Below are 57,671 nucleotides of genomic sequence, written 5' to 3'. Positions count from 1 at the left end.
CAGTCCACCCGCTCGTGCTCCCGTCCAGGTTGTCGAAGAAGAGGTCACCGCCCCCTCCGCCGTTCTGCACCGTGAGCGAGCAGCTCGCCTCGGCCGTCGCACCGGACGCGTCCTGGGCGCGCGCCGTGAGCGTCACGGCTCCGTCGGCCACCTGCGTCGTGTTCCAGCTCGTCTTGAAGGGGGCGCTCGACACCGTCCCCACCGACCGCCCGTTGGCGAGGAACGTCACCTTCGTCGCCGTGGCCGACGTGGCCGAGAGCTCGATCGTGCCGCTCACCGTCTTGCCGCAGGACGCCGTGGTGTTCTGCACGGCGAGCGTCCCGCCGCCGCCGCCCGAGCCCACCTTCACCTGAATCGGCGTCTGCGTCGGGTTGTACTTGTTGTCCGTCTCGCCATCCACGTTGCGGTTCGGGTCGTGATACCCCGAGTAGTAGGTCTTGTAGCGCGTGGCCTCGAGCACGCTGCGCCAGGTGCGCTGGCTTCCGTCGAAGAGCGCCACGATGAACTGGCCGAGGCTCGCCCCGCCGCCCTGGATCCACACCTCGATCCCGTTCGTCACGAGGTCCAGGTCCTGGCTCCCTGCCGCCTTGTGGGCGAAGTAGTTCACGCCGTAGTAGTTGAACGACACGCACGAGTTGAAGAACAGGATCTGGTAGCCGCTCTTGAAGTCGGACCGGCTGAAGTTGTAGGGGTCGAGCGGGCCCGATCCGATGTACGAATGTCCGTCGTAGAGGACCACGTCGCCGTTCTTGAAGGCCTGGCGGAAGTAGTCGGTCATCCCCCAGCCCGACTCGGTGCCGAAGACGCTGCGGATCTCGAGCGTGATCTTCTTCGTCGTGCCGCGGCCGGTCACCTCGAACGGGACCTCCAGGTTGATCCACTTGAGCTTGATGTGGTCGTGGATCGCGCGGCGGAAGGCCCGCGTGTCGCTCACGCCCGACGGAAAGCCGCTCTGGCTCACCACCCACTGGTGGAGCTGGTTGAACGTCGCGGTGTAGGTGTTGCCATCGTAGGTGAAGCTGAGGGGGCTGACCTGCGAGCTGGACAGCACCTTCAGCGAGCTGCCCCACTTGTCGCTCAGGTTCTTGAAGAGCTTGAAGTACTCGAGGAAGCCCATGTCGTTCTCGTGCTGCTCGTCGGCCGGGTCGTCGTCGTGGGCCGCGAGGCCCAGAATGTTGTAGACCACGAGCCGCGTCTTCCCGCTCTCGCCGAGCCCGTAGAGCCGGTCGTACTCCGGGTAGCTCGTGGGAGCGGCGCTCGCGGGCGCGATGAATTTCGCGTTCAGCGGCAGGTAGCGGCGGCCGTACTCGCGCTCCGAGAGCTGATTCTCGGCGAGCCCCGTCCGGGCCGCGTTGATCTCCTCCACCTCCTTGGAGATCAGGGCCTGGCAGCCGGTCTCGGCCGGGGACCAGACGTACCAGAAGGAGGAGGCGAAATCTCGGTCGTGCTCCACGTTCTCGACGCACTTCTCGAGGATCTCCGAGACGAAACCCTGGTAGTTCCCCATCAGGAGCGCCACCGAGAGGCTGGTCTTGTCGGCCTTGCTCTTGTGGACGAGCGCTCGCGCCTTGTACGTGTAGCTGACCCGCTGGACGGTACCGATCTTGGTCACCGTGCCGCTCTGCTTCCGCACCAGGTCCAGGCTCTGGCTCGAGAGCTGCGCCGACGCGACGTTGTGCCGGAACTCGCGGTCGTCGACGCTGATCTTCGCGATGCGCAGCGGCCCGAAGGCCGTTCGCACTTGTCGGGAGATCTCGCTCTGAATCGTGGACGCGCTCGCGCCGCTCGCCACGTAGACGTAGCCCTTGAGCTCGAGCGTCCGCTCGACCGCTTCGGCCGAGGTCAGGTCATCGTTCGTGGAGCCCGGAAGCTGCTCCCCGCAGCCCGCGAAGATCAGACCGATCACCGGTAGCGCGGCCGCAAACGGGCCCGCCGCCCTTCGACTGCTAAGAAGCATGTGCGTTTTCCTCTCTCGAGTGCGCCAGGATGTGCTCAAGACTTACGAGGCGGTAGGGCGCTTCTTCCCGATTTTCGAAGAGGGGGGCGGCTGCTCTCGCCGCACCCGGTCGAACGCCTAAAACTTAATATATTTTATGCCGTTACAAACGCAGCGCGAAGCGCCGGGGGGAGGCGACGGGCGTCTCGACTGGCGCCTGACCTAGCCAGCACGCGCAAGATCCGGGCCTCCGGCGGGGCGAAGCCGGGCGGGATCCCCCGGCGAGAGGGACGGGAAACGCCCGCCGAGCTCGTCCGGGTACTCGCGCCAGAGCCTTCCCCACTCGGTGCCGTTCAACCACTCGTCCACGACCTTCTGCCCCCACACCGGGTACCAGACCTGGTCGTGAAAGACCTCGGAGCCGAAGATGAACACCTTCACCAGCGGCGTGTGGAAGAGCGCCTTCTGCATCACCTTGAGCGGGCTGTGCCAGAGCAGCCGCCCGGTCCCGGTGGCGAAGTTCACCCCCACCTCGAAGTTCCAGTTCCAGTTGAGGGCGTCCGTTTCCCCGACGATCTCGATCTCCTCCGGCCGGCCCGTGCCGAGCCCCAGCTCCGTGGCGCGCGCGATGTAACGCAGCGACATGGGGTCGAAGCCCATCATCTTGGCCGCCACCGCGTCGATGGCCACCTGATCGGCCGAGGCCAGAATCACGTTCTTGACGTGCGGGATCATGGTTCGCGGGCCAGGGCCGGCACCCGCCGTCGTTCCGTCCATCACCGCAAACAGGCCCGAGTGGATCTCCTTCTGGATCGTGAGGAGGTCCACCAGCGTGTCGTGAATCCAGGTGTGCGTGTAGTGGCGCTTGAGGTTCAGCAGCCCGCCGAACGCGTTCTTCATCGCCCCGGTGGTCGTGGTGTAGGAGTGCGTCTTCACCGTCGGCAGATGGACGATGTTCTTGCCGAAGAAGTAGTCGGGCAGCGTGATCCCCTCGGGGTAGATCTGCGGCAGCACGAGCATCCGGCCCTTGGGCCGGTAGGTGACCCACGTCATGTCCTCGGGCTTGAAGTTGTACTTCGTCGGGACCCCGTAGCGCGCCAGGATGGGCGCGTACTTGTTCAGCCGCTCCCCCTTGTCGGTGATCGTCACGACCGTCTTGTTATGCACGTCCACGAGGTCCCCGTAGCCTCGGCTCCACAGACCGAGGATGGTGCCCTCGAGCTGCCAGGGGGTCGTGTTCGACGACGGGAAGAAGAGGTGCCAGGAGATGTTGTCTTTCAGGATCGTGGTGCTCTTCGGGTCCAGATGCTTCTCGACCTCGCCGAGCTCGAGCAGTCGACGGTAATCGTCGAGAACCGTCTCCGGTCTCGTCTTGAGCACCACCACTTTGGCTTTCGTGGACATGAGGGTCTCCGAGCTATTGGGCGATGGTTAGCCAAGCACGCCGCGTGGGGGCGTGCAAGGCGCGGGCGCCAGGCGTGCGCGGGAATCTCGGGGTGGAAGGAGTCCGCGGGCTGAGGCGCGTCGCGGGGACCTTAACTGCCTTCGATCTTCACCGTCCAGACCTGCGTCTCCGAGGTATCGCGCAGCTTGAACGTCACCTCGAGCATCTGCGCGCTCGGCTTCAGGCCCGTCACCTCGACGACCGCCTGCGTCTCCCCCGGCGGAATGGCCACGCTCTGCGCGGAGAACTGGACGAACTCGGAGTACCGGTTCTCGATGTCCACGAACATCTTCGTCTCGACCATCTCGCTGAGCACGATCTTCAGGGCGTAGCGCTGCCCCGCCTGAAGCCGAACGTCCGTCTGCGCGAACGGCCGGATGTAGAGCGCGTTCTTCGAGCCCCCGCAGCCCCACCCACCGGCCAGTAGAAGTGCGGCCCCCACCGCAGCCAGCATGAGTCTTCCCTTCATCACGAGCCTCCAAGTCGTCGCCGTCTCGCGGCGAAACGCGCAGCAGTTGAGCATGACCGACCGATGGAGCGCAACCGAAGGGACGACCGCGCGCTAGTCAGAGCCCCGCCGCCGACGCATCGCCGCCCCGAAGAGCAGCAGCCCGATCAGGAGGATCGCCCCGAGCGCCCCGGAACCTCCCTCGGAGGCCCGTCCCACGGCGCAGCCCGCGCCGCCGCGAGGGTAGACGTCCGCCACGCACGGGTCGGTCTCGCCGGCGTCCACGCGGCCGTTGTGGTTCGCGTCCTCGTCCCCGTCGCTCCGGCCGTCCTTGTCCGTGTCGGGATCGAACTCGTCGGTGCACCCCGGGATCTCGATGCGGTCCGGCAGCCCGTCCTTGTCGCTATCCTTGTCCGGCCCCGGCGGCCCACCCTCGGGGCAGCCGTCGCGGTCCTGATAGCCGTCCAGGTCCTCTGGCTCGAGAGGACACCGGTCGTTCCCATCCACCACACCGTCCCGGTCGGTGTCCGGGTGGCAGGGATCCGTCTCTCCGGGGTCCACCTGGCCGTTCCGGTTCCGATCCTCCTGGCCGTCCAGCAACCCGTCCGCGTCCGTGTCGCTGTTGAGGGGATTCAGGCAGCGGTGCCCCTTCTCGAGCACGTCCGGCAGACCGTCCGCGTCGGCGTCGTCCTCGGGGCACCCGTCCTGGTCCTGAATGCCGTCGAAGTCTTCGGGTGTCAGCGCGCAACGGTCCCGCGCGTCCTGGATCCCATCCCCATCGCTGTCCGGCTTCGTCGGGTCGCTCTCGCCCGGGTCTACCTGGCCGTTGTGGTTACGATCCTCCTGGCCGTCCAGCAGCCCGTCGCCGTCGGTGTCCCCGACCAGCCGGTCGGTCTCGTCCTTGTCCAGCTTGCCGTTGCCGTTCGCGTCCTCCACGGCGTCCGGCACGCCGTCGTTGTCGGAGTCCACGTCGCGAAAATCCGGTATCCCATCCTTGTCGGTGTCCACCGGCGGCGTGCCCAGATCGCTGTCTCCGGCCTCGATCGCGTCCGAAATACCGTCGCCGTCCGTCTCGGGATCGAGGTAGTCGGGGACCTTGTCGGCGTCGCTGTCGATCTTCACCGCGGCGTCCTCGTCGACGTCGCTGATCGTGTCGTTGTCGGCGTCGGTGGCCTGCGCCCAGGACCAGCCGGGCGCGAGCCAGAGAAGCGCCGCCAGGATGCAGCTCCCCAGTTCAGACCGGACCCGTCTCGTCATTTGGCATCTCCGGTCTTCTTCGGCGCATCCTTCTTCTCCGGACCGGTCTTCTCGCCATCCGTTCGCTTGACGCGGTCCGACTTGTACTCAACGTGGAAGAGCACGCGGCGATTCCGCGCCATCCCCTCGGTCGTCTGGTTGGTGTCCCAGGGACGCTGCAGCCCCCAGCCGACACCTCGCAGCTTGGTCCGCGGAACCCCCATCTCCCGGAGCACGCGCACCACGTTCATCGCCCGGTTGAAGCTCAGCCACTGATTGTACGCCTCGTTGCCCCGCTGGTCGGCGTGCCCCTCCACGTACACCACGTGAATGGTCTTGGCCTCGATGATGGCCTGCGCCACCTTGCGCAACATCGGCCGGAAGCGCCCCTTCACGTGCCAGGAGTCGAAGTCGAAGTAGATGGCCTCCGAGGTCCAGATCGAGTCCTTGCGGATCACCGCCTTGGGCGTCGGGTCGTCCGGGCACCCGTCGTCGTCCTGATACCCGTTCACCGTCTCCGGCTCGTTGGGGCAGCGATCCTTGTCGCCGTAGATCTTGTCCTTGTCCGGGTCGTCGGGGCACCCGTCGTCGTCCTCGACCCCGTTCTTGTCCTCGGGCTCCGTCGGACACTTGTCGTCCTGGTCGAGGATCCCGTCGGCGTCCTTGTCGGGCTCGGGACAACCGTCCTTGTCCTCCACCCCGTTGAATACCTCGGGCTCGTTCGGGCACTTGTCGTCCTTGTCGAGGATCCCGTCTTTGTCGTTATCCGGGTCAGGGCACCCGTCCTGGTCCTCGAAGCCGTCCTTGTCCTCCGGCTCGAGCGGACACTTGTCGTCCCTGTCCGGCACCCCGTCCTTGTCGTTGTCCGGGTCCGGACAGCCGTCCTCGTCCTGAAAGCCGTCCTTGTCCTCCGGCTCGTTCGGGCACTTGTCGCGGAGGTCCAGGATGCCGTCCCCGTCGTTGTCGGGGTCGGGGCAGCCGTCCCGGTCCTGGAAGCCGTCTCGGTCCTCGGGGTCGAGCGGACACTGGTCGTCCGCGTCGCGGATGCGATCCCCGTCGGCGTCCACGCCACCCGGGTCGTAGGTCACGCTGGCCAGCGCCTGCACCGCGGGCGACCCGTACCCCCCGATGAGGCCGGGCCCCGCCGCAGCCGTCACGGCGAAATCACCGATCGAATAGCGCAGTCCGAACATGGCCTGGCCGGGCGTGCGCTGACTGTCCGAAAAGGGAGCCGCCGCCGCGGCAGCGACGGTGAGCTCGGCCAGCGCGGCCAGGGGCTTCACGATGCGGTACTGCACGCCGAGGCCGAAGAGGAGCTGGTCGTCCACCGCGAGGGTAAAGAGCTCCCGCGCCGGCTGCAGACGATAGCCGAAGTTGAGGTGCGCAGAGAGGGGCCGATACCGATAGCCGAGAGAAAGGCGAGGCTCGAAAGTGAAGCCCCCCCCCGCCGTCGAGTCGTCGCGCGCCGTCGGGATGCGCAGCTCCGCCAGCAGGGCCATGGAGAGCCCCTTGAGCCCGTTGCCGAAGAGCCGCACCTTGGGCACCACGCGCAGGTCACCCAGGCCGCCCTTGGCCACCGCCGTCCCGAAGCTGCCGGCGTCGCCGTTCTGGTAGAAAACCACGGGAAGGGCGAGACCCAGCTCCAGCCGATTCAGGAAGCCGATGCTGGCCCAGAGCTCACCGGCGAAGCGGTTCGCCACGGCGTCGGTCTTGGTGCCGAAGGCCTCGTAGACCAGCGGCTGACGCTGGTAGGTCAGGTTCAGACCCACCCGCGGCACGAGGTGCATGCCGATCTCTGTGCCCTCCAGACTCAGGAGGCCCCCCGCCGTGGCTGCGCCGTGAAAGGACTGCAGGTCGAAATGAAGGTTCCGGGGGGTCTGCTGGGCCCGCGCCGCCTCGCCGCCCAGGGCGCCAAACACCACGACGAGGGCGGCTACGTTGCAGCGGGCCAGGACAGAAGGATGGCGTAGCATCTCGTTCTCTCAACGACTATGATTAGCCAAGCTGTAGGTGCATGATGCTGCCCGATGTGCCGAGGGGGCGCAAGTAATGGGCACCACACCGACCGACGGAGGTCGTCATGACCGAGAATGCGCCCAAGCCAGGCGCCGGCCGGGACTCGGCCATTCTCTGGCGCCGCCCCGGCGCGGATGACGCGGCGACGAACCGCCGCGAGCACGTTCGAACGGAGCTCCAGGCCAGCGTATCGCTGAGCAGCGAGACCAACTTCTACTCCGGCCACATGAACGACGTGAGCGAGGGAGGACTCTTCGTCGCCACCCGCGAGCCGCAGGCGATCGGCACCGTCCTGGTCGTCGAGTTCTCGCTGCCGGACGACGAGCTCACCATCTTCGTCAAGGGCGAGGTCCGCTGGATCCGCGAGGAGGGACCGGGGCCCGAGGGCGTGGCAGGAATGGGGATCCGGTTCCTGAACCTCCACGAGGACGATCGCCAGCGCATCGAGGCCTTCGTGCAGAAGCGCGCCACGATCGTCCACGAAGACGCCCCCGAGGACGCGCCGGAAGGCGCTCCCGAAGACGTCGGCGAAGAATCCTGAGCGGGAGTCCGGCTGGCGCTCGAGCGGGGGTCAGCCGACGCGGCCCTCGCTGGCCAGCCGCGCGCGAAAATCCTCCACCACGGCCTTGAGCCCCTCCTCGAGCGAGACCTTCGGGGTCCAGCCGAGGGCATCTTTCGCGAGCGAGATGTCCGGCTTGCGGCGAACCGGGTCGTCCTTCGGGAGCGGCCGGTTCTCGATGGTCGAGCGCGACCCGGTGAGCTGCACGATGCGGTGAGCCAGCTCCCCGATCGTCTGCTCGTCGGGGTTGCCGAGGTTGACGGGGCGCGCATCCAGGTCCGAGGCCATGAGCCGCACGAAGCCCTCGATGAGGTCCGTCGCGAAGCAGAAGGACCGCGTCTGGCGCCCCTCGCCGTAGACGGTGATCGGCTCTCCACGCAAGGCCTGGACGACGAAGTTCGACACCACGCGACCGTCGTTCTCGTGCATACGCGGGCCGTAGGTGTTGAAGATGCGTGGGATGCGCACGGGGACGGAGTACTGGCGCGCGAAGCTCACCGCCACGGCCTCGGCGCAGCGCTTTCCTTCGTCGTAGCAGGCTCGGGGCCCGATGGGATTCACGTGCCCCCAGTAGGCCTCCGTCTGCGGGTGCACCTCCGGATCCCCGTAGACCTCGGAGGTCGAGGCGATGAGCAGCTTGGCGTGCACCTCGCGGCACATCTCCAGCATGTTCAGCGTGCCGATGACGCACGTCCGGATCGTCCGCACCGGGTTCCGCTGGTAGTGGATCGGCGAGGCGGGACACGCGAGGTGGTACACCTCGTCCACCTCCAGCACGCGCGGGTCGTTCACGTCGCCGCGGACGAGCTCGAAGCGGTGGTCGTCGAGCAGGTGTTCGACGTTCTGCCGCGACCCGGTGAAGAAGTTATCCAGGCACACGACCTCGTGCCCGTCGCGAAGCAACCTCTCGCAGAGATGCGAGCCGAGGAAGCCGGCCCCGCCCGTGACAAGGATTCGCTTTCTCATCTTCTCGCGCTCGATCGTGTGACCGGACCGTCGAAACGGCCGGGACGGAGGCTACTTCACCACCTGAATCGCACCGGCCATCCCCGCGCCGGTCGCCTGACCGTGGAAGCCGCAGTAGTACCCGAAGATCCCCTCGCGGGGGAAGCTGAAACTCGAGGAGGTGCCCGTCGAGACGGTCTTCTTGATCACCTTGTCCGGCCCACAGGCTTGGTTCAGGGGATGGGTCTCGAAGTTGCCCTTGAAGGTCACGGACTGGCCGATCTTGACCTTGATGCAGTTGGGCGAATACGCGGAGCCGGCGGCACCGCCGAACTCGATGACCGCGGAGGTAGCCGTCTTGTCTTCGAAGGCGGTGCAGCTGGCAAAGGACGCGGCGCAGGAGGGCCCGCTTGCGTCCGCGATCCCCTGGTCCTTGCCCGCATCACCCGCCCCGGCGTCAGCGGTCCCCCGGTCGCCCGACCGGGCATCCCGCGTCGGCCCGAGGTCCGCGCCCTTGCCGGCGTCCTGCTTCCCGCCGCTGTCGCCACACCCCACGGCGACCAGCAGGACCAGAGCCAACTCCCCCGTTCGCATGAATGGCCGCATCGCGCTCTCCGTCTGGCATTTGACAACCTAGGTGTAGTCTTGATACACGGACCGGTCAATCCTCGAGACGAATGGAGAGCAAGCGATGGGCTGGGGCGATAACCGACGGTCACCGAAGATGCGGCGCCGCGTGTCGAAGCAGAAGTTCAAGGAACGGATCAAGCGCAACCGGGAGCGCATGCGCGCCGAACGCGCCGCGGCGAAGCGCTAGCAGCGCGGAAGGCCCTAGAAGATACGCTGCGCCGCGCCGGGGCCCTCTGCCGCGGCGGGGCTGCGGTCGTGCTCTTGCGCGGCGAGGCGTCGACACCGTTCGAGGAAACGCTCGGCGAGCGCGTCAACGACCAGGCGACTCACCTGCTGCTGTAGCCGCTTCAGCTTGCCATCCACCGCAAAGGGCGTGGTCCTCTCCGCTCCCTCGCCGTGCAGCTGCGTCGAGAAGAGCAGCGTGCCCGTGCGCACGTCGAGCAGGGTGGCCTCCGCCAACACACTCGCGCGAAGGGTGTAGGCGGGAACGAACGGGACGCCGAGCACCGTGAGCCAGGTCCAGCCGAGGGCGTTGACCCCCGAGCGGTCGACGTACTTGCGGCTGAAGACCACGAGGTACTTGAGCCGATAGCGGGCGGCGACCTCGCGCAGGCTCTCGAGGTGCTGCCCATCCGCGAGTTCGGGAGCGATGTCGCTCACCATGACGAAGAAGCGCGACCGTTCGATGCGGCGAGCCAGCCGCTGCGGAGCGTCGTCCCCCGGGACCAGTCCCGAATAGGCGCGGCGGGTGAAGGGGGCATCGAGGACGACGAGTCCGGCGCGTGCGGGGAACTCCGGTGCGACGGGGGCGTTGATCACCCGCTGCAACACCTCCTCGGAGAGGTTCTCCCGCTCGTAGGGCTTCCGAAAGGGCGATTCCGTCAGCAGCTGAGGCCCCGGAGCCGGCGCGGCCGCCGGCGACACGCCCCGGGCCGCACTGAGCCTGAAGCTGGCCGTACTCGCGCAGCCGGGCAACGGACCTACCGAAGCGAGGACGAGAGCGAGGGCCACGAGCCTGGTACGCATTTGCCGATCTCCGAGCGGGTTCCCTCGTCGAACGCCCGGGCCGGTTCGCCCTTACAGGGGGGGGGCACGTCCTACGCGCCGATGGTTTGCTGATTGCTGCGGCAGCACTCTTGCGATATCTTACGCGCCTCTACCGGCTGCCCAGGCGGGAGACAGCGCACGGCGCTGCGACCGGCGAGCGGATACCCGCCCCGCGGAAGCCGACCTAGCGGAGTATCAGCGAATGATGGCGAAGAGCATCCGGGTTGTGGCCGCCGTGATACAGCGCGAAGGGAAGTACCTCATCACCCAGCGGCGGGAGAACGCATCGCTTCCTCTATTGTGGGAGTTCCCGGGAGGAAGGGTCGAGCCGGGCGAGAGCGACACGCAGGCCCTCCAGCGGGAATTCCGCGAGCGCCTCGGCGCCACGGTCGAGGTGGGTCGGCCGGTGGCGTTTCGGCGCCACGACTACGACGGCTACAGCGTGGAGCTCGTGCTCTACGAAGCCTCCCTCGAGGGCAACCTGCTGGAGGCGATCCGGGTGAAGGACTTCAAGTGGGTCGCGGCCGACGAGTTCTCGCAGTATCCGTTTCCCCCGGCGGACCGGCACACGATGGATGACTTCCAGCTCTTCATCGGCAGCTCGAAGCCCAAGAAGCCGCCCATGGCCTGACGGCCACATCACCCCCTCGCCCCCGTGTCCACCCCAGAGCCCAAGCTTTGGCATAGCCAGACCACGGACCAGATCGCCCGCTACTGGGAGACCGATCTGGAACGCGGGCACACCGCGGCCAACGCCGGCGCCTTGCTGCAGCGCCTCGGTCCCAACGCGCTCGCCGAGAAGCCTCCCCCCTCGCTGTTCGTGCGACTCCTCGGGCAGATCTCGGACGTCACGGTGCTCGCGCTCATCGCTGCGGCGCTCGTGGCCGCCATCCTCGGCTTCCTGCACGGCGAGGGCGGCGCCACCTTCCTCGAACGCTTCGGCGACTCCCTGGCCATCCTGGCCATCGTGATCTTGAACGCCATCCTGGGGCTCGTGCAGGAGAAGCGCGCGGAGCGAGCGCTGTCCGCCCTGCGCACCATGACCAGCCCTCAAGCGCGCGTGGTCCGCAACGGGCAGGTCTGCGTGCTCCCCGCGGCCGAGGTGGTCCCGGGGGACCTGCTCGAGCTGAAGGAGGGCGACACCGTCCCCGCCGATGCGCGGGTGCTCTGGCAGGCCAACCTGGAGGTCACCGAATCGGCGCTGACGGGCGAGTCGTTCCCCGTGGCCAAGGACGCCGACGCTGACCTCTCCGAGGACACGCCGCTCGCCGAACGCAACAACATGGTCTTCATGGGAACGGCCGTGAGCCGGGGCCGAGGCCGGGCGGTCGTGGTGAACACGGGCATGCACACCGAGCTGGGTCGCATCGCCGGCATGCTCGCCTCGATGGACGCCACCGACACGCCCCTTCAGGCGTACCTCAACCGCTTCGGCCGGCAGATCGTCTTCGCCAGCGTCCTCGTCTCGGCCATCGTCTTCATCGCGGGCCTCCTGCAGGGCCGGCAGACGCTGAGCGAGCTCTTCCTGCTCGCCGTCAGCCTGGCCGTGGCTGCCATTCCCGAGGGACTGCCCGCCATCACCACCATCGTCCTCGCCCTCGGAACACAGCGCATGGCGCGCCGCAACGCTCTCGTGCGCCGCCTCCCGGCTGTCGAAGGCCTCGGATCGGCGCAGGTGATCTGCACCGACAAGACCGGGACGCTCACCCAGAATCAGATGACGGTGCGGCAGATCCACGTCTGCGGCGAGACCTACGCCGTCGGCGGTCGGGCTGCGAGCGTGGAGGGCGCGTTCACACGCGCGGAGGAGACCGTCACGCCGAGGGAGACGCCGGGTCTGTGGCGACTTCTGGAGCACGCGGCGTGGGCCCCGGACGTGATCATGGTCGAGAAGGAGGAGCGCCTGGAGCTCTCGGGGAATCCGACCGACTGCGCGCTCCGGGTCGCCGCGCGCAAGGGCGGAGTTCCCGCCGTGGAGCCCAAGCGCGTCATCACCGAGCTCCCCTTCTCGTCCGCGCGCAAGATGGCCACGCTCGTCATCCAAGGAGAGGCAGGCCCCGAGGCCCTGGTGCGGGGCGCACCGGAGATCCTCCTCGATCGCGCCACGGAGGTGCTCGGTCCTGACGGTCTCGTGCCGCTCACCGCCGACGAGCGCGACAGACTGCGCCTCGTCGCGCAGAGCTGGGGCGAGCAGGCGATGCGCGTCGTGGCGCTCGCCGTGCGCACGAAGCAGCCCGAGGACCCGCACGACTGGGAGAAGGACGTCGCGCTTCTCGGCATGGTGGGGATCGTGGACCCCCCGCGGCCCGAGGTCGCGCAGGCCATCCTCGAGGCCCAGCAAGCCGGCATCCAGACGATGATGATCACGGGAGATCATCCCTCGACGGCGCGTGCCATCGGACGAGAGATCAACCTCTACCAGGAAGGAGATCTCGTTCTCACCGGCGGCGAGCTCGACATGATGGACCAGCAGGAGCTCGAGAACCGCGTGGACCGCCTGCGCATCGTGGCCCGCGCCACGCCCCTGCACAAGCTCCGCATCGTCGAGGCACTGAAGGCGCGAGGGCTCGTCTGCGCCATGACCGGCGACGGGGTCAACGACGCGCCAGCCGTGAAGGCCGCGTCGATCGGCGTGGCAATGGGGCGCGCGGGGACCGAGGTGACGAAGGAAGCGGCCGACCTCGTCCTCGCCGACGACAACTACGCGACCATCGTGCACGCCGTCGAGGAAGGGCGGGCGATCTTCACCAACATCAAGAAGTTCATTTACTTCCTCCTCTCCTCGAACACGGGGATCGTGCTGGTCGTGTTCTTCGCCGGCCTCCTCGGCTGGGCCGCCCCTCTCGCGCCGATCCAGATCCTGTGGATCAACCTCGTGACGAACGGCCTCCCGGCGCTCGCTCTCGGCGTGGAACCGCCCGAGCCGCGCCTCATGGCGGCCCAGCCCAGGAACCCGGGGGCGCCCATCCTCGGGCCGCGCGAGTACGGCGCGATGCTGGGCATCGGTCTCGTGATGGCCGTCGCCGCCATGCTGGCCTTCGCCCTCCTCGTCGGCGATCCGACCGACCATCACTCCCCCAAGCTGCGCCTGGCGCAGGCCGGGGCGTTCGCCGTGCTGAGCCTCTCCCCCATGTTTCACGCCTTCAACTGCCGGTCGGCCACCGTGTCCAACTTCACCCTGGGCTGGTTCGGCAACCGCGCCCTCTGGGGAGCTGCCATCGTCGGCGTCGGACTGGTCGGCCTGGCGATCTACGTTCCGGCGCTGCACGAGCTCTTCCGCACCGAGGCCCTCGGCGCGCGCGACCTGGCGCTGGTCTGTGGGCTGAGCGCCGCGCCCCTCGTCATCGGCGAGGCGGTGAAGCTGCTCCAGCGCGCGCCTTCGCGGTCGTAGGCCTTCCGCGCGGGCCGTCGCGGTCAGAAGGGGAGGTAGTCCGGCCCCCGGACGAGCTCCGCCCCTCTGTGGCCGCCGACGGTCATGAGGGCGGCCGCGCCCAGCAAGAGAGCCACGTAGACGGCGCGCAGGACGCCCGCCAGCTGATTCCTGCGGGCCCATCTCAGACCCAGGGCCGCCACACAGCATCCGAAGGAGAGGAGCATCAGGTTCCGATGCACGCTCACGAGGGCCAGGTCTTCGTCCGCCGGCAGCTGACTCGCGCGCAGCATCCCCGTCGCCGCGGCCGGCAGGTAGCTCAGCACCACGGAGACCAGGATGAGAAACCCCGCGCGCGTCCAGGTCACGCGCCCGAAGAGGAGCGCGCCGAGATCCACGACGAGCAGAAGCAGGAGCCATCCGATCGGTAGGTGCACCACCGTGGGATGCAGCTTGCCCACGATCCGAAGCAGGCTCGTCTCACCGGAACCGCTCTTTTCCGCCGCCGTACCCGCCTCCCCCGTCGCTGCACCCGTCGTGGCCGGCCCCGAGCCGTGCGGGGCCGCAGCCCCCTCTGCGCCGGCTCCTTCGGGCGACACCTCCTCGGGCTCGTCGTCAGCAACCTTGGGTGCCGACCGGGCCGGCGCGGCCTTGCCACCGCCGGGTCCCTCGCCCCAGGCCTCGAAGGGGAGCGCGGCGACGGTCAGGAGCACGAGGACGCCACGTTTCATCTCACACCTCGAGCAGGATGCGGTTCGCCGGCAGGTCTAGCCGGGCGGCGTAGACGGGGGAGAGCGGTCGCGTGGACGGGCCCTTGACCACCTTCCCCTCGAGCGTGTAGCGCGACCCGTGCTCGGGGCAGCGAACCAGCTTGAGCTGGGGGTCATACTTCAGCAGGTTCTTCTTGTGCGTGCAGACCGCGTCCACCGCGCGCACCGTCGCGGGCGTGTCCCGGATGAAGAGGATCATGCGGTCCTTGATCCTGACGATGGCAAAGCCCCCCACGGTCTTGAGCTGCGGCACCTTGTCCAGGCTCAGGGCCAGCTTCTTGGCCCAGGCCCGCCGTGGCAGCAGGAGCGCGCCGGCCAGGGTCGCGAGCGTCCCCAGAAAGGAACGGCGGCCGCCGTTCGCACGCGATGGGCACCCGCAGGCTTGGCATGACGGCTCGTTGGCGCAGGTCATCCGAATCTCCCTCTCGAAGCGTGCTGCCGACCCGACGCCCGCGCCACCGCCAGCGACGCTGAAGCCGCCGATGGTACGGCTCACCGACGGGGTTTTGAAGCCCCGGAATCGCCGCGCGCCAGCCGGGCCCAAGGGCGGGTAGCGCTCTACAGCCACCCTCGCTCTGCGAAACTCGTGTACGTTCCGCGCGCCACGACGAGGTGATCCAGGACCGGGATCCCGAGGATCTGCCCCGCCTGCCGGAGCCGGCGCGTCAGCTCCCGGTCCTCCGCGCTGGGCTCCGGATCGCCGCTTGGGTGATTGTGCGCCACGATCACGGCCGCGGCCTGCTCGCGCACCGCCGGCGCGAAGACCTCGCGCGGGTGCACCTCCACCGAGCTCACGCTCCCCTGCGCGACCTGCAGGACCGCGAGAGGCCGGTGCTTGGCGTCGAGCGACAGCACGACGAAGACCTCTTGCCGTCGCGACGCCAGGTGGGGGCGGAACCAGTGATACGCGTCGCGCGCACCCGTCACGCGCGGCCCGGGGCGTTGCGCGAGCGCCAGGCTCCGCCGGCCCAACTCCATCACGGCCACGAGGGCAGAAGCCCGAGCCCAGCCCACACCCGCCAGGGTCTGAAGCTCCACCGCGCGACAGCGCTGCAGCCCCTCGAGCCCGCCGAAGCGCGCCAGCAACGCCTGCGACAGGGCCAACACCCCGCCCGACCCCCGACCACCCGTCCCGAGGACGAGCGCCAGGAGCTCGGCGTCATCCAGCGCCTCGGCGCCCGCGCGAGATAGCCTCTCCCGCGGGCGCTCGCCTCCAAGCCACGCTGCTCCACTCGCCATGCCGACGGAAAGGAGCAAGCCTCGTGCCGCGACCACCACAACGCGATCAACCTATTCCGCGCCGGATGTTTTCCGCGCGACCCCCCGGCTCCCGCGGCGCGCCCCGTCCGACTATCGGTCCGGTCCGGACGGATGCCGGACGCCGGGCCCTCCGTCGGGCGCGCCGGAAACGCCCCCGTCCGCAACCGGACCGGCCGCGGTCAGGACCGTCACCGCCGTCCCCACGGAGACGGCCGTGCCGGCGGGCGGCTCGCTCCCCAGCACCGCCCCCACGGGCACCTCCGCACCTGTCTCCTCCCGCACGGCCCCCACGGTCAAACCCTGCCCGCGCAGCCGCTCGTGCGCCTCGGCGAGGCTCGCGCGCGAAAGAGGCGGCACGGTGGTCCTCGCCGGCCCGTCGGACAGAACCACCTCCACCACGTTTCCAGGCGCTACCGCCGTCCCGGCCAGCGGCGCCTGCTGCGCTACGGCCCCCTTCACCACGAGATCGTCTGGGGCGAGCCCGAGCACCTCGAGCGCCAGTCCCTGCTCGGCCGCGACGCCGCGCGCCGCCGAGAGCGTGAGCCCGACAACCGCCGGGACCCGCGCAGCGCTGCCACGGTAATGCTCGTGGTAGTAGTGAAGACCGCCCACCACGAGACCCGAGGCGATCGCGGCCACCACCGCCACGAGCCCCGAGCGGGATGGGGCTAGCTCTCCGGTGTGGACCTCGCGATAGGGTTCGTCGCTCCAGGACACGCGCGCATCTTACCAGCGCGGCCCGGCCCGGGGGCTCGAAACCGGCCTTCGCGCAGCTCGCGGAGCTTGAGCTTTGGGTACGGACGTTGTAGCCAGGCAGAGGGCGAACCAAGACCCACCGCAAGGAGAACGGCCGTGGACGAACCCGTTGGACCCCGCTTCACCGATCCCCAGGGGCTAGCCCCCGGCCGCTTCTGCACGCTCATCAACATCGGGCATACGGCCGAGTTCTTCGCGCTCGATTTCCGGGCGGTCACCCCCGAGGGGGAGGCGTGCCTGCTCGGTCGGTTCTTCCTCACACCGCAGCACGCAAAGCGCCTGATGCACGCGCTCGCGGAGAACGTCGGCGGCTTCGAGCAGGAGTACGGGCTCATCGAACCCAACCCGAACGCCGCCGCGAACGAGCCCTCGGCCAACTAGGAAGGTGTCTTTCACCATCGGAGACGAGCTCGAGCGGCTCCTCTGGTCGGTGGCCGAGGAGGTCTTCGGCCCGCGCGCCACGACCCCGCAGGCGGTGGCCAGCGCCGCTCTGACGCTCTCCGACCGCTACAACGCGGGGCGGGCCCCCGACCCGAGACAGAGCGACCCGCAAGCCCTCGTCGCGCAGCTTCTCTTCTTCACTCCCGCCGACCTGGCGAAGGTCACCTTCCCGCTGGCGGAGCTGGCCGCGCGAGGGCGCCTGCCCGGAGGTCCCCTGCGGATCCTGGACCTGGGCGCGGGCTGCGGAGCGCAATCCCTTGGTCTGCTGACCCGACTCGGGGAAGAGAACCCGCCGCGGGAGGTGCGCGTGGACGCCCTCGACGAGAATGCGGCCGCCTTGCGACTCATGGCGCGCGTCCTCGAGCGCGGCGCGGCGACGGCGCTCGCGGGGGCGAAGGTGGACCTACGCACGCATCCCCAGTCCGTGCTGCGTCCGCTCCCGGCCGGCGCCTCCTACGATTTGATCCTGGCCGGCAGCCTGCTCGCCGAGCTGCCGGAAGCTCACCACGCCCCTCTCGCCCGAAGCTGGCTCGATCGGCTGACGGATCGCGGCTACCTGATCATCCTCGAGCCCGCGCTGCGCGAGACGGCCCGCGCGCTCCACCGGCTTCGAGCGGCTCTCGTCGAGGGTGGCGCGCACCTCTTCGCGCCCTGCACCCACGAGGGCCCGTGCCCCGCGTTGCTCGACGAGCGCGACTGGTGCCACGAGGCACGCGCCTTTCACGCGCCCCCGAGGCTCGCGGAGCTGTCGCGCCTCACCGGCCTGCGGCGTCACGACCTCAAGTGGTCGTACCTCACCGTCGGCCGCGCGCGGGCCAACGTAGGCGACCTGCGCCCCGACGCCGAGCGCGTGGTGAGCGCCCCTCTCGCCACGAAGGGCAAGACGGAGTTCTTCTTCTGCGGCGCAGCCGGTCGCCGACGAGTGGTCCGACTGGACCGGCATCGCGGGCCGGACAACGCGGCCTTCGACCAGCTCGACCGAGGCCGGCTCGTCTGGTGCGCCGCGTCGCGCCCCGGTGAAGCGCTTCACCGCATCGAGCGGTCCACTACTGTCCTCGCCGAGGACCCGGCCGGCGGCGGCGATGACTGACTCCTCGACGTGCTCCTCGGCCGTGGCGCCGACTCGAGCCGCGCGATAGACTCGGCCCCTGACCTCAGAGCGAGGGAGGGGGGTCCATGCGCTGGAGGGTGGAGTACTCGACCGCGGAAGACCTTCACGCGCACCTCGCCGAGAACGCCGCGCGAGGCGCCGTCCTGCTCCCCGTCCCCGACGGCTCGCCCGAGGAGCTCCGGCAGTTCGCTCGCGTGGAGCTCGAGCTTCGCGCCGGCGACTGGAGCGGGTGTGCCGCGGGCGAGCTCTTGCAGCTCATCCCCGGGGTGGGGGCGGTCATCCGTGTCTTCGAGCTCGACGCGCTCTCGTCTCTCCCGCCCCAGGGCGCCACGCCTCCGTCGGGAAAAGCCCCCGAGGTGCGAGCGCTCCACGAGGAAGCCGCGACGCTCGAGGGGTCGGCCGGGCCCAGCGGCGACGGCCTCCCGGCCACCGACGGAAGCGACGGAAGCGACGACCACGAACGGGTCCTCGGACAGCACTACCTGCCAAAGGGCAGCACGGTCCTCTCCTGGCCCGTCGAAAAGCTCCAGGTCGAGTGGCCGACGCTCTCGGTGGCCGAAAAGATCCGCGTCGCGCGGTACGGCAAGCGCCCCGCGCGCGCCATCGCCCTGCGCAGCAACGACAAGAACCTGCACGCCTTCGTCCTGGCCAACGCGGGAGTTTCAGTGGAGGAGGTCGCGCACCTCGCGGGGATGGCCGGCGCCGACCCCGCCGTGCTGCTTCGCATCGCCGGGACCCCGGAGTGGCTAGGGCACACGGCGGTCGTCCGCAACCTCGTTTGTCACCCGAAGATGCCGCTGCCGCAGGTCGTGCGGCTCCTCGATCACTTGCCGTCGGATGAGATCCGTCGCCTGACGAGCAGCGGGCGCGTCCGCGCGGCCCTGAAGCGCGAGATGATCAAGAAGCTGGAGCGTCGAGGCGGGCGTTAGGCTTCGTGCCGGCCGCATCGCTCGCCGCGCCGCCCGCGTGCATCTCCGTGTCCACGATCCGTGTGGGTTCGAGGGTCAGTTCCTCGGTCTCGTCCAGGCCGTCGTCACCGTCGGCCTCCATCACCTCGATCACGAGATCCTCGGCGTCCAGCCAGTCGATGACCTCGTCGCAGAGGGGTGCCCGACGCTCGGCGTCCCGACGCTCCTCGAGCGAGACCCGCTCGCCACCTTCCCCCGTACGCCGGTCGTTCCAGCGCCTGTCGCGCGCCAGGGTCTGTCGCAGCGCCTCGACGGTCCGCGGCATCGGACGCAGGCGAAAGCCGCGGGCCGCGCAGTTGTGGCACATGGGGATCCAGGCCGACTGGAACTCGACGAGGCGCAGGTTCTCGCGGCGTCGGTCGCTGCAGATGGCGCACACCGATCCGATGCCGACGGGCCGGCTCTCGGCCCACCGCAGGTAGCAGATCGGACACCGCCCACGCCGAAGCGTCGTCACCCGCGCCCCGCACGCCTCGCACCGCAGCATCATCACATCGTCGGAAGCAGCGTCTCGTTGGTCAGACATGCCCCCAGCTTACGGGGCCGCTTTCGAGGAGCAACTTTTTCGCCTTTTTTGCCCCGGCCGGCCGAGGCCCCTAACGTGGCGGAGACCGGGAGGTGAATCGATGACCGTCTCTGCTCGCCTGGGGATCGCCCTGTCCGCCTTCGCCGTGCTCCTCGGCGCCGACTCCTGTCCGCTGCGGCTCGGCGACGGCACGACGAGCCCGAGCGCAAGCTCGGGGACAGCGCTCGACCTCGGGGGCACGCAGGGGGCGACCTGGACGGTCACGAGCGAGCGCCTCCTCACCGCCACGCTTCGAAGCGCGGGCCGGGTGGCCGCGAAGACCACCGAGCTCTCGCCAGGCGTGGTCACGCTCCTCGGCCAGACCATCGACGTGGGAAGCCTCTGCTGGCGCAACGACGTGGTCTGCCCGCAGCAGGTGCTGCCGGCCGCCTTGCCGCTCGTGCAGCCCGAGGGGTCCTCCGCCCGCCCCGTGCTGGGCTTCAACCGGCGCGGCCCTCTCGCGAGGTGGCCGGCGGGAATGGGTCTCGCGGCGCTGCTCGACGGGCGCGAACTGAGCGCCCAGCTCGCCTCTGGCTCGGCCGCCGAGGGACCCTGCGCGCTCGGCCCTGCCTCGATGATCCTCGCCACCGCCGAGGACGGCGACCCCTCGGCGAGCGTCACCGGCGACGCCGGAGCGCAGGCGCGGCGCACGACCCGCCTGCGCGGACGCATCACGGTGGCCTACGACGGCGGCTGCGTGAGCTACGGGGGGAGCGGGCTGGTCGAGGCTGGAAGCTCGCTCGAGCTGAGCGTGGGCTTTACCGCCACGCGGGACTGAGCGCGGCCAGGCCGTTCGTTCGGAGATCAGACTGCGTGAGGGACGAGAACCAGGGGGGGAGGAGTGAGCCCAGAAGGACTTGAACCTTCAACCTCCGGATTAAGAGTCCGCTGCTCTACCAATTGAGCTATGGGCCCGGAAGCGTCGAAACACGGCACCCGACGCAGGTGCTGATATATCCGTCGACTGCCGACGTGTCAAGCACCGACGCGCGGTGCCACTCATCGGCGGTGCTCCTTGCGTGGCGCGCCCGGGGTGACTCGAACACCCGGCCTGCGGCTTCGAAGGCCGACGCTCTATCCGACTGAGCTACGGGCGCAAAATACGGTCGCAGTATGCCGGCCCCGACGAGCGGCCGTCAAGGGTCGTCACCGTCAGGGCTTGCAGAGTCCGCTCACCACGTCGCAGTTCAGGCCCGTGGGACACGACACAAAGAGGTCGCAGATGAAGCCGCACGCGTCCTTGCCGCCGACGTCCAGGATGCACTGCGCCTCGGTACCGAGGGGCGAACCACTGCAGATGCCGTTCGGGTTCGAGCAGTACTTGGTGCAGAAGCCCTTCGTCGTGGTGGTGCCGAAGCTGCCGCAGAAGAGGTTGAGGCTCGCGTTGCACTTCACGTCGTTGTTGCAGAGCTCGCCGAACTTGGCGTACTTGCCGCACAGGCAGAGGTCCTTGGCGTCCTTCGACGAGTAGGTGCACTCCGTGGCGTAGTCGTAACCGCCCCCTTTGCAGAGCGTCGTGCAGTCCGAGGACTTCCAGGCGCCGTTCTCGCAGAAGCGCAGGTTGCTCTTGTCCTGGCACTTGGTCTCGCCGGCGGTGCAGGTCGTGGACTTGCAGTCGGCCGGACACGAGAGGACCGTCTCGCCCTGGTCGCATACGCCGTTGCCGCACTTGTTCGGGGTCCCTTGGTCGCACCGGCCGACGCACTTGTCCGGCCGCACCGTCGTGTCCGGCAGGATCACCAGCCCGTCGGTAGGCGTCGAGCCATCCCCGGGGCCGCTCCCGTCTTGTCCGCTGCCCCCGTCGGGCTTCACGCTTCCCGTATCGGGCTTCGGTTCGCAGCCGGCGACCCCCTGAGGACAGGTCCCCTCGCGCACGCAGACGTTCGCCTTGTTGCACTCGTAGCCGTCGGGACACTGCGGGCTGCCCCGGTTGCAGAGGAACGGAGCGTCGCCGAGGTTGATGCCGCAACCCGCCGCACCCGCGCAGAGAGCCGCCACGAAATACCACCGCATGGCTGATGTCCTTGTGGCCATCGAACCGCCTGTCTACAACGAAAGGGGAACCGCTTTCAACCCTTGCCCCTACGCCCCGGACCCGAGGCGCCGGGCCAGCTATCCCCCGCGCCGCGCCAGCTCGAGCCGGGCACGCCCCAGCTCCTCGAGCACGATCCGCTCGAAGAAGAGCGTGGGCCAGTACCCTTCGAAGCGGCGGCCGTTGATGAAGAAGCCCGGGGTCCCACGAACTTTCAGGGTCCGGGCCAGGTCGGCGTCCGCCTTGACCTCCGCGATGCCCTGCGGGCTATCGAGGGCGGCGCGAAAGCGCGCCTGGTCCAGTCCGACCACCTGGGCGACCCGTTCGAGGTCGGCTCTCTCGAGCTTCCCCTGCAGCTCGTAGAGCCTGTCCGCGTAGGCGAGGAACTTCCCCTGCGCGTGCGCGGCGAGGGCGGCCCGGCCGGGAAGGTCGTCCCGCGGATACTGCTTGAAGACCCACCGCACCCCCTTCGGGTAGCGCGCCAGGATATCCTGCCTCGTGCGCACGTTCTTCGCGCAATAACGGCAGTAGAAGTCCGCAAACTCCACGATCGTCACCGGCGCGTCCGCCGGCCCGACGGAGGGGCTGCTGCCCAGGGCCACCGGCACGCGCACCGCTCGCTCCGCGGCCCCCGCCGGCGCGAGCTCCTCGGGGTGCTTCTGCCGGTAGGCCAGAAACGCCACGATGCCCAGCGTCGACATCCCGAGCACGCCGGCCACGACCGGCACCTTGATCGTCATTCCGCGCTCCCGATCATCCTTGCCGCGGGCCATCCCCCCGGACGCCACATCATGCACAGCGTCCCTCGCCGAGTCGAGAGGATCCACCAGGCCGGGCCGTCCCACCCTTGGCGCGGGCGCCCGGCTGTGGTAGGGACCCAGGGAGATGATCGGAAAGCGCCTCGCCGCCTACACCATCGTGGTCGCCCTCGCCGGCGGCCTTGTGACCTTCTACGTCCGGGCCGTCCGCAGCACGCGAGGCGTCGAAGCCAACGCCTGCCGCGCGATGGAGCCGGAGACCCAGGACACTCCGGCGCCCGGCTTCACGCTGACGGACCTCGCAGGCAAGAAGCAGAGCCTCTCCGATCACAAGGGCAAGGCCGTGCTCCTCCACTTCTGGTTCACGGATTGTCCACCCTGCCTCGAGGAGCTCCCCTCGCTCCTCCGCATGCAGTCGCAGCTCGTGGGACGCAAGGACTTCACGCTCCTGACGGTGAGCGTGGACGACTCGGCCAGCAAGGTGAAGGAGTTCATCGCCAAGAACCACGTGGCGGGCCTGAGCATTCTGCACGACGCCGAACGGCGCGTCCCGGCGCGCTACGGCACGGAGAAGTTTCCCGAGAGCTACCTCATCGACCGCGAGGGACGCATTCGCTACCGGTTCGTGAACCAGCGCAACTGGACGAGCGCCCCGGCGCTGGCCTGCATCCAGTCCGTCCTGAACTGACGCGCGGAGCCCGCGCGGGCCCTCAGAAGGGATTTCCGAGGAGCACGTGGAACTCGTGGCTCCCCTCTTCCATCAGCCCCTTCGCATACCCTACGCGCAGCGTCATCGGCAACACGTAGAACATCACGCCTTCGAGCAGCACCTCCCCCCCGACGCCCACCTTCAGCTCCGACGGCTTCAGGTGGCCGAAGAAGGCGTTGCCCACGTCGCAGAAGGCCGCGAGGTGCACGTGGTTGGCGTAGATCGGCAGCGACGACACCCCCTTCTCGATGTTGAAGAGCGGGAAGCGGTACTCCGCGTTCATCAGGTGATACTGGTCGCCAGCCACCGTACCGGGCGCGTAGCCGCGCAAGAAGAGCCCGCCCACCGACGACTGGTCGAGGAGCGCGGTCACGAGGTTCTGCTCCGGGAAGCCGCCGAGGAAGAAGATCCCGCGCCGCCGCAGGTCGCCGCGACCGATGCCGCCGCCGAAGCCCAGCGCCAGCACGTGGTCGCGTCGCCACGGCATGGGGATGTACTCGGTCCAGCTCCAGTTGAGCTGGGCCACGAAGTAGTCGCTGCCGAAGGCGGCGTGGTCGGCGCGCATCGACAGGCTGACCTGCCTTCCCCGCTCGGTGCTCACCGACCAGGTGTAGCGTTCGACGTTCCGGTAGGTGGCGCCGAAGGAGATCCCCGAGAGGAAGCCCACCTCGGGGTACTGGGGACTCATCATCCCGGGCCGCACGAGGAGCTCCTCGCGATCCGCGTCGGCGTGCCGCATCCAGCTCGCGCGGTAGCCGAGCGACAGCGACACCGTGTGCAACGGGAGCCTGAGGACCGGTAGCCCGACCGAAGCGCCGAGGCTGTAGCCCTGCTCGCGGTAGTTGCGGCGCTGCCCGTCCACGACGAGGCCGCCGCGGGGGCTCTCGTAGCGCGAGGTGTCGAGGCGCAGCGCAGGCCAGAGGCGCCCGTAGCCGTACGTCAGGGCGTAGCTCGGATAGCCTCTGGTCACGCTGGCCGAGGCGTTGACCGCGTAGCTGTGCCAGCCCGCCACGTCGCCCCCGCGGACGTTCAGCCCGAGGGTCGTGCCGTACGCGTCGCTCCCCACCGAGAAGAACCAGGAGCGCGGGTAGAGCGTGCCGAGCGGACTGTACGGGCGCGCGGGGTAGTCGGGCCCCGCGGGGACCTTCACCGGGGCGGGCCGCGTGTCCACGTACGGCAGAGGCTCGAGGAGGCGCTCCTCCCGCAGCTCCATGCGGTGGAGGTCGTAGCCCCTGGCCGAGAAGCCGACGTAGTAGAGCGTGCGCTCGTCGGGCGTGACGGCCGGCGTGAAGGCCCCGCCGAGGACGTTCGTGACCTGCCGCAGGCGCCGCGCGTCCAGGTCGTAGCGATACACGTTGAAGATCCCCGTGCGGTCCGAGCTGAAGTAGACGCGACGGCCGTCGGGCGAGAAGTGAGGGTCCACGTCGAGCGCGCGGTCCCGCGTCACGTCCTCGAGCTTCCTCGTCGTGAGGTCCAGGATCTGGATGTCGCGAAGCCCCCCCGCCCTCCAGCGCGAGAAGACGACGCGCCGACCGTCGGGGCTGAAGCGCGGCCCGAAGAACTGGTCCCCGTTCGCGCCGGCGAGAAGCAGGCGCGGTCTGCCGCCGTCGAAGGAGACGGCCTTGAGCCGGTGGTCCCCGAGTTCGTTCGCCACGTACACCACCGTGCGACCGTCGGGAGAGACGACCGGGTCCCGCGCGCGCTCGCCGAAGGTCAGGCGCCGGACCGTGCCGGCCGAGCGCCGGCGCACGTACAGATCGTGGTAGCTGTAGAAGCTGCGCCAGACCGCCGGCTGTTCGTAGACCAGGAAGCGCCGATCGGGTGTGAACGAGGTGGTGTCTCCGCCGAGGCTCTGGACGCGCTCCACCTCGCGCCCCGTCGCGGTGTCGAGCACCGTCACGTAGGTTCGGTCGTGACCGTCGTCGTGGACGAAGACCAGCTCGCGCCCGTCGTCGGAGAGGCGGGGCGCCTGGCAGCTCTCGCCGTGGTCGGTGACCTTCACCGAGGCCGTGACCCCCCGCCGCGCGACGAGTCCCCGCTGGAGCGCGTAGACTCGCCTCAGGTACTCGGTGAAGTCCGCGTAGAGCTCGGCGAAGGTCCTACCGAAGACGGCCTGCGCGACGCGGTTCAGCTGGTAAGGGAGCGCCCCGCGCGTGGCAGTCCCCCCCTCGCCCCCGTAGATGTGGCTCACCCGCGCGAGCGCGTCCTCGCCAAACCGGTCCGCGAGGTACTTCAGGAAGCGGCTGCCGTAGAGGTAGGGGACCACGCCGCGCGGGTAGTAGCGGGTCGAGGAGCTGATCTGGTCGAAGGTCAGAAACCTTCCCTCGAGCACGGCGGCCCGCAGGTGCATGTCGAAGATGCTGGAACGCACGCGTCCGCCGGCCGTCCGCGCGGACTCGTGGTGCGTCGCGAGCCCCTCGATGAACCAGCGCGGCTGGAGCTGGTTCGGGGCCCAGCTCTTGCCGAAGATGGCGTTCACGAGCCGCGGAAGGCCGTGGATCGTGTCGATGTGCAGGATGTGCGCGTACTCGTGGGCGATGAGCCCGTACATCCAGTGGTCGTAGTCGTTCAGGCTGCTCAGCGAGTCCGGGCCAGTGACGTAGGCGCGGATCACGTTGTAGGGCACTACCTGGGCCGACCCGTTGGCTCCGTCGGTGTCGTCGGTGACGACGATGTGCGTGCGCTCGCGCGGGGCGTGGCGAAAGATGGGGGCCAGCACCCGGTGCGCGAGCTCGGCCGACCGCGCGACGTTCTGCGCCGCGGCCCGAAGGTCGTGCCGCACGCTGCGGTAGTAGTGCACGTAGAAGTGCGGCGTCTCGAGAGTGAACCAGCGCTGGCTCGGGTCGGCGGCTCGAATTGCCGCGGGCGGCCCGAGGCCGCAGAGGAAGCCGAGGAGCACGACGACCCGTCGCACCGTCGGACGCGTCATCTAACGCGCCCGGAGGTCCAAACTCATCACCCGGCTCACCTCGCCGTACCCGAGAGAGCGGTAGAACCTCTCCGCCGCGTCGTTCCCCGCCCACACGGTGAGGACGAGCTGCTCGGCTCCCCGCTCGCGACAGAAGTGCGCCGCCGCATCCATGAGCGCCCGCCCGAGACCGAGCCGCCGGAACTTCTCGTCCACGACGAGCTCGTCCACGTGCCCCCGCCGCCGCCGCGCCATGAAGGGCTCGGAGGGGGTGTCGAAGATCTGGACGCGGAGCATCCCGACGACGTCGCCCTCGGCGTCGGCCACGAGCAGGCGTCCCGAGCGGCCGCCGAGCAGCTCGCGCAGCTCGCGCGCCGAGCGGAGCGGTGGCTCCGCCGCGAAGAAGTCCGGGCGCAGCCTCCCGTGCAGCTCGTCGCTCTGGCGCCAGAGCTCCTGCACCCGCGAGAAGTCCGACTCGGACGCGGAGCGGATGACCCAACCTGGGTCGTCGGTCGCCTCGGCCACCCCGGTCCGGTCCGCCGCGTCGTCCGAAGCGCGAGCGGGGCCGTCGATGAGAGCTTTCATGAGCGCTCTCCCGCCGCGTGGCGCGGGCGACGCGACGGAGCGACCTCGGCCGCAGCGCGCTCGACCTCGGCTGCGGCCTCGGCCGCCGTGGAGCACGAGAGGAGACGCGCGGCGACCTGCTCGGCGTATCCGATCGTGACGCGCCCCAGCAGCTCCTTCACCTCGGGGATCGCAGCACCGTTCATGCTCAGCTCCCGCACGCCGAGACCCACGAGCACGAGGGCCAGGGCCGGATCGCCCGCCATTTCTCCGCACACCGCCACGGGCTTGTCGTGACGTGCGCCCGCCACGAGCACCTGATGGATGAGGCGCAGGATGGCTGGGTGCATGGGATGATACAAGTAGTTGACGCGGTCGTTCAGTCTGTCGACGCCCAAGGTGTACTGGATCAGGTCGTTCGTGCCTACCGAAAAGAAGTCCACCTCCGGAGCCAGGAAGTCGGCTGTGAGGGCCGCCGAGGGGAGCTCGACCATCACCCCGAGGGGCGGCCGGCCCGAGAGACCGAGCTCGGCCACGCACGCGTCGAGGATCGCCGCGGCGGCCCGCAGCTCCTCGATGCCGCTCACCATCGGCAAGAGGATGCGCAGCGACCCCTCTTGCCCCGCGCGGAGCAAGCCGCGAAGCTGCGCCTTGAACCCCTCGGGCTCGGCGAGGCACAGGCGCAGCGAGCGCAGCCCCATCGCCGGGTTGGCCTCTTCCGCGGCCCCCGGCAGGCGGAACTTGTCGCTGCCGAGGTCGAAGGTCCGGAAGGTAACCGCGCGCCCCTCGGCCAGGCGCAACACCTCGCGAGCCTCCGCGAGCTGGTCACCTTCGGTCGGCCAGTCGCTTCGCCCGAGCAGCAGAAACTCGGTGCGATAGAGGCCGATCCCCTCGGCGCCGTGGCCCACCGCGGCCCCGACCTCCTCGGGAAGCTCCACGTTGGCCATGAGCCGCACGCGCGTCCCGTCGCGCGTCTCGCCCGGGAGCTCGCGGCTTCGCGTTCGACGCATCGCGGCCTCGGCCCGCTCGCTCCGCTGGGCTTCGTACGCCGATCGCGCCTGCGCGTCGGGCCGCGCGATGACCTCCCCCGCCCCTCCGTCCACGATCAGCGGGTCGCCCTCGCGCACGAGCGAGAGCGCCTCGCGCACCCCCGCCACCATGGCGAGGCCGAGCGAGCGCGCCATGATCGCCGTGTGCGAGGTCGACCCACCCGCCTCGAGGACGATCCCGACCACTCCGCGGCGCCGAAGCTCCACCACGTCGGCCGCGGACAGGTCGTGCGCCACCACGATGCCCCCCTCCGGAGCGCGCGGGGCCGCAGGTGCCCCGCCGAGGAGGTTTACGAGCAGGTGCTCTGCGACGAAGTGCACGTCCTTCGCGCGCTCGCGGAAGAAGGGATTTTCCACCTGGTCGAAGACGCGCGTGATCCCCTCCACCGTGCGGTGAATGGCCCACTCGGCGTTGACCCGGTCGTCGGCGATGTGCTTGAGCGCGTGCTCCACGAGGTACGCGTCGCGGAGCATGAGCTGGTAGGCCTCGAGGATCAGCGTGTCCCCGCCCAGACGCGTCACCTGCTGCTTGATGCCGTCGAGCTGCCGGTCCGTCTCGCGCAGCGCGGAGCGGAGTCGCCCTTGCTCCGCGGCCACCTCGGCGGAAGTGATCGTGTAGCGCGGGATCGCCTCGCCGAGATGCGCCCGCACGCAGGCGGGCCCCATCGCCAGCCCCTGCGCTGCCGATATGCCGGGGAGCCTGAGCACGTGTGCGCGGAAGAATTAGGTGAGCACGAGACGGCGTGCGCCCGTGTCTAGTGTTCGCCGAAGCGCGCGCGGATGAGCCCATCCAGGGCCGCGAGCGCCGCGTGGGCCTCCTCCCCCCGACTCCGCACGTGAACCGTCGAGCCCTTGCTCGCCACGAGCATCAACACCTCCACGATGCTTTTTCCGTCCGCGCGTTGCCCCGCCTTCTCCAGCTCCACCTCGGCCCTGAATCTGCTCAGCGTCTGAACGAGCCGCGTCGCGGCGCGCGCGTGCAGCCCCTGCTCGTTTGGAATGACAAATGTCTGCTCGACCTCCACACGGACCCCCTTTCGCCACCTGTAACCCGTCGCCGTCCCGATTTGTTCCGCCGGGCGGGGCGGACGTTCAGATCTCTGAACGCCGCTACCGGTCGCGATCCACGTCGCGATGCCGGACCCTGACGGACCAATGTGGAGCAAGTCGCTTCGCGAACTCCTCCGCCAACGCCACCGACCGGTGCTTGCCCCCCGTGCACCCAAGCGCAATGGTCAAATACACCTTCCCCTCGGCCTCGTACCGTGGGAGCAGGAAACCCAGGAGCCCGTCCAGTCGTTCGACGAATTCCGCGGTGTCCGGCGCGCTCAGTACGTAGTCCGAGACCGCCCTCTCCGTCCCCGCGAGCGGCCGGAGCTGCTCCACGAAGAACGGGTTGGGCAGGAAGCGGACATCTAGCACCAAATCGGCCTGCGTGGGTACCCCATACCTGAAGCCGAACGATACCAATGAGATACCGAGCCTCGAGCCGTCGTGGGCGTACCGGTCCTGCACGAGCTGCTTCAGCCCGTGGACCGTCATGCCCGTGGTGTCGAGGGCCAGGGTTGCCTCCGCGCGCAGCGGTGCGAGCAGCCGCCGCTCCTCCTCGAAGCCGGCCCGCAGGTCGATCGTGGCCAGTGGGTGGGGCCGCCGCGTCTCGGAGAAGCGCCGTACGAGCACGTCGTCCTGCGCGTCGAGGTAGATCACCTCCATGATGTGCCCCGACGAGCGCAGGGCGAGGTAGGCGAGCGCGTAGTCCTCGATGTGCTTCCGCAGGCGCGCATCCACGACCAGCGCCACGCGGTCCACCGACGGCTCCGCCTGCATGGTCTGCAGGAAGTCCGACAGGAGGGGCAGCGGCAGGTTGTCCACGCAGTAGAAGCCGAGGTCTTCCACGGCGTGCAAGGCGGTCGTCTTGCCCCCCCCGGAGACACCCGTGATGATGATCGTATGTAATGGTTTCATCGCCTCACCCTCGGATGGGCGAGCCGTCCTGGCCGGTCCCCCACGAACATCGGCGCCCTAGCCCGGCTCGCCTGCCGCCTGCTTGGTCTCGATCAAACCATACCCGTCGTCGCGCTTGTAGACCACGTTCACCGAATGCGTGGCCGCGTCCACGAACACCAGAAACGCGGTGTGCAGCAGTTCGAGCTGCATGATCGCGTCTTCCGTGGACATCGGCTTGGCATCGAAGTGCGAACGCCGGATGACGCGTCGCTCCTCCGCCGGCTCCGTGGCAGCGACGTCGTCGGCCCCGTCGGGCTCGTGGACCTCGTGCTGCACGGGAAGGACCGGACCGGGGACCGGCCGGTGGTTCTGGATGCGGGTCTTGTACTTCCGCACCTGGCGCTCGATCTTGTCGGTGACGAGGTCGATCGCCGAGAAGACGTTGTCCGTCGTCTCTTTGCCCTTGAGCGCGATGCCGTTGTGCAAGGTGATGAGGACATCCACCTGGTGCAGGTGCCGCTCCGAGGAGAAGACCACCTGTGCGCGGATCGGCTCGGGGATGAATTTTCTGATCTTCTCCACCTTCTCGGCGGCGTACTGCTTGATCGCCTCGGAAGGCTCCATATGACGGAAGGTGACGGAAAGTTGCATGCGCGCCCCTCCCAAAGGACGGCGGGGTTAGGAGTTAGAAAACCTGTTTGCGCTTCGATGAGCTCAGGATGCCGAGTTGCTCCCGGTATTTGGCCACCGTCCGACGGGCGATGTCGATGCTCTGATCCCTCAGCAGCTCGACGATGCGCTGGTCGCTGAATGGCCGCTTCTGGTCCTCCTTCCCGATGAGGTCCTTGATCTTGCTCTTCACGCTCTCGCTGGCGATCTCGTCGCCGTCGGTGCAGTTGATGCCGGAGTTGAAGAAGTACTTGAGCTCGAAGATCCCCTGCGGCGTGTGTACGTACTTGTTCGTGGTCACGCGGCTGATCGTCGACTCGTGCATCTGGATGTCTTCGGCCACGTCCCGCAAGATGAGCGGTTTGAGGAAGTTTATCCCCTTGTCGAAGAACTCGCGCTGGAACTTGATGATGCTCTCCGTCACGCGAATGATCGTGCGCTGCCGCTGCTGGATGCTGCGGATCAGCCACTGCGCGGAGCGGAGCTTGTCCTGCACGTACTGCCGCGCCTGGGCCCCGCCGGCCAGCGCCGAACGGTAGAAGTTGGAGATCTTCAGCTTCGGCAGCCCGTCGTCGTTCGGCACCACGAAGTACTTGTCGCCGATCTTGTGCACGTAGACGTCCGGCGTGATGTAGACTGGCTCCTCCTCGGCGTAGAGCCGCCCGGGCTTGGGGTCGAAGGAGGCGATGACCTTCACGGCCTCGTAGATCTCCTCGAGCGGCTGGTCCAGGTCCTTGGCGATGGCCTGGTAGTTCTTCTTCTCGAGGTTGCCCATGTGGTCGCGAATGATGCGCACCACGATCTCGTCGTCCTGGCCGGCCAGCTTGGCCTGGAGCAGCAGGCACTCCTGCAGGTTGCGGGAGGCGACGCCGATCGGATCGAAGTTCTGGATCCGGCGGAGCACGTCCTCGGCCTCGTCGAGCCGCATCCCCACCTCGGCCGCGAGCTCCTCGATGGGCGCCTCGGTGAGATACCCGGCGGCGTCGAGGTTGCCGAGGATGAGCAGCCCGAGCTGCTCCTCGTCCTCGTCGAGGTCGGTCAGCTTGAGCTGCCAGGCGAGGTGGTCGAAGAGCGAGGGCTTGCGCGTCAGGGTGCTCTCGAGCGACGGCATCTCCTCGGAGCCGCCGCGGTAGCCGGGCATCGGCGGCGCGAGGGAGTGGTGCTCGAGGTAGGTGTCCCAGTCGATCTCGCCGACCGCCTGGGCCCCGTCCCCCTTCACCTCGTTGGTCACCTCGTGGTGGACCTCCGGGCGCGCTTCGGCGTCGAGGCCCTCGAGCGCCATGTCCGTCGAGCGCCGGTCCTCCCCGACCAGGGAGGCGTGCGTCACGGAGTCCTGCTGCTCGGAGCCCTCCTCGAGCACCGGGTTTTCCACCATCTCCTGCCGCACGAGCTCGACCAGCTCCATGCGGGAGAGCTGCAGCAGCTTGATCGCCTGCTGGAGCTGCGGCGTCATCTTGAGCTGCTGCGAAATCTTGAGCTGTTGCTTGATCTCTAGTGCCATGCGCCACTCCCGACGTAGGGCGCGAGCGAGCCGAAGTACGCTCGTTGCGCCGATGAATCGCTCCACAGTTCCTTGGGGCTGCCACAGACCGCAACACGCCCGTCCACCAGAAGACACGCCCTGTGACAGATGGCGAGGGCCTGTTCGGCCCGGTGGTCCGCCAGCAGCACGCCCACGCCGTGCTCGGCGAGGCGCGCGATGTGAAGCGCGAGCTGCTCGGCAGCCCGCGGATCGAGCCCCGCGAAGGGCTCGTCGAGCAGCGCCACGGTCGGCCGCGTGCAAAGGAGCCGCGCCAGCTCGAGACGACGCCGCTCGCCGCCGCTCAGCGTCGAGGCCCGCTGGTTCCGACGGGGCTCGAGCTCGAAGAGCGCGAGGGCGGCCTCTCCCGCGGCGCGGGGCTGGCCCCGCAGCTCGAGCACGAGAGCGAGGTTGTCCTCGACGGAGAGTCCGGTGAAGGCACTCGGCTCCTGCGGCAGATAGCCGAGGCCCCGCCGGCCGCGCAGGTGCAGCGGCAGCCGCGTCACGTCCTCGCCTCCCAGGATCACCCGGCCCCCCTCGGGGCGGAGCGCTCCCACGAGCAGCCGCATGAGCGTGGACTTGCCCGCCCCGTTCGGCCCGAGCAGGGCCAGGACCTCGCCCCGGCGCACCTCGAGCGAGACGTGGTCCACGACGGTCCGCCCCGCGAAGCGTCGCACGAGACCCTCGGCCACGAGCTCGGACGGCAAGGCCGTGGCGCTCGGGGAAACGGCCGCGCTCTGCAGGTCAAGGGACATGGGTGCCTCGGGCCAGGTCCGCGTGCGCGCGGTCCACGGTCAGCTCCCCGGTGTCGAGCTGCAGGTCGATGCGCCGCCCGGCGATCTTCAGGCCGAGCGAGGCGCTCGTGACCTGCGCGTCTCCCTCGAGAATCAGGCGGCGCGCCCCCGCCAGCCAGCGCAGCCGCTGCGCCTGACCGACGTGCCCGGTGGCCTGGAGCGCAAGCGCCCCCCGCGCCTCGAGGCGCAGCGCGCGGCCCGCAGGATCCAGCTCGATCTCGATCTGCTGGGCGCGGATGCTCACCTGATCGAGGCGCACGTGAACGCGCCCCGAGAGCCGGAGAAGCCCCGCCCTCGGGGCCAGTCCGGTGGCAGCGCCGCCGGCGCGCGGAAGAAAGGAGAGGCGGTCGGCGCTGAGCTGCAGGGAGGTGAGGCGACCCGTGGCCCCCGCCAGCGGAAGCTGGAGCGCCGAGGCCGTGCGCTCAGCGTGCGCCGGGGGAGCTCCCGGAAGAGCCCAGAACAGCGCGCACCCGAGCACCGGTAAGCGCACCGCTCTGCATCTCCAGCCCAACCTGCTCCGCATCCAGCCTCAGCTCCCCCTGCTCGAGCACCACCGTCCAGGCCTGCAAGACTCCGCGCCGCCGATCCAGCCGCGCACGCTTCGCCTCCAGGCGCAGCGGGGGATCCTCGAGGACAACCCCGCTGAATTCATATGCTACTTCGCCAGGCTCCCAGGCTCCGCGGGTGGCGTGAAGCCTCACCCGCCGACCCCGCTCCGCCCGCTCCCACCGGATCTCCCGGGCCAGCACCTTGGCGGGTGCGGCCTCGAGGGCGGGGGCCTGCGTGTCGTCGCCCGTGCCCGGTCCCGCGGTCAGGGCCACCCCTATCACCGCGAACCCAATGGCAATCCACAGTATGTCACCGCGAGGCATGGCTGTAAAGGGGCGAAAGGCGTCTAGTGGTACGCAATTTGCACTTGACTCCCGCTTTCCTTGCGGCATGGCGCGAGGGTCGGCGACGCGGAGCTGGCATGACTCTTCCGTCGAGCCGCTCGCCAGCGGTCGAGCGACCAGAGCCAGGCCGCGGGGTCACGCGCGATGGCCCGCTCGAGCGTCGCGAGGCACGCGCGGGTGAGCTCCTCGGGCGCACACGACGGGAGGCTTTCAAGCGTGATCGTGCCGCGTCGGTCGGCGGCGCTCACCGTCCCGACGACGACCGGGGATCCCGTGAGCCGCGCGAGCCACCCCACGATGGACGAGGTGAGAGCCGGTCGCCCGAGAAACGGCAGCCGCTCTCCCGCGTCGACCGGTTGATCGAGGAGGACACCGAGCACCTGGCCCGCGCGCAGCGTCCGCACCGCACCCCGCAGGTGCGCCGGGCCGTCGATCCAGAGCGAGCGCACGCCGTGACGGCGCCTCTCGGCGTCGATGAGACGCGTGAAACGCGGGTCGTAGCTCGGCCGGGCGAGCACGGCCAGCGGGGCGAGCCGCGCCAGAGCCGCCGCCATGAGCTCCCAGTTCCCGTAGTGCGCGGTGACCAGGATGACGCCGCGTCCCTGCGCGAGTGACTCGAGCAGCACGCCTTCGGCCTCGGGGGTCAGTCGGCAGGGGCTACGCGAGGTGCCGAGGCGCGAGGCCAGGCGCGGCAAGGCCAGGCACTCGGCGGCGCTGCGACCGAGGCCAACGAACATGCGCCGCACCAGGCGGCGGCGAAGGCCGGCGCTCAGCCAGGGCCAGGCCGCCTCCAGGTTTCGTCGCGCGCGACGCCGTTCGGGGACGGCCAGAAGGTGCGCGAGGCGGCCGAGCGGAGGCCCGAGGGCGAGCACGAGCGGCACGGGCAGCGTTCGCAGCGCCGCGATGAGCCCGCGCGCGAGGGCGTAGAGGAGCGCGTTCTTCACGCGCTGGCGGAGGCGCTTCAACGAAGCCCGACGGGATGGGTCGCGGCCAAGGCGCTGTCCAAGGCGCGCAGGTCGGGATGGATCGCGGCCAAGGCGCCCATGTTCAGTGCAGCGTGACCGGCTCGACCGTAGCCCGCGGAGCATCCTCCTGCCGGGTCTGGTGCACGAGCGCCGCCTTGATGAAGCGCGTGAAGAGCGGATGCGGCTCGGTGGGCCGCGACTTGAATTCGGGGTGAAACTGGCAGGCCACGAAGTAGGGATGCCCCGGGAGCTCGATCATCTCCACCAGCCGCCCGTCGGGGCTCAGCCCGGAGAAGACCATCCCCTCCTTCTGAAGCCGCTCCCGGAACGCGTTGTTCACCTCGAAGCGGTGGCGGTGGCGCTCGGATATCTGCAGGACGCCGTAGGCCTGGCCCGCCACGCTCCCCTCGACGAGGGTGCAGGGATAGGCCCCGAGCCGCATCGAGCCGCCCTTACCGGTCACGTTCTTCTGCTGCTCCATGAGGTGAATCACCGGGAAGGCGGTGCGCTCGTCGAACTCGGTGGAGTTGGCGCCGGTCATGCCGCAGACGTGGCGCGCGTACTCCACGACCGCCATCTGCAGCCCGAGGCAGATGCCGAAGAAGGGGACTCCTCGCTCGCGGGCGTACCGGGCGGCGAGGATCTTGCCCTCGATGCCGCGGCCACCGAAGCCGCCGGGGACGAGGATCGCGTCCACGTCCGAGAGGAGCGCTTCGGGTCCGCGCGCCTCGACCTCCTCGGAGTCGATGTAGCGGTGGATCACCTTCGCACGGTTCGCGATCCCCCCGTGCACGAGCGCCTCGTTCAGACTCTTGTACGACTCCACGAGGTCCACGTACTTGCCCACCACGCCCACCGTGACGGTGTGCTCGGGATTCCGCACGCGCTCGGCCAGCGAGTCCCAGCGTTCGAGGCGCGGCGCCCGGGACCAGATATTGAGGAGCTCGGCCACCTTGTCGTCCACGCCCTCCTCGTAGAAGCGCAACGGGAGCTCGTAGATCGAGGCCACGTCCTGCGCCTCGAAGACGGCGTCGGGGGGCACGCTGCAGAAGAGGCCGATCTTGCGCTTGAGCTCCTTGGGCATCGGGTGCTCGGTGCGGCAGAGCAGGATCTGCGGCTGGATCCCGATCTCGCGCAGCTTCTGCACGCTGTGCTGCGTGGGCTTGGTCTTCAGCTCGCCGGCCGCGGCGATGTACGGCACGAGCGTCAGGTGCACGCAGATGCAGTTCTGCGGGCCGAGCTCGATGCAGAGCTGCCGGATCGCCTCGAGGAAGGGGAGCCCCTCGATGTCGCCGACGGTGCCGCCCACCTCGCAGATCAGCAGGTCCACGTCCTGCGCGCAGCCGAGGATCTGTTCCTTGATCGCGTCGGTGATGTGCGGGACCACCTGGACCGTCGCGCCGAGGTAGTCGCCCCGGCGCTCGCGGGTGATGACGTCGAAGTAGATCTGGCCCGTGGTGCAGTTGTTGCGCTTGGACATGCGAGCGTGCGTGAAGCGCTCGTAGTGCCCGAGGTCCAGGTCCGTCTCCGCCCCGTCGTCGGTCACGAAGACCTCGCCGTGCTGGAGCGGGTTCATCGTGCCGGGGTCCACGTTGATGTAGGGGTCCAGCTTCTGCATCGTGATGCGCAGCCCGCGGTTCTCGAGGAGCGCGCCGATGCTCGCCGCCGCGAGTCCCTTGCCGAGGGACGAGACCACGCCGCCGGTCACGAAGATGAACTTGGTGGGCTTCTGCGCCACGGGTCTACTCCTCGTCGCTCCTCACGGAGCGACCTCGTCGGGGATGAAACGCGCGAGGTCGCGCAGATCGCTCGGGCGGTTGACGGACGCGGCCTCCGCGTCCACGAGCGTCACGCCCACGGACCAGCCGCGCTCGAGGGCACGAAGCTGCTCGAGCCCGTGCGCGAGCTCGCCCGAGGTGCTGGACAGGGCCGAGAAAGCCTGGAGCGTCTCGGCCGTGAAGGCGTAGACGCCGACGTGCACGAGGGGGGCGGCGCCCGGGTCCATCGCAGGCGCGGGACGGCGAAAGAACGCGTGCGCGCGGCCGTCGGTCACGGCCACCTTCACCGTATCGGGGTCCTCGAGCTGCGACGGGTGACCAAGCGGCACGGCCACGGTGCCCAGGTCACCTCGCGCGAGAGCGGCGAGCGCCCCTTCGAGGAGCGACGCGCCAACCAGCGCCTCGTCACCCTGCACGTTCAGCACGAGCTCGACGCGACGGTCCCGCGCGGCGGCAGCCACGCGGTCGCTCCCGGTACGGAACGGCTCGTCGGAGAGCAGCACCTCGCAGCCCGTCGAGGCCGCGGCGTTCGCGATACGCGCATCGTCGGTGGCCACGAGCACGGCGTCCGCCACTCCGGAGGCCAGGACGCGGCGTGCGACGCGGGCCACGAGCGGCTCGCCCCCGACGGACACCAACGCCTTGCCCGGAAAACGGGACGAGGCGTAGCGGGCGGGGATCACCGCGAGGACCTTCATTCGCGAGCACACCTCAGGACAGGGACCAATACACCACCGCGAGGAGGAGCGCGAGGCAGAAGATCCCCGCCGCGAGGGCGACGGGATCCACGCCGGTGCGATACAGGATCTGCCGGGCGAATTCCTGCTCGGCGGCCGTCGGGCTCTCGGTGAAGGCCTGCCGGGCCAGCCGGCGCGCCCCGCCGAAGTCACCCTGGTTGAAGGCCCGCGCGCAGTCGGCCATGGCCTTGGCGTGCGGCCCGTCGTTCGGCGGATAGAGCAGCCAGCTCGGCTCGGCCGGCTCGACCTGCCCCGGACCGGTGTGGAGGGGCTGCAGCGGGCCCGCGGGAGGGTTCGCCGTCATGGACTAGCTCCTCCTCCAGCCCGTGGCGCGGCGCCAGGCGCTGTCGCCGGTGGCAGGCGCAGCGGCCGGGCGCGTGGCGCGGGCGCGAGCGGCCTGGCCTCGGGCGTGGATGGCCGCCGCGGCGAGGGCGAGCGGCGACGGCTCACCCTCCGGCGGAGCGAGCTCCGCGGCGTGCGCGGCGATGAAGCCCGTATCGTAGACCCCCGTCTGAAAGGCGGCGTTGGCCATCATGCGCCGGTGGAAGGCCAGGTTCGACTGGATGCCCGCGATCACGCACTCGGAGAGCGCGCGCTGCATGCGGCCGATCGCGGCGGCGCGGTTCTCGGCCCAGACGGCCAGCTTGGCGATCATGGGGTCGTAGTTGGCCGAGATCTCCGCGCCCCCGTACACGCCCGCGTCCACGCGCACTCCGGGCCCCTCGGGGAAACGAAGCTCCGTGAGAAAGCCGGGGCTCGGCAGAAAGCGCACCGGGTCCTCCGCGTAGAGGCGGCACTCGATGGCGGCGCCGCGCGGCTGGATCTGGTCCTGGCTCATGGGCAGCGGCTGCCCATCGGCCACGAGGATCTGGCAGCGCACGAGGTCGTAGCCCGTGCAGAGCTCGGTGATCGGATGCTCCACCTGAAGGCGCGTGTTCATCTCGAGGAAGTAGAACTGCCCTGCCCCGCCGTAAAGGAACTCGATCGTGCCCGCGCCGGTGTAGTCCACCGCCCGCGCGGCCGTGACCGCCACCTCGCCCATGCGGCGGCGCGTGTCGGGGTCCAGCACCGGGCACGGCGTCTCCTCGATCACCTTCTGGTGACGCCGCTGCACCGAGCAGTCGCGCTCGTAGAGGTGCACCGCGTGGCCGTGGCGGTCCGCCATGACCTGCACCTCCACGTGACGCGGATTGGTGATGAACTTCTCGAGGTACACGGCCCCGTTGCCGAACGCCGAGAGCGCCTCGCGCTGGGCCGCCTCGAAGGCCGCGGGCAGCCGCTCCTCCTCGGTCACGAGGCGCATCCCCTTGCCGCCGCCGCCGGCCGTGGCCTTGAGCATCACCGGCAGGCCGATGCGTCGGGCCTCGGCGAGGGCGGTCTGGGCGTCGGGCAGGCCCCTCTCCCCGCCATGCGACCCGGGCACCACCGGCACGCCGGCCGCCTGCATGCGCTGGCGCGCGAGCATCTTGTCGCCCATGGCGTGGATGGCCGAGGGGTCGGGCCCGATGAAGGCCACGCCCGCGTCCTTGCAGGCCTGAGCGAAGGTGGCGTTCTCCGAGAGAAAGCCGTAACCCGGGTGGATGGCCTCGGCGCCGAGGCGCTTCGCGGCGTCCAGGATCTTATCGATGCAGAGGTAGCTCTCACGAGCAGGGGCCGGACCAATGTGCACGGCCCGGTCGGCCATGCGCACGTGCAGCGCGGCGCGGTCCGCGTCGGAGTAGACGGCCACGGGCGAGATCCCCATCTCCCGGCAGGTGCGCATGACCCGCACGGCGATCTCGCCTCGGTTGGCGACGAGAATGCGTTTGAACATGGGCGCAGCATAGCGGCGAGCCGGCGAGCAAGCAACCCGCGCGGCGAGGCAGGAGCGGCGCCGCGCACGCGCGTCCAAGTCGCGAGCCACTCGCGTTTTTCCGTCGGCGAGAACGCCCCCGAGGATTTGCGTAGCCCGCCGATGGTGAGTTAGTATGCTTGCGATTCCTTGTGGGTCTAGCGACCTGTATACTGCCGGGCTACCTCGGGAGGCACGCCGCCCTATGCGCACTCCGGTTACGGTGAAGATCAAGTTCAAGAGTGCATCCCTCGAGCAGTTCATCGAGCGCTACTCGGTCGACGTGAGTCAGGGCGGTATCTTCGTCCGCACGCCGAAACCCCTCTCCGTGGGGACCAGCATCAACTTCGAATTCCAGCTCCAGGACGGCAGTCCGCTCCTCTCGGGGAGCGGGACCGTGGTCTGGATCCGCGAGCAGGACGCCGCCAAGGGCGGTGGCTCGCCGGGCATGGGCGTGCGCTTCGACCAGCTGCCGCCGCCGAGCCAGAAGGTGCTGACCCAGGTCCTCGAGCAGAAGCAGCGCGCGCAGGAGTTCTCCGACCAGCCGACGCGCGTCGCGCCCGACGCGAAGGAGATGGTCGAGCAGGCCGCGGCGGGCATCTCGGGCGGTGCGGAGAGCCAGCCCGAGCCGGTGGGACTGCCCGACTTCGGCGGGATGGACGCGGGAGCCGTGCCGCCCGAGGACGCGGTTCCCACGGTGGTCGCGCCCCAAGACGAAGAGCCGCCGCCCATGCCGCCGCCGTCGATGGAAGTCCCGATGGAGCTGGCGTCGCGCGCGACGAACACGGAGGTTGCCCCGGAACCAGCGCAGGGCGCACGGACCGAGGAAGAGCCCGCCCCGCGGGCTGCGGCTTCGTCACCGGCGGTCGAGGAGCGCGAGGAGCCGGAGTCCGAAGCCGTGCGCAAGGAGCGGCTGGCGAAGATCCTCTTCTCGGAGAACGAGGAGTCGACCGAGGAGGAGTCCTCCGAGGGCGCGGAGCCGCTGGCCGAACCTGCGCCGGTACGCGCGCCCCGAGTGACCGAGGAGCGGCGCCCCGTTCGCGGGGAGAAGAAGTCCTCGGGGGCCATCGTCTGGGTGCTCGTCCTGCTGGCCGCGGGGGGCGGGTTCTTCCTCTGGTGGACCTACGGGCGTAAGGGCGAGCCGAAGCAGCCGGCGGGCGGGAGCGCTGTCGGAGCCGCGGGCGAGCCCGGAGGAGCGGCGAGCAAGCCGGCCGAACCGCCGAAGGCGCCCGCCTCGGCGAACCTGAAGGTCAGCTCGACGCCGGCGGGGGCGAAGATCCTGCTCGACGGTACCGACACGGGGAAGGTGACCCCGGCGGAGCTCACCGGCTTCGCGAAGGGCAAGGACGTCGCGATCGCGCTCGACCTGCCGGGCAAGAAGCTCGTGACCGTGACGGGCAAGGCCGGGGGACCGGAGGTCAGCGCGAACCTCGAGAAGGCGTCGGTTCGCACGGTGGAGCTGGCGAGCGAGCCGGCGGGCGCGACGGTGACCCTGGATGGCAAAAAGGTCGGCAAGACGCCGACGACCTACGCGAAGGCGCTGGACCTGAGCAAGGGCAAGCACGCGGTGGTCTTCAAGCTCTCCGGGCACGCGGACCAGACCGTCGAGCTCGGGCCGGACAGCAAGTGGGAGCGCAAGGGCGAGGACGAGGTGCTGAAGGTGAGCGCCACGCTCGAGAAGAAGGGCGGCGCAGCCGCGGCGCCGGCGGCGGCGCCGAAGAAGAAGCGCAGCAAGGCCAAGGCGGCCGACGAGGGCGAAGAGGAGGGCGAGGCCAAGGCCGCGCCCGCGAAGAAGGACGACGCAAAGGACGAAGCGAAGGACGACGAGCCGAAGGACAAGAAGCCCGCCATCAAGAGCCCGGCCTGGGGGAACTGAGTCCTCTCGCCCGGGTCGCGACGCGCCGGTAGGGGCGTCCTTCTCTCCTCCCCTCGTCCGTCCCCCCCTCCCCTCCTCCCTTCCGAGATCCAGAGAGCCCATCCAGAAATCGCGCGCCTCGCCGGGCGCGGTCCGTGGACTATCGCGCGCTTCGACGCGGCACGCGGCTTGCGATCCGAACGGCTCGCACTCGCATCACGAGACTGTCTCCGTCCCTCAGGACCTTGAAGAAGAGGAAAGGAAGAACCATGCGCGCAGGAAGAATCCTCGTACCGTTCATCGCGTCGGCGGTGCTCCTGGCGAGCGTCGCGGCGTCTGCCGCTCCGAAGCTTCTACGGCCCGTGTCGGTCCAGGAAGCGCGCGACTCGGCCTTGCGAGCCGCCGGCATCCCGAATATCTGGCGGGGCGAGCACCACGTCACGCTGCTCGGCTTCGCCTCGGGCGGCCGCACCGTGATGATGGTGAAGTCCGTGGACCTGCCCACGCCGGCCATCGTCACGACCAAGCGCACGAGAGAGACCTACGACACGCCCGGACTCGCAGGGCGCACCTTCGACACCCTCAGGTCGACGAAGCTCACCCCGCGCGGCATGTCTGCCCTCGGCCTCGTCACCCCCAGCCGCGCGCTCACGCAGGCCATGTCGAGCGGCGGCCTCTTCGGCGACGTCAAGGGCAAGGTCACCAAGGCCGGCGCGTCCAAGGACGGCTTCGCCTACAAGTTCGTCATCACCCCCGACAAGCCCGTCGTGGTGAAGGACCGCTACGGCGTCTACACCGTCGAGCAGCTTGTGCGCATGGTGAACGTCCTCGGCCAGGGCGAGACCGCCTACCCGACGCCCGGCAAGTACAAGTGGAAGTACACCGCGGGGGACATCTAGGCGCAGTCCTCTCCTTCGGCAATTCCCTCCCCATTCCCGCCACATTCCTTGACACCCCCTCCCCTCGTCGTCTACAAAAGTTGCAGGTCGCGCAAGCGTCCTGTTCCGGCTTAGCTCAGTCGGTAGAGCAGGTGGCTGTTAACCACCGGGTCGGCGGTTCGAGTCCGTCAGCCGGAGCTACGAAGCCCCGCCCACCAACATCGGTGCGCGGGGCGGGTTAACTGAAGCCCCGAGGGCCTCCCTCGGGGCTTCGTCATTTCTGGCCAGCGTTCGCGGACCTTTGCGCGCGCGGCTTATGCGGGCCCGCTCTCTACGATCGTCGGCAGAGATCACGGCGGCCGCCGGTGGCGGCCCGGTCTCGCCCACGCGTGCTCTCTGGCGGGCGCGGCGGGGAGAGAGCGCCAGAGAGCTGGTTCGCTGGTAGAGAGCGAGGTTAACAGCGGGCTGGGCCGAGAGGCGGCTGCGGGCCGGTTTGCTGTTGACCTCGCGTTGCATCTCGACCGCAACCCGAAGCGGACGCCTGCGGCGGCGCCGTGGTTCACGGCCAGAGAGCACGATTCAACAGCGACGGCCGTTCTGCTGTTCGATCTGCTCCGAGTCTCGGGTGCGATCCCTTTCTACTGTCCGCCGCCGTTCTTCGCTGCATCGACGGCCCACTTTGCGAGCCTCTTGATGACGGCCTCGGAGTACCCGGCAGACGATTCCTTCACTGCCTCGGGTCGAAGATCGGTGAAACCGACCCCTTCTTCCTCGCGGACGCTGACGACGAGTTCCAGCGGGTGCTCCAGCCAGAGCACAAGATGTTCGTACTCGGTCGCAGGTGTGACGCGCTGCCCTGGTGTCGCCTCCCTTGGCAGCTCGTACTTTGTCCCCTCGAACGACTTGAACATCGCAAACCGGACGGCGAGTCGGGCCGGGACATGGATGGCGAAGGGAATGCGGCCCTCGTCGAGATCGGCAGCCCGCAGGCTTGGAAACGGCTCCCCTGGGCTGAACTCGCCGAACTCGACCCCGACCACCGCCTCGATCATTCCTGGCAGGAAGGGCCGCTTTTCGTCAGGAAGATACTCGCCCCGAAGAGCGCTCTCCGACGGTCGATAGCGATCCTCCATGAACGCGAGCAGGTCTGTGCGGCGTTCTTGGGCGAGGACGAGCATGTCCTTCTGGGCCTCACGGATGCCGGCCACGATTGCACGAAGCGAGGACTCGCTGATCTCCCGCGCGGCATCGACAACGGAGCGCGCCATGCGAATGCCGATCCCCCGCGCCGAGGCTCTTCTTCTGACCTCTGCGAGCGCGAAGTCGCGGTCAGCGGACGCGAAGACCACCGACGCACCCGAGTAGTTCCCGGATGCGTGTTCAAGTATGGTTTCCAGGATAACGGCATCTCGAAAGCCAGCACCCTTGGCATCGAACGGAGGCTTCTGCCAGATCGCGCTCTCGACAAGGTCCGCGACGTCGACATCCGGCGTCTCAACCACGTCGATGCGATGCGCCGCGAGGGCGCCCTCCAGCAGCGTTCTGATCCGGGCCTCATCCATGTCGCCCAGCTCCGGTGCCACGACGGTGGGCTCGTATGTCCGGAACTGTCGAACCTCACGGGTGATGCTTGCCCGCAGGTTGGCTGCTTGGCCGTGATGATACCGAACCCACTCGCCGACCACGGTTCTGGGCACGAAGATCTGGGCCTCGTTCTCGGCGGCGATCTTCAGCAGCGGACCGAGCACTCGGCCAGGGTCTGACAGCGGGCACTGCCGCAAGATGCTGGTATCGAGGTACACGGCGCGAACCGGTTGTCCCTCAGGCTCGGTCCTGGGCATGCAACCTCCCTTTGGTGTCGTCAGTCTATCAAGCTTCGGCCGTCGTCGGATGTACGCGCGCTCGATCCGTCGCTGTCGGTCACTGTCCCGCGAAGATCGCATTCCGTTGCTAGAAGGAGCCCGACCAAGATTTCCAAGAGCTGCGTTGATCAACAGGCGCATCTTTCGATATTCTCAACGAAACTTCGCGGGGAATCACATGGCTCGCCTGGAGGAACTGAGCGCGGGCGCCGCCGTCCGGGGGCTGGCGCCCGAGGGGCTCGCGACCGTCGCCAGCCTGAGCTGGTACGGTGACCAGGCTGTCGACGTGATCTACCGGGACGCGGCGGGGAAGCTGGGGAGTCGCATCGTCTACCGGACCGACGAGGGCTCGCTCGAGCTGGCGAAGATCGGCCGTCCCTGGTCCTTCGACGGTGATGGCCATCTCTTCCGCCTGGTGTCCGAGGCGTATCGCATCCACCAGGCCTTCCTCTTCGATCCGTACCTGGCGCTGACGACCTCGGTGGTCGAGCCGCTGCCGCATCAGATCGTCGCCGTCTACGCCGAGATGCTGCCGCGCCAGCCGCTCCGATTCCTGCTCGCCGACGATCCGGGCGCCGGCAAGACCGTGATGACCGGCCTGCTCATCCGCGAGCTGCTGGTGCGTGGGGATCTCGAGCGGTGCCTCATCATCGCCCCCGGCAGCCTCACCGACCAGTGGCGCGACGAGCTCTCCGAAAAATTCGGCCTCGAGTTCAGCCCGCTGGCTCGTCCCACCGGGCCCGTGAACCCTTTCGACGAGCGCAACTTGCTCATCGCCCGCCTCGACCAGCTGAGCCGCAACGCCGACACCCAGCAGCTGCTCAAGTCAGGTCGCGAGTGGGATCTGGTGGTCTGCGACGAGGCCCACCGCATGAGCGCCCACTACGAGGGGAGCGAGCTCAAGCCCACCAAGCGGTACAGGCTCGGCCAGCTCGTCGGTTCCTGCTGCCGCAACCTCCTGCTCCTCACGGCCACGCCCCACAACGGCAAGGAGGAGGACTTTCAGCTCTTCCTCGCGCTCCTCGATGCGGACCGCTTCGAGGGCCGCTACCGCGAGGGTGTCCACGCGCCTGACCCCTCCGATCTCATGCGCCGGATGGTCAAGGAGGAGCTGCGCCACTTCGACGGCCGTCCCCTGTTCCCGGAGCGGCGATCCTACACGCCGCAGTACGCCCTGACCGAGCCCGAGGCCCAGCTCTACGCCGAGGTCACCAAGTACGTCTGCGAGGAGATGAACCGCGCCGAGCGCGCGGCTGCGGCCGAGGGGGACGACCAGCGACGGGTGAACGTAGGCTTCGCGCTGATGATCCTCCAGCGCCGGCTTGCCTCGTCTCCGGAAGCCATCTACCGCTCCATCGTGCGCCGGCGGGAGCGGCTGGAGACCCGACTGCAGGACGAGCAGCTGCGCCTTCGTGGCGAGCCGCCCGACACCAAGCTCGCCGACGTGGCGCCGCGCCTGGACGATGAGGAGTACGACGAGATCTACGACGAGGCGCCGCAGGAGGAACGGGAGGAGATCGAGACCGAGCTCGTCGACCTCGCCAGTGCTGCCCGGACTATCAAGGAGCTCGAGGAGGAGATCGCCCGCCTCCGCCAGCTCGAGGTGCTCGCCCGTCGCGTCAGGCTCGGCGGCCAGGACGCGAAGTGGGCTCAGCTCAACGCCATCCTCGACGACCCGTTGATGGTCGACACCGGGGGGCGACGGCGGAAGCTGGTCATCTTCACCGAGTTCAGGGACACACTGGAGTACGTCGCAGGCTCGGTTCGACGGCGCATCGGTCGGGACGAGGCGGTGGTCGAGATCCACGGCGGTGTGAAGCGCGAGGACCGCAAGGCGCGGGTCCACGCCTTCATGAACGACCCGACCGTGCTGGTGCTGGCCGCCAACGATGCGGCCGGCGAGGGCGTGAACCTCCAGCGCGCCCACCTGATGGTCAACTACGACCTGCCCTGGAACCCCAATCGACTCGAGCAGCGGTTCGGCCGCATCCACCGCATCGGGCAGGACGAGGTCTGCCACCTCTGGAACCTCGTCGCCGAGGACACCCGCGAGGGCGAGGTCTACCACCGCCTGCTGGACAAGCTCGAGGTGGAGCGCAAGGCCCTCGGCGGCAAGGTGTTCGATGTCCTGGGCGACCTCTTCGAGGACCGCCCGCTCCGCGAGCTCCTCATGGAGGCGATCCGCTACGGCGACGACCCGCAGCAGAAGGCCAAGCTGCACCAGACCATGGATGCCGCCGCGGACCGGGAGAACATCGAGCGCCTGCTCGAGCGGCGCGCGCTGGTCCACGACTCGATGGACATGTCGCAGGTCGCTGCGGTCCGCGAGGAGATGGACCGCGCCCACGCCCGCCGCCTCCAGCCCCACTACATCCAGTCCTTCTTCGCCGAAGCCTTCGGGCGGCTGGGCGGCAAGCTCCACCGCCGGGAGGCCGGCCGGTTCGAGATCACGCAGGTCCCGGCGATGGTCCGCGAGCGCGCCAGCGCCGTGGGCACCGGCGCCCCGATCTCGCGCCGCTACGAGCGGGTCTGCTTCGAGAAGGACAAGGTCGAGCAGACGCCGCGCGCGCACCTACTGTGCCCCGGGGCGCCTCTGCTCGATGCCACCCTGGACGTCACCCTGGAGGAGCTCCGGGACCAGATGAAGCGCGGCGCCGTGCTCGTGGACGAGCGGGACGAGGGGCCCGAGCCACGGCTTCTCTTCTACCTGGAGAATGCGGTTCAGGACGGCCGCCGGCGGCGCGGTGGGCAGTTCCAGGTCGTCTCGGAGCGGCTGCAGTTCGTGGAGGCCAGACCCGATGGTGCCTTCCGGGATGCCGGCGCAGCCCCCTACCTCGACTACCGCCCGGCGAGTGAGACCGAGCGGGCCGCGCTGAAGGCCGAGCTCGAGGCCGACTGGCTCTGCCGCGACTGGGAGAACCAGGTGCTCGGCTTTGCCATCCGCGAGCTCGTGCCCAAGCACGTCGAGGACGTGCGCGCCCGGCGGCTGCCGCTCGTGGACAAGACCGAGCAGGAGGTGCGGGCGAGGCTGCAGAAGGAGATCTACTACTGGGACCGTCGCGCCCAGGATCTGAAAGCCCAGGAGCGGGCCGGCAAGCAGACGCGCCTCCCCGCCCACGTCGCCCAGGAGCGGGCCGACCGGCTATCGGAGCGGCTGCAGGTTCGTCTGGCCGAGCTCAAGCTCGAGCGGGCCATCACGCCGCGCACGCCCACCGTCCAGGGCGGAGCCCTCATCGTGCCCATCGGCCTGCTGCGGCGGCTTGGCGCGGGTCCTCCTCTTGGCGGCCAGCCCGAGCCGGATGAGGCCGAGAAGCAGCGGATCGAGAAGCTCGCCATGGATGCCGTGATGGCCGCCGAGCGCGCGCTGGACCGTACGCCCCGCGACGTGCACCTGACCACGGGCATCGGGCACGACATCGAGTCGAGGGACAACAAGACCGGGCGGCTGGTCTTCGTCGAGGTGAAGGGCATCGGCGGGGCCACGCAGGTCAACCTGACCCGCACCGAGATCTTGTGCGCGCTGAACGAGCCCGAGCGCTTCAGGTTGGCCATCGTCATCGTCGACGGCGACCAGGTCCGCCCGCCCGTTTACGTGCGGGGCTTCGACTTCGGCCAGCCGGTCTTCGGCCAGACGAGCGCCGCCTACGCGCTCTCGGCCCTGCTTGCCCATGGAGGGCCACCGTCGTGACCACCAGCAGGACACCCCGCAAGAAGCTCATCGAGGTGGCGCTCCCCCTTGACGTCATCAACCGGGAGGCGGCGCGGGAGAAGTCGATCCGCCACGGCCACCCGTCGACGCTGCACCTTTGGTGGGCGCGTCGGCCGCTGGCGGCGTGCCGGGCCGTGCTGTTTGGTCAACTTGTCGACGATCCGTCCTCCTGGCCAGAGCGTTTTCCCACCGAGGCCCAGCAGGACGCGGAGCGGCAACGGCTGTTCCGCATCATCGAAGACCTGGTCAAGTGGGAGAGCTCGAACGACGAGATCGTGGTCAACGCTGCGCGCCTCGAGATTGCCCGGAGCATCGCGCGCGGCCGCAAAGCTGATGGGTCAGGCGAACGGCAAGACGAGCGCGTCCTCGCGGAGGACGTGCGGCCAGACATGGTGGATAACTACCTCGCCGAGGTGGCGCCGCCGGTTCACGACCCGTTCGCAGGAGGCGGCTCGATTCCGCTTGAGGCGCAGCGCCTTGGGTTGCGTGCCATCGGTTCGGATTTGAACCCCGTCGCCGTGCTCATCAACAAGGCGCTGATCGAGATCCCACCGCGATTTGCCGGACGCCCGCCCGTGCATCCCGGCCAGGACCGCGAGCTGATCGGACGCAGATGGCGCGGAGCGCAGGGGCTGGCTGAGGACGTCCGGTACTACGGCGCGTGGATGCGCGAGCAGGCACAGAAGCGGATTGGGGATCTCTACCCACCAGTCCAGATCACGAAGGAGATGGCCAAGAGCCGCTCCGACCTTGAGCCCTACGTCGGAAAAAAGCTGACCGTCATCGCGTGGCTCTGGGCGCGCACGGTGACTAGCCCGAACCCGGCCTGCAAGGGGGCTCATGTCCCGTTGGTGTCCTCGTTCTGGTTGTCAAAGAAGCCGGGCAGGGAGACATGGATCGAACCCGTCGTAGACCGCCGGAAGAACGTGTGGACCTTCGAAGTGCGCGCGGGCAAGCCGAAGGACCCGAAAGCCATCGAGGCTGGGACGAAGACGGGCCGCGGCGATTTCTCGTGTCTGCTCTCAGGGGATCCGATACCCGTTGAGCACATTCGATCCGAAGGTCAGCAGGGACGACTCGGGGACCGACTGATGGCCGTAGTTGTTGAGGGGCGGCGCGGGAGGGTGTACCTCGGACCCACGCCGCAAATCGAACGTGTCGCCCGGGTCGCAGTCCCAGATCGAGTGCCTGAGACAGATCTTCCTGCTCAAGCGCTTGGGTTCCGCATCCAGAACTACGGCTTAAAGAAGCACAAGGAGCTGTTCACACCGCGGCAGCTGACGGCTATTACGGCGTTCACTGACGTGTTGGCCGAGGCTCGGCTGCGAGCGCTGGCCGATGCACGCGCGAGCGGCATGGAGGAGGGAGACGCGCTCGAAGCGGGTGGCTGCGGTGCCCGCGCTTACGCAGATGCGCTGGCTGTCTATCTCGCCTTCGTACTCGATAAGACCATCGACGGGAGCTCGGTGCAGTGCCGCTGGATGGTGCAGAGGGACTCTCTGTTCAACACGTTTGCGAAACAAGCCCTGCCGATGACGTGGGACTTCGCTGAGGTCAACGTGTTGGCGGACTGCACGAGGTCGCTGTCCGAGTCGACCGAATGGACAGCCGAGAGCATCGAGGGCTTCACCAGCCTCCACGTTTGCGCTGGCACCGCGATGGTGCGCGATGCGCGTCAACCTCGCGAGGGCGACAAAGCTGTGGTGTCCACAGACCCGCCCTACTTCGACAACGTCCCTTACGCGGATCTGTCCGACTACTTCTATGTCTGGTTGCGACGTAGTTTACAGTCGGTCCTTCCATCACTGTTCGGCACGGTGTTGGTCCCCAAGTCGGCCGAACTTGTGGCTGATCCATTCCGACACGGCGGCAGGGGCGGAGCGGAGGCGTTCTTTCTCGATGGCATGGGTGAAGCCGTCGGCCAGATCGCTCTCACGACCCATCCTGCGTTCCCGGTGACGATCTACTACGCCTTCAAGCAGACCGAGGATGCGGATACAGGCGGCGGTTCCACCGGATGGGAAACCTTCCTCGAAGCGACGTGGCGTGCGGGCTTCTCCACAGTCGGCACCTGGCCCGTTCGCACCGAGCGAGAAGGCCGTAGTCGCGACCTGGGCTCCAATGCTCTTGCGTCATCCATCGTCCTTGTATGCCGCAAACGAGACGCCGACGCCCCATCGATCACCCGCTCGGATTTTCGGCGCCTTCTTCGCGCCGAGCTGCCACAGGCGCTGAAGGCGCTGCAGAAGGGCTACATCGCGCCGGTCGATATGGCCCAGGCCTCCATCGGCCCCGGGATGGCGATCTACTCGCGCCACGCGAAGGTCATCGAGGCGGACGGCTCCACGATGGGCGTCCGCACAGCGCTCCAGCTCATCAACCAGGCGCTCGACGAGTACCTGACCGAGCGCGAGGGCGAGTTCGACTCGGACACCCGGTTCGCGGTGACCTGGTTCGAGTCGCGCTGCTTCGACTCCGGCCCGTTCGGTGACGCCGAGACGCTGGCCAAGGCCCGTAACGTCTCGGTCGAGGGCGTCAAGGACGCCGGCGTGCTGCACTCCGCAGCGGGCAAGGTCAGGCTGCTGAAGCGGACCGAGCTCCCCGACGACTGGGATCCGGCCACGGACAGGCGGCTCACCATCTGGGAGGCCACCCAGCACCTCATCAAGCGGCTCGAGGATCGGGGCGAAGAAGCTGCCGCCGACCTCATGATCGCGCTCGGTGGCAAGGTCGACGCTGCCCGGGACCTCGCGTACCGGCTCTATGCCACCTGCGAGCGCAAGGGCTGGGCCGAGGAGGCGCGGGCCTACAACGGGCTGGTCGTGTCGTGGCCGCAGATCGCAAAGCTGGCGGCGCAGAAGCGCGGGACCAAGCCGGCACAGACGGCTCTCTTCGAGAGCTAGCGAGAACCCACCATGGCGATGACGAACCGAGAGCGTGTGGCGAAGGGCTTCGAGCTTCTGAAGGCGGGCATGATCCCGTTCGTCGAGCGCGAGCTGAAGCGGCAGCTGGGCCCGTGCTGGGCCGACGACATCTCGCACAAGCAGAAGCGCGATCTCGAGCGCAGCCCCGACGGGCGGCCGAAGTGGGACACCCAGTCGGTGCTCAAGGCGATGATCGACAACTGGCAGGAGGTGTTCCGCCAGAACCTGGGCCAGTTCGAGCGCTCGCTGCTCGGAGAGCTGCTTGACACCCGGAACCGCTGGGCCCACGAGGAGCCGTTCACATCGGCCGACACCCAGCGCGCCCTCGACTCCATGCAGCGCATGCTGCAGGCGGTCTCGGCCACGCAGCAGGCCACCGACATCGACAAGCTCAACGTGGAGCTCCAGCGCACCGTGTTCGCGGAGCAGGCGCGTCAGAAGACGCGCAAGTCGATCACCGTCGAGGGCACCCCGCTGACGGGCCTGAAGCCCTGGCGCGAGGTGGTCACGCCGCACAAGGATGTCGCATCGGGGCAGTACCTCCAGGCCGAGTTCGCCGCCGACCTCGCCCAGGTGGCGAGCGGCACGGGCTCTGATGAGTACAAGGACCCGGCCGAGTTCTACCGGCGGACCTTCATCACCGACGGCCTGCGCGAGCTCCTCTCGGGCGCCCTGCGGCGCCTCGCCGGCAAGGACGGCGAGCCGGTGGTCGAGCTGCAGACAAACTTCGGCGGCGGCAAGACCCACTCGATGCTCGCGCTCTACCACCTCTTCGGCGACACCCACAGCGCCAAGCTGACCGGCGTGGAAGCGATCTTGAAGGACGTGGGCCTCGACCGAGCGCCGGTTGCTCACCGAGCCGTGCTGGTAGGGACGGCGCTGTCGCCCGGCCAGGTCGTGCGGAAGCCCGACGGGGTCGAGGCACGGACGCTCTGGGGGGAGCTTGCCTGGCAGCTCGGCGGCAAGGCCGGCTACAAGATGGTGGCCGACTCGGATGCTCGAGGAACCAGCCCCGGCTCTGCGGTCCTCGCCGAGCTTTTTCGCAAGCACGCCCCCTGCCTCGTGCTGATCGACGAGTGGGTCGCATATGCGCGTCAGACGGTCGGCAACCGGGATCTTCCATCAGGCAGCTTCGAGGCGCAGGCGAGCTTCGCGCAGGCCCTGACCGAGGCGGCCAAGGCCGCGGAGCGGACCCTGGTCGTTGCCTCGGTGCCGGCCTCCAAGATCGAGATCGGCGGCGAGCACGGGGAGTACGCGCTCGACGCCCTCCGCAACGTCTTCGAGCGGCTCGGCGCTCCGTGGCGCCCGGCCAGCGCGGACGAGGGTTTCGAGATCGTGCGCCGGCGCCTCTTCGAGGGATCGAGCAGCAAGGCCTCGTTCGTGGCCAGGGACGCCGTGGTCGAGAGCTTCGCTCGCATGTACCGCGAGGCCCGCGCCGACTTCCCCTCGGACTGCGGCGAGGGGGCCTACCGCGAGAAGCTGGAGAAGGCCTACCCCATCCACCCGGAGCTCTTCGACCGGCTCTACGGCGACTGGTCGACGCTCGACAAGTTCCAGCGCACCCGTGGCGTGCTGCGCCTGCTCGCCAAGGTGATCCACCGGCTGTGGGAGGGCAACGACGCCGGGCTGCTCATCATGCCCGCGTCGATCCCGATGGATGACCCGGCGGTGAAGTCCGAGCTGACGCGGTATCTCCACGACGTGTGGGAGCCCATCATCAGCGAGGACGTGGACGGGCCTGGCTCGGTGCCCCTCCAGATCGACCAGGACACGCCGACCCTCGGCCGGTACTCGGCTTGCCGGCGCGTGGCGCGCACGCTCTACATGGGCACCGCCCCGGGTGCCGGCAGTAGGAGCCCGGGTATCGATGACCGGCGCATCCGGCTTGGGTGCACCCAGCCGGGCGAGACAGCGGCCACCTTCGGCGATGCGCTCCGTCGGCTCGGCGAGCGGGCCAAGCACATCCACCAGGACGGCAACCGCTACTGGGTGAGCACCAAGACCAACCTCAACCGGCTCGCCGAGGATCGCGCACGAGACCTGCTACGCCAGCCCGAGGAGCTCTACCCCGAGCTGGTGGCTCGCATCCGCGAGGAGCACAAGCCCAAGGCCAGCCGTGGCGACTTCGTCGGCGTTCACAGCTGCCCCGAGAGCTCGGGCGAGGTCGGGGATGAGCCCGAGGCTCGGCTCGTGATCCTGGAGCCGCGTCACCCGCACCGGCGCGGGCAGGCCGACTCGCCGGCCCAGGTCGCGGCACGCGACATCCTCGAGCACCGCGGCAACGCGCAGCGCATCAACCGGAACGCGGTGGTCTTCGTGGCCGCCGACGAGCACAGGCTCGAGGAGCTGCTGTCCGCGACGGCCTACTTCCTGGCCTGGAACGGAATCAGGAAAGAGGAGGAGAAGCTCAACCTGGACCCGTTCCAGCGGCGGCAGGCGGAGAGCAAGGTCAAGGAGTACGACGAGGCAGTGGCCCTGCGGATCCGCGAGACCTGGATTCACGGGCTGGTGCCCACCCAGAAGGACGCGGTCTCGGACGTTCAGTGGGACGAGATCAAGGTGACGGGCGACGACACCCTGGCCAGGCGGACAGCCGTGAAGCTGCGCCAGGAGGGGCTCCTGATGCCCGAGCTCGGCGGCGAGCCGCTCCGCATGGCGCTCGACCGATACCTCTGGACCGAGGAGGCCAAGCATCACGTCAGCGTTGCCCAGCTCGCGGAGTGGCTGCCGCGCTACCTCTACCTGCCGAGGGTGAGGAACCGGGACACGCTCGAGGGCGCCATCCGCAGCGGGGTTGGACAGTTCGACATCCAGGCCACCTTCGCGTTTGCCACGGGGTTCGACGAGGCCGAGGGGCGCTACCTCGGGCTGCTGATTGGAGGGTCGCCTCCCCGGAACATCGAGAGCGCCGCGCTGCTGGTCAAGCCGGCGGTGGCGCTGCGCCAGCCGCGGGTGGCCGCACCCTCGGTGGCGCCGCCGCCCGTGGATGAGCCGGTCGATCCGGAGAAGCCGCCCGTCCGGGGCGCGGGAGGGGAGACCACAAGAGGCCCCGCTCCAGCGCCCAAGAAACCGACGTTGTTCGTGGGCTCGGTGACGCTCAACGCGGACCGCCTCGGCCGAGATGCCGGGACGGTCGCCGACGAGATCTTGCAGCACCTGACGACCCTGCCGGGAGCGCGGGCCACCGTTACGCTCGAGATCGAGATCGAGGTCGCTGCCGGCATCGGTGAGGATGTGAAGCGCACGGTCGACGAGAACTGCAAGACGCTCAAGTTCAAGTCGCACGGGTTCGAGACGACGTAGCGCCGTCTCACCTCGCCAGCTCACGAGTACCGGGTGATAGGGAGATCAGCATGAGCACGGATCCGAGTCAGTTTCGAGACCTCCAGCACGTCCTCCGGATTCGCGAGCGCCTCTGGACGGGGCGGGAGACCGGGCGGGCTGCCGTTCTGGTCGGAGCGGGGTTTAGCTGCAACGCTGCCCCCGCGCGGTCGGGCGTTCGTTCGTTTCCGCGCTGGCTTGAGCTGACGCAAGCTATGGCGCAACAGATGGGCCGCAACATCTCCGGGCTCCTCGACCCCCTTCGCATCGGCTCGGAGTACGAGGCGTTCTTCGGCCGGCAAGCACTCGATGAGCTCATCCAGCGATCGATCCCGGACAAAGACTACGAGCCCGGCGAGCTGCACAAGTTGCTGCTCGCGCTGCCGTGGGCTGACGTGTTCACCACGAACTACGACACGCTGCTTGAACGCTGCGCGGAGCACCTCGCCTGGCGGCGATATGATCTAGTTCTGACGCCTGCAGACATTGCGACCACCATCCAGCCCCGCATCGTGAAGCTGCACGGCAGCTTCCCTTCTCATCGACCGTACGTCACGACTGAAGAGGATTTCCGCCGCTACCCTGTAGAGTGCGCGCCTTTCGTAAACCTCGTACAGGAATCTCTCATCGAGAATGTCCTCTGCTTGATAGGGTTTTCGGGGGATGATCCCAACTTCCTCCGATGGAGCGGCTGGGTCCGAGACAACATGGGCCGCGCCGCGCCAGCGATATACCTGTGTGGAGTTCTCGGGCTTACTGTCGCTCAAGAGAGATTGCTCGTATCCCGCAATGTCGTACCGATCGACCTTGCCCCTTTGTTCCCACAGGACGAGTTCCCGGGCCTCCGACATCAGGCTGCGCTCGAGTGGTTCTTGCGCGCGCTTGCGGACGGTGCGCCAGTGGACCCGAACGTCTGGCCCGTCCGAAAGCCCCCTCCCGCTCCAAAGAAAGGCAGCATCAAGCTGCCACCTCTGCCTGACAAGCCGGCCGCTGTCGTCGTCCGAAAACCACGGCGGCCATCGGCCGACAATCCGCTCACACTAGAGGAGATGGACGGCCTTCGCGATGCGTGGGCTGCCGCGCGCCGTGACTACCCAGGCTGGGTTGTGTGTCCAAGAGACAATGCGGAGCACCTTTGGCTCGAGACCTATCCATGGATCGAAGGCGTTGTGGAACACATCCGCGACAAACTGACATACTCGGCTCTCGTACTCGCATTCGAGTTGGTGTGGCGGCTGGAGACCGCTCTCCTTCCCCTCTTCCGCGACGTGGCCGAAGCAGTTGAACGACTGGTCAACGCCTTCGACCCCACCCTGGCAACACCTCGGGCAGGCGATCACGAATCAGATAGTCTTCCGCCTGACTATAACCTTCGCGAGACATGGATCGGCCTGGCGCTCTCCCTGCTGCGGGACAAGCGCCGGATGCTCGCCGAGGACGAGTTCCAGGCACTCTCAAAGATGATTGAGGAGGTTTCGCGGGAAAGAGACGAATGGAGGAACGCGTGGTCATGGGAATGCGCCCTATTCTATCTATCGACACTCCAGTTTACTTCACTGTTCAAGCACCTTCACGAATGGCAGCCTCCCGACCACGCGACGATGTGGGCCGTCAGGCGGAGCGGGCTACTAGCTGCAATTGGTGAGGACAACGACTCTAAAGAAGGTTGCGAGCGTGCTTTGGAGAGGCTTCGCGTTGGTGCCAAAGGGACGACCGACGATCACCGCAGCCTCTCCGCGGAAGGCTGGGCCATGCTGCTTGGCAGCGCCCTCCAGGTTGCGGACGACGAGGCACTTGCCAGGCTCACTCTTTCCGGCAACCGGGATCGTTGGGAGTACCTGAGCGGCTTTCGATGTAACCCATGGACGGACATAAACTATTACCACGCCCTGCTTCAGGCGCCTTCGCAACGACGAAGACCCTACGTAACACGACGTCGTGGGTTCGACAGAGGACACGTCGTCGAGATGTTTCGAAATGATACCGGCTTTGAGTCCGGGCTCGGGCAACCCGTCTCCTACCTCTGCGTCCTCGAACTCTCGGGCGTGCTGGTGACACGCGGCTACGCCCTCCTAAAGGAGAATTCTCGTCGGGCCGCAAGTCGCGCCGCCGGTGCTTTCCCGACGTGGGGAGCAACGATGCTGCTGTTGCGCAACGACAGGAGCGATCTCGACGAATGGATGGATCGCGTGTGCGTTGCGACGTTGCCAGCCGTTGTGGTCGAGCGGCTGTTTCAGGTGCTCTACCGCTACCTCAGGCAATTGATCTCGCATCACGGAAGATGGACGGACAGATGGCAGGTCGGCACGCCAGAAGCGTTCACCGGCGCTGCCGCGGAAATGCTCTCCCGTCTTTTCTTCCGCCTGTCCACGGAACAGATGAGGCAAGTTCTGGATCTCGTGCTGGACATCTTGTGGACTCAGGAACTCGCCGCAAGACGTTTTCCGGGCATAGGTCTTCAACATCTCGTCGCCCGGGTCTTGCAGCTGGCTCCGCAAGAACTCGTGTCCTCCAGGATCGATCGTTTGCTGGGTCTCCCGGTCCCCGCCGAAGGAGGATTCGTCGTAGGTTGTGATGACTGGCCTGAGCCATTCGCATTCTTGCAGTGGCCAAGACCTGCTACGGCCAGCCCTGGCGATCACGAGGCACTGAGACCAAGAGTTAAAGAATTGATCCGGATCGTCGGCGAGGGCGGCGACGAGGCGAGAGGAGCGGCGGCACTGCGACTCTTCAGGCTTACGGAAGCGGGCATGATGGCGCCGGACGACATCGACCTGTACGTCGGTGCGCTCTGGTCGAGAATCGTTCCCGAGTCCGGGCTACCGCGCGTCTCGACCCTTTACCAAGCAGCGTTCTTGATCATGCCCGGGTCGCGCGGGGGCGACGCGGAGGCTTGCTGTCGCAGGTTGTTTCTCGAGAAAGACCTCCCGAGCCTCGCACAGGAGGCGGGTAAGCAATACGTGAACGCTATTGTCAACTGCACACGAGCCGCAGGATGCGGTGAGAGTGAACATCTTCTTCGGTGGACACCGGAGGAAGCGCGCGTTCTGCTTGGGCGCCTGGTTGGACGCTGGGTCGAGGACTTCGAGCCTGGCGCTGATGGAAAACCGAGAGGCGTGCCACAGGGCGCTGCTCTCGCCGCAGCTCGATTTCTCGAACGGGTCGTCGTTTACAACATCGGCGCCTTCACGGAGGACGACCGCGCGAAGATCGGCCGCATCATGTCGACGCTCAAAGCCTGCTCGTTCGCGCGGACTTGGACGGAGTGGGTACGGCTGATCATGGGCGAGCAGACCGTCGCGGTGGTCGAGAGCCAGATTCGAGGAGGGCTCCTGGGGAGCCACAAGGATCCTGTCGAGGCCGCCCTCATGGCGCTTGCATCATGGGGGAGGCTCGAGGCCAACGGCGGCAAACCCAGCGTGCCGGATAGCCTGATCGCGCTGCTCGTGGAAAAAATCGCTTGGCGCAAGGCGCCGGAACTCGACACTGCGCTTCATGTAGTCACGACGATGATTGAGAGCATGCCGAAACGGTTCTCACTGCCGGTTCTTGAGAGGCTTGTGGAATGCACGGGCCTCCTTCTGGCGGACACGAAACTACCGCGGTTCGGGGATCAGTCGGAGCACGAGCACGAGGACGGGGCCATCGCCGCTGAAGACAGACCCGAGTACCGGGCGCTGGCTGCCGAGTTGGCGCACACGATCTGGGAGGCGATGAGGGCAACCCATGGCGTGACTGACGAACCCACAACTATTACGAAGTGGCGGGAGGCGTCACGGGCTGATCCGTTGCCTGAGGTGCAGCTGTTGTGGATGGACGCTCCTGCCGGGACCGGGTTCGAAAAGAAGTCCGTGCCAGACAGCAATGTCGACAAGGGTGATGGGGAGGCGTGCACGAAACCGGACGGAGACGCGGCGAAAGATCAGCCGGTCGCTCCGACCTGACATTCTCTCTGAACACTCTGCCACTGCTGTCGCTGTCGCGTCCACGCTCCCGCTCGGACAACCCTGCGAAGCGTGTGTTCGGCGGCGGGCTCCAGGCCGTCGATCGCCTCGAGTTCGAGCACAGCGACCTGGATGTCCGGTGCGAGCAGCGCCAGGTCCATCAGCTGTGTCAGCCTCGCCCGGGTGAGCCCAAGGCGACGCGCCACCTCGGCGCGGTCGCGGACAAGGCCGCGCTCGATGGCGTCCTCGATCTTGTGGGCCAGAGCCAGCATGACGGCCACGCGAGCTGGCCGCCGGACCGGCGCTGCCGCCGGCGCGGGCGGGCCCTCGACGAAGGTCTTGCCGTGCCGGCGCTGCACGCGGTGGAGCTTGCCCTCGAAGATGCGGACGTCCTTGGGTAACCGTCCGGGAATGGACCTGCGGCGCGTGAAGCGGGCGGGCGGCTGCGGCGGAGCGGATCAGCGGCGGGCGGGGAGCGGGTTCCAGCGATGAGGCAAGAGGTCAGCGATGTTGCGAGCGGGGT

46 protein-coding genes and 3 tRNA genes (1 of these 49 running past the window's edge) are annotated in these 57,671 nt (G+C 68.5%); 15 read left to right on the top strand and 34 right to left on the bottom strand.

Going from position 1 to position 57,671, the window contains the following annotated elements:
• The 5 genes from IT371_24980 to IT371_24960 all read right to left on the bottom strand — a co-directional run.
• Nucleotides 1–1,957, bottom strand: the 5' portion of a protein-coding gene (locus tag IT371_24980) for a hypothetical protein (GenBank protein MCC6750934.1). It extends 452 nt beyond the left edge of the window; the window shows 1,957 of its 2,409 coding nt (coding positions 1–1,957); it begins with the start codon at nt 1,955–1,957; its stop codon lies off the left edge, out of view.
• Between the two features lie 201 nt (nt 1,958–2,158).
• Entirely contained in the window at nt 2,159–3,340 is a 1,182-nt protein-coding gene (locus IT371_24975; protein ID MCC6750933.1) for a DUF362 domain-containing protein, read from the bottom strand.
• 131 nt (nt 3,341–3,471) lie between these two features.
• Nucleotides 3,472–3,849, bottom strand: a complete 378-nt coding sequence (locus IT371_24970) for a hypothetical protein (protein ID MCC6750932.1) — start codon at nt 3,847–3,849, stop codon at nt 3,472–3,474.
• Between the two features lie 93 nt (nt 3,850–3,942).
• Complete coding sequence (locus IT371_24965; GenBank protein MCC6750931.1) at nt 3,943–5,085, bottom strand: hypothetical protein; 1,143 nt, start codon at nt 5,083–5,085, stop codon at nt 3,943–3,945.
• Complete coding sequence (locus IT371_24960) at nt 5,082–7,037, bottom strand: OmpA family protein (GenBank protein ID MCC6750930.1); 1,956 nt, start codon at nt 7,035–7,037, stop codon at nt 5,082–5,084. The genes IT371_24965 and IT371_24960 overlap by 4 nt, the downstream gene beginning before the upstream one ends.
• Nucleotides 7,038–7,144: 107 nt before the next feature.
• Here IT371_24960 and IT371_24955 point away from each other — a divergent pair, with 107 nt between their 5' ends.
• Complete coding sequence (locus tag IT371_24955) at nt 7,145–7,621, top strand: TIGR02266 family protein (GenBank protein MCC6750929.1); 477 nt, start codon at nt 7,145–7,147, stop codon at nt 7,619–7,621.
• A 30-nt stretch (nt 7,622–7,651) separates the two neighbouring features.
• Here IT371_24955 and IT371_24950 read toward each other — a convergent pair whose 3' ends face one another.
• The 3 genes from IT371_24950 to IT371_24940 form a co-directional block, all read right to left on the bottom strand.
• Entirely contained in the window at nt 7,652–8,605 is a 954-nt protein-coding gene (locus IT371_24950) for an SDR family oxidoreductase (protein ID MCC6750928.1), read from the bottom strand.
• Nucleotides 8,606–8,656: 51 nt separating this feature from the next.
• The gene (locus IT371_24945) at nt 8,657–9,190 is read right to left on the bottom strand and encodes a hypothetical protein (protein MCC6750927.1); all 534 of its coding nucleotides are present in this window, start codon (nt 9,188–9,190) and stop codon (nt 8,657–8,659) included.
• 225 nt (nt 9,191–9,415) lie between these two features.
• Nucleotides 9,416–10,240 carry a hypothetical protein gene (locus IT371_24940; GenBank protein MCC6750926.1) on the bottom strand — a complete coding sequence of 275 codons (825 nt, stop codon included), beginning with the start codon at nt 10,238–10,240 and terminating at the stop codon, nt 9,416–9,418.
• Nucleotides 10,241–10,466: 226 nt separating this feature from the next.
• Here IT371_24940 and IT371_24935 point away from each other — a divergent pair, with 226 nt between their 5' ends.
• Together IT371_24935 and IT371_24930 are read left to right on the top strand one after the other, a co-directional pair.
• Nucleotides 10,467–10,892: a (deoxy)nucleoside triphosphate pyrophosphohydrolase gene (locus IT371_24935; protein ID MCC6750925.1), complete on the top strand. Its 426-nt coding sequence runs from the start codon at nt 10,467–10,469 to the stop codon at nt 10,890–10,892.
• Between the two features lie 24 nt (nt 10,893–10,916).
• The gene (locus tag IT371_24930) at nt 10,917–13,652 is read left to right on the top strand and encodes a cation-translocating P-type ATPase (GenBank protein MCC6750924.1); all 2,736 of its coding nucleotides are present in this window, start codon (nt 10,917–10,919) and stop codon (nt 13,650–13,652) included.
• Nucleotides 13,653–13,675: 23 nt separating this feature from the next.
• On the opposite strand, the gene IT371_24925 is transcribed toward IT371_24930, so the two are convergent.
• The 4 genes from IT371_24925 to IT371_24910 all read right to left on the bottom strand — a co-directional run bounded on the left by IT371_24925 (nt 13,676) and on the right by IT371_24910 (nt 16,378).
• Nucleotides 13,676–14,362 (bottom strand): hypothetical protein, encoded by a 687-nt coding sequence (locus tag IT371_24925; protein ID MCC6750923.1) that lies wholly within the window; start codon nt 14,360–14,362, stop codon nt 13,676–13,678.
• Nucleotide 14,363: 1 nt separating this feature from the next.
• A complete protein-coding gene (locus IT371_24920; GenBank protein MCC6750922.1) occupies nt 14,364–14,813 on the bottom strand; it encodes a Rieske (2Fe-2S) protein in 450 nt (149 codons plus the stop codon).
• A 146-nt stretch (nt 14,814–14,959) separates the two neighbouring features.
• The gene (radC, locus tag IT371_24915) at nt 14,960–15,640 is read right to left on the bottom strand and encodes a DNA repair protein RadC (GenBank protein ID MCC6750921.1); all 681 of its coding nucleotides are present in this window, start codon (nt 15,638–15,640) and stop codon (nt 14,960–14,962) included.
• A gap of 111 nt (nt 15,641–15,751) precedes the next feature.
• Nucleotides 15,752–16,378 carry a PASTA domain-containing protein gene (locus IT371_24910; protein ID MCC6750920.1) on the bottom strand — a complete coding sequence of 209 codons (627 nt, stop codon included), beginning with the start codon at nt 16,376–16,378 and terminating at the stop codon, nt 15,752–15,754.
• Between the two features lie 135 nt (nt 16,379–16,513).
• On the opposite strand from IT371_24910, the gene IT371_24905 reads away from it, so the two are divergent.
• The 3 genes from IT371_24905 to IT371_24895 all read left to right on the top strand — a co-directional run bounded on the left by IT371_24905 (nt 16,514) and on the right by IT371_24895 (nt 18,898).
• Nucleotides 16,514–16,798: a DUF3467 domain-containing protein gene (locus IT371_24905; GenBank protein ID MCC6750919.1), complete on the top strand. Its 285-nt coding sequence runs from the start codon at nt 16,514–16,516 to the stop codon at nt 16,796–16,798.
• Between the two features lie 4 nt (nt 16,799–16,802).
• Nucleotides 16,803–17,948 carry a hypothetical protein gene (locus IT371_24900; protein MCC6750918.1) on the top strand — a complete coding sequence of 382 codons (1,146 nt, stop codon included), beginning with the start codon at nt 16,803–16,805 and terminating at the stop codon, nt 17,946–17,948.
• A gap of 86 nt (nt 17,949–18,034) precedes the next feature.
• Nucleotides 18,035–18,898 carry a hypothetical protein gene (locus tag IT371_24895; protein ID MCC6750917.1) on the top strand — a complete coding sequence of 288 codons (864 nt, stop codon included), beginning with the start codon at nt 18,035–18,037 and terminating at the stop codon, nt 18,896–18,898.
• On the opposite strand, the gene IT371_24890 is transcribed toward IT371_24895, so the two are convergent.
• Entirely contained in the window at nt 18,867–19,463 is a 597-nt protein-coding gene (locus IT371_24890; protein ID MCC6750916.1) for a hypothetical protein, read from the bottom strand. The genes IT371_24895 and IT371_24890 overlap by 32 nt on opposite strands.
• 100 nt (nt 19,464–19,563) lie before the next feature.
• Between IT371_24890 and IT371_24885 the strand changes: the two genes are divergently transcribed.
• Entirely contained in the window at nt 19,564–20,280 is a 717-nt protein-coding gene (locus IT371_24885; GenBank protein MCC6750915.1) for a hypothetical protein, read from the top strand.
• A 64-nt stretch (nt 20,281–20,344) separates the two neighbouring features.
• Here IT371_24885 and IT371_24880 read toward each other — a convergent pair.
• The 4 genes from IT371_24880 to IT371_24865 form a co-directional block, all read right to left on the bottom strand.
• Nucleotides 20,345–20,417 (bottom strand) — tRNA-Lys (locus tag IT371_24880).
• A gap of 105 nt (nt 20,418–20,522) precedes the next feature.
• A tRNA-Arg gene (locus tag IT371_24875) sits at nt 20,523–20,599 on the bottom strand.
• 55 nt (nt 20,600–20,654) lie between these two features.
• A complete protein-coding gene (locus IT371_24870) occupies nt 20,655–21,515 on the bottom strand; it encodes a hypothetical protein (protein ID MCC6750914.1) in 861 nt (286 codons plus the stop codon).
• Between the two features lie 99 nt (nt 21,516–21,614).
• Nucleotides 21,615–22,274: a thioredoxin domain-containing protein gene (locus IT371_24865; protein ID MCC6750913.1), complete on the bottom strand. Its 660-nt coding sequence runs from the start codon at nt 22,272–22,274 to the stop codon at nt 21,615–21,617.
• Between the two features lie 145 nt (nt 22,275–22,419).
• On the opposite strand from IT371_24865, the gene IT371_24860 reads away from it, so the two are divergent.
• Entirely contained in the window at nt 22,420–22,980 is a 561-nt protein-coding gene (locus IT371_24860; GenBank protein ID MCC6750912.1) for a TlpA family protein disulfide reductase, read from the top strand.
• Between the two features lie 22 nt (nt 22,981–23,002).
• On the opposite strand, the gene IT371_24855 is transcribed toward IT371_24860, so the two are convergent.
• The 15 genes from IT371_24855 to accC form a co-directional block, all read right to left on the bottom strand.
• On the bottom strand, nt 23,003–25,930 hold the full coding sequence (locus IT371_24855) for a PD40 domain-containing protein (protein MCC6750911.1): 2,928 nt from the start codon (nt 25,928–25,930) through the stop codon (nt 23,003–23,005).
• Nucleotides 25,931–26,494: a GNAT family N-acetyltransferase gene (locus tag IT371_24850; protein MCC6750910.1), complete on the bottom strand. Its 564-nt coding sequence runs from the start codon at nt 26,492–26,494 to the stop codon at nt 25,931–25,933.
• Nucleotides 26,491–28,188: a phosphoenolpyruvate--protein phosphotransferase gene (gene ptsP, locus IT371_24845; protein MCC6750909.1), complete on the bottom strand. Its 1,698-nt coding sequence runs from the start codon at nt 28,186–28,188 to the stop codon at nt 26,491–26,493. Before ptsP ends, IT371_24850 begins: the two co-directional genes overlap by 4 nt.
• A gap of 89 nt (nt 28,189–28,277) precedes the next feature.
• Nucleotides 28,278–28,547 (bottom strand): HPr family phosphocarrier protein, encoded by a 270-nt coding sequence (locus tag IT371_24840; protein ID MCC6750908.1) that lies wholly within the window; start codon nt 28,545–28,547, stop codon nt 28,278–28,280.
• An 85-nt stretch (nt 28,548–28,632) separates the two neighbouring features.
• On the bottom strand, nt 28,633–29,487 hold the full coding sequence (gene rapZ, locus IT371_24835) for an RNase adapter RapZ (GenBank protein MCC6750907.1): 855 nt from the start codon (nt 29,485–29,487) through the stop codon (nt 28,633–28,635).
• Between the two features lie 57 nt (nt 29,488–29,544).
• Nucleotides 29,545–30,120: a ribosome-associated translation inhibitor RaiA gene (gene raiA, locus IT371_24830; GenBank protein MCC6750906.1), complete on the bottom strand. Its 576-nt coding sequence runs from the start codon at nt 30,118–30,120 to the stop codon at nt 29,545–29,547.
• Between the two features lie 34 nt (nt 30,121–30,154).
• The gene (gene rpoN, locus IT371_24825) at nt 30,155–31,639 is read right to left on the bottom strand and encodes an RNA polymerase factor sigma-54 (GenBank protein MCC6750905.1); all 1,485 of its coding nucleotides are present in this window, start codon (nt 31,637–31,639) and stop codon (nt 30,155–30,157) included.
• Nucleotides 31,630–32,412 carry an ATP-binding cassette domain-containing protein gene (locus IT371_24820; protein ID MCC6750904.1) on the bottom strand — a complete coding sequence of 261 codons (783 nt, stop codon included), beginning with the start codon at nt 32,410–32,412 and terminating at the stop codon, nt 31,630–31,632. The genes rpoN and IT371_24820 overlap by 10 nt, the downstream gene beginning before the upstream one ends.
• On the bottom strand, nt 32,402–32,941 hold the full coding sequence (locus IT371_24815; protein ID MCC6750903.1) for a hypothetical protein: 540 nt from the start codon (nt 32,939–32,941) through the stop codon (nt 32,402–32,404). Before IT371_24815 ends, IT371_24820 begins: the two co-directional genes overlap by 11 nt.
• Nucleotides 32,874–33,272, bottom strand: a complete 399-nt coding sequence (locus tag IT371_24810) for a hypothetical protein (protein MCC6750902.1) — start codon at nt 33,270–33,272, stop codon at nt 32,874–32,876. Before IT371_24810 ends, IT371_24815 begins: the two co-directional genes overlap by 68 nt.
• A gap of 74 nt (nt 33,273–33,346) precedes the next feature.
• Entirely contained in the window at nt 33,347–34,309 is a 963-nt protein-coding gene (locus IT371_24805; GenBank protein ID MCC6750901.1) for a hypothetical protein, read from the bottom strand.
• 82 nt (nt 34,310–34,391) lie between these two features.
• Nucleotides 34,392–36,047: a CTP synthase gene (locus IT371_24800; protein MCC6750900.1), complete on the bottom strand. Its 1,656-nt coding sequence runs from the start codon at nt 36,045–36,047 to the stop codon at nt 34,392–34,394.
• Between the two features lie 21 nt (nt 36,048–36,068).
• A complete protein-coding gene (locus tag IT371_24795; protein MCC6750899.1) occupies nt 36,069–36,785 on the bottom strand; it encodes an NTP transferase domain-containing protein in 717 nt (238 codons plus the stop codon).
• A 13-nt stretch (nt 36,786–36,798) separates the two neighbouring features.
• A complete protein-coding gene (locus IT371_24790) occupies nt 36,799–37,128 on the bottom strand; it encodes a hypothetical protein (protein ID MCC6750898.1) in 330 nt (109 codons plus the stop codon).
• 3 nt (nt 37,129–37,131) lie between these two features.
• Entirely contained in the window at nt 37,132–38,637 is a 1,506-nt protein-coding gene (gene accC, locus IT371_24785) for an acetyl-CoA carboxylase biotin carboxylase subunit (protein MCC6750897.1), read from the bottom strand.
• 223 nt (nt 38,638–38,860) lie between these two features.
• On the opposite strand from accC, the gene IT371_24780 reads away from it, so the two are divergent.
• The 3 genes from IT371_24780 (at nt 38,861) to IT371_24770 (ending at nt 41,586) form a co-directional block, all read left to right on the top strand.
• Nucleotides 38,861–40,531: a TIGR02266 family protein gene (locus IT371_24780; GenBank protein MCC6750896.1), complete on the top strand. Its 1,671-nt coding sequence runs from the start codon at nt 38,861–38,863 to the stop codon at nt 40,529–40,531.
• A gap of 248 nt (nt 40,532–40,779) precedes the next feature.
• Nucleotides 40,780–41,409, top strand: a complete 630-nt coding sequence (locus IT371_24775; protein MCC6750895.1) for a hypothetical protein — start codon at nt 40,780–40,782, stop codon at nt 41,407–41,409.
• 104 nt (nt 41,410–41,513) lie between these two features.
• Nucleotides 41,514–41,586: transfer RNA gene (locus IT371_24770), tRNA-Asn, on the top strand.
• Nucleotides 41,587–42,026: 440 nt separating this feature from the next.
• Here IT371_24770 and IT371_24765 read toward each other — a convergent pair.
• Nucleotides 42,027–43,229: a DUF4935 domain-containing protein gene (locus IT371_24765; protein ID MCC6750894.1), complete on the bottom strand. Its 1,203-nt coding sequence runs from the start codon at nt 43,227–43,229 to the stop codon at nt 42,027–42,029.
• 199 nt (nt 43,230–43,428) lie between these two features.
• Between IT371_24765 and IT371_24760 the strand changes: the two genes are divergently transcribed.
• Genes IT371_24760 through IT371_24745 form a run of 4 tightly spaced genes read left to right on the top strand, consistent with a single transcriptional unit; the run spans nt 43,429 to nt 57,148 of the window.
• Complete coding sequence (locus IT371_24760; protein ID MCC6750893.1) at nt 43,429–46,938, top strand: DUF3883 domain-containing protein; 3,510 nt, start codon at nt 43,429–43,431, stop codon at nt 46,936–46,938.
• The gene (locus tag IT371_24755; protein ID MCC6750892.1) at nt 46,935–49,862 is read left to right on the top strand and encodes a DUF1156 domain-containing protein; all 2,928 of its coding nucleotides are present in this window, start codon (nt 46,935–46,937) and stop codon (nt 49,860–49,862) included. Before IT371_24760 ends, IT371_24755 begins: the two co-directional genes overlap by 4 nt.
• A 12-nt stretch (nt 49,863–49,874) precedes the next feature.
• Nucleotides 49,875–53,186 carry a DUF499 domain-containing protein gene (locus IT371_24750; GenBank protein ID MCC6750891.1) on the top strand — a complete coding sequence of 1,104 codons (3,312 nt, stop codon included), beginning with the start codon at nt 49,875–49,877 and terminating at the stop codon, nt 53,184–53,186.
• A 50-nt stretch (nt 53,187–53,236) separates the two neighbouring features.
• Nucleotides 53,237–57,148: an SIR2 family protein gene (locus IT371_24745; GenBank protein ID MCC6750890.1), complete on the top strand. Its 3,912-nt coding sequence runs from the start codon at nt 53,237–53,239 to the stop codon at nt 57,146–57,148.
• Here IT371_24745 and IT371_24740 read toward each other — a convergent pair.
• Nucleotides 57,127–57,429, bottom strand: a complete 303-nt coding sequence (locus IT371_24740) for a hypothetical protein (GenBank protein MCC6750889.1) — start codon at nt 57,427–57,429, stop codon at nt 57,127–57,129. The genes IT371_24745 and IT371_24740 overlap by 22 nt on opposite strands.
• Between the last annotated feature and the right edge of the window lie 242 nt (nt 57,430–57,671).

It is taken from the genome of Deltaproteobacteria bacterium (genome assembly GCA_020848905.1).
Classification (GTDB): domain Bacteria; phylum Myxococcota_A; class Polyangia.
Note: the sequence above shows the minus strand (reverse complement) of the source record. Positions and strands in the feature narration are given on the sequence as shown.

Bases quoted from the DNA above. Each gene is read 5' to 3' on its own strand.
- IT371_24975 (MCC6750933.1), bottom strand. From the start codon at position 3,340: ATGTCCACGAAAGCCAAAGTGGTGGTGCTCAAGACGAGACCGGAGACG.
- IT371_24970 (MCC6750932.1), bottom strand. From the start codon at position 3,849: ATGAAGGGAAGACTCATGCTGGCTGCGGTGGGGGCCGCACTTCTACTG.
- IT371_24965 (MCC6750931.1), bottom strand. From the start codon at position 5,085: ATGACGAGACGGGTCCGGTCTGAACTGGGGAGCTGCATCCTGGCGGCG.
- IT371_24960 (MCC6750930.1), bottom strand. From the start codon at position 7,037: ATGCTACGCCATCCTTCTGTCCTGGCCCGCTGCAACGTAGCCGCCCTC.
- IT371_24955 (MCC6750929.1), top strand. From the start codon at position 7,145: ATGACCGAGAATGCGCCCAAGCCAGGCGCCGGCCGGGACTCGGCCATT.
- IT371_24950 (MCC6750928.1), bottom strand. From the start codon at position 8,605: ATGAGAAAGCGAATCCTTGTCACGGGCGGGGCCGGCTTCCTCGGCTCG.
- IT371_24945 (MCC6750927.1), bottom strand. From the start codon at position 9,190: ATGCGGCCATTCATGCGAACGGGGGAGTTGGCTCTGGTCCTGCTGGTC.
- IT371_24940 (MCC6750926.1), bottom strand. From the start codon at position 10,240: ATGCGTACCAGGCTCGTGGCCCTCGCTCTCGTCCTCGCTTCGGTAGGT.
- IT371_24935 (MCC6750925.1), top strand. From the start codon at position 10,467: ATGGCGAAGAGCATCCGGGTTGTGGCCGCCGTGATACAGCGCGAAGGG.
- IT371_24925 (MCC6750923.1), bottom strand. From the start codon at position 14,362: ATGAAACGTGGCGTCCTCGTGCTCCTGACCGTCGCCGCGCTCCCCTTC.
- IT371_24920 (MCC6750922.1), bottom strand. From the start codon at position 14,813: ATGACCTGCGCCAACGAGCCGTCATGCCAAGCCTGCGGGTGCCCATCG.
- radC (MCC6750921.1), bottom strand. From the start codon at position 15,640: ATGGCGAGTGGAGCAGCGTGGCTTGGAGGCGAGCGCCCGCGGGAGAGG.
- IT371_24895 (MCC6750917.1), top strand. From the start codon at position 18,035: ATGCGCTGGAGGGTGGAGTACTCGACCGCGGAAGACCTTCACGCGCAC.
- IT371_24890 (MCC6750916.1), bottom strand. From the start codon at position 19,463: ATGTCTGACCAACGAGACGCTGCTTCCGACGATGTGATGATGCTGCGG.
- IT371_24885 (MCC6750915.1), top strand. From the start codon at position 19,564: ATGACCGTCTCTGCTCGCCTGGGGATCGCCCTGTCCGCCTTCGCCGTG.
- IT371_24870 (MCC6750914.1), bottom strand. From the start codon at position 21,515: ATGCGGTGGTATTTCGTGGCGGCTCTCTGCGCGGGTGCGGCGGGTTGC.
- IT371_24865 (MCC6750913.1), bottom strand. From the start codon at position 22,274: ATGACGATCAAGGTGCCGGTCGTGGCCGGCGTGCTCGGGATGTCGACG.
- IT371_24860 (MCC6750912.1), top strand. From the start codon at position 22,420: ATGATCGGAAAGCGCCTCGCCGCCTACACCATCGTGGTCGCCCTCGCC.
- IT371_24855 (MCC6750911.1), bottom strand. From the start codon at position 25,930: ATGACGCGTCCGACGGTGCGACGGGTCGTCGTGCTCCTCGGCTTCCTC.
- IT371_24850 (MCC6750910.1), bottom strand. From the start codon at position 26,494: ATGAAAGCTCTCATCGACGGCCCCGCTCGCGCTTCGGACGACGCGGCG.
- ptsP (MCC6750909.1), bottom strand. From the start codon at position 28,188: ATGGGGCCCGCCTGCGTGCGGGCGCATCTCGGCGAGGCGATCCCGCGC.
- rapZ (MCC6750907.1), bottom strand. From the start codon at position 29,487: ATGAAACCATTACATACGATCATCATCACGGGTGTCTCCGGGGGGGGC.
- raiA (MCC6750906.1), bottom strand. From the start codon at position 30,120: ATGCAACTTTCCGTCACCTTCCGTCATATGGAGCCTTCCGAGGCGATC.
- rpoN (MCC6750905.1), bottom strand. From the start codon at position 31,639: ATGGCACTAGAGATCAAGCAACAGCTCAAGATTTCGCAGCAGCTCAAG.
- IT371_24820 (MCC6750904.1), bottom strand. From the start codon at position 32,412: ATGTCCCTTGACCTGCAGAGCGCGGCCGTTTCCCCGAGCGCCACGGCC.
- IT371_24795 (MCC6750899.1), bottom strand. From the start codon at position 36,785: ATGAAGGTCCTCGCGGTGATCCCCGCCCGCTACGCCTCGTCCCGTTTT.
- IT371_24790 (MCC6750898.1), bottom strand. From the start codon at position 37,128: ATGACGGCGAACCCTCCCGCGGGCCCGCTGCAGCCCCTCCACACCGGT.
- accC (MCC6750897.1), bottom strand. From the start codon at position 38,637: ATGTTCAAACGCATTCTCGTCGCCAACCGAGGCGAGATCGCCGTGCGG.
- IT371_24780 (MCC6750896.1), top strand. From the start codon at position 38,861: ATGCGCACTCCGGTTACGGTGAAGATCAAGTTCAAGAGTGCATCCCTC.
- IT371_24775 (MCC6750895.1), top strand. From the start codon at position 40,780: ATGCGCGCAGGAAGAATCCTCGTACCGTTCATCGCGTCGGCGGTGCTC.
- IT371_24765 (MCC6750894.1), bottom strand. From the start codon at position 43,229: ATGCCCAGGACCGAGCCTGAGGGACAACCGGTTCGCGCCGTGTACCTC.
- IT371_24760 (MCC6750893.1), top strand. From the start codon at position 43,429: ATGGCTCGCCTGGAGGAACTGAGCGCGGGCGCCGCCGTCCGGGGGCTG.
- IT371_24750 (MCC6750891.1), top strand. From the start codon at position 49,875: ATGGCGATGACGAACCGAGAGCGTGTGGCGAAGGGCTTCGAGCTTCTG.
- IT371_24745 (MCC6750890.1), top strand. From the start codon at position 53,237: ATGAGCACGGATCCGAGTCAGTTTCGAGACCTCCAGCACGTCCTCCGG.